Source organism: Pseudoalteromonas sp. APC 3694 (genome assembly GCF_030407565.1).
GTDB classification, from domain to species: Bacteria; Pseudomonadota; Gammaproteobacteria; order Enterobacterales; family Alteromonadaceae; genus Pseudoalteromonas; species Pseudoalteromonas tetraodonis.
In genome coordinates, this window is record NZ_JASDDE010000001.1 from 1 (window position 1) to 57,218 (window position 57,218).

Annotated in this window: 60 protein-coding genes (1 of these 60 running past the window's edge); 21 read left to right on the forward strand and 39 right to left on the reverse strand. The window is 40.2% G+C overall.

Translation table 11 applies throughout. The features are described 5' to 3' along the window. The first annotated feature begins 87 nt into the window (after positions 1-87). The 5 genes from QMA00_RS00005 to QMA00_RS00025 all read left to right on the forward strand — a co-directional run bounded on the left by QMA00_RS00005 (position 88) and on the right by QMA00_RS00025 (position 5,019). Positions 88-945: a MipA/OmpV family protein gene (locus tag QMA00_RS00005; protein WP_076920588.1), complete on the forward strand. Its 858-nt coding sequence runs from the start codon at positions 88-90 to the stop codon at positions 943-945. After that, a complete protein-coding gene (locus QMA00_RS00010) occupies positions 935-1,321 on the forward strand; it encodes a DUF3019 domain-containing protein (RefSeq protein ID WP_016899250.1) in 387 nt (128 codons plus the stop codon). The genes QMA00_RS00005 and QMA00_RS00010 overlap by 11 nt, the downstream gene beginning before the upstream one ends. Before the next feature lie 57 nt (positions 1,322-1,378). Continuing rightward, on the forward strand, positions 1,379-2,083 hold the full coding sequence (locus QMA00_RS00015; protein ID WP_076920589.1) for a response regulator transcription factor: 705 nt from the start codon (positions 1,379-1,381) through the stop codon (positions 2,081-2,083). Positions 2,084-2,169: 86 nt separating this feature from the next. Next, complete coding sequence (locus tag QMA00_RS00020) at positions 2,170-3,459, forward strand: ATP-binding protein (protein WP_076920590.1); 1,290 nt, start codon at positions 2,170-2,172, stop codon at positions 3,457-3,459. 204 nt (positions 3,460-3,663) lie between these two features. After that, on the forward strand, positions 3,664-5,019 hold the full coding sequence (locus QMA00_RS00025) for a sodium-dependent transporter (protein WP_076920591.1): 1,356 nt from the start codon (positions 3,664-3,666) through the stop codon (positions 5,017-5,019). Between the two features lie 253 nt (positions 5,020-5,272). Here the strand turns inward: QMA00_RS00025 and QMA00_RS00030 are convergent, their stop codons facing one another. Further along, complete coding sequence (locus QMA00_RS00030; RefSeq protein ID WP_058155075.1) at positions 5,273-5,716, reverse strand: GNAT family N-acetyltransferase; 444 nt, start codon at positions 5,714-5,716, stop codon at positions 5,273-5,275. A gap of 49 nt (positions 5,717-5,765) precedes the next feature. Further along, on the reverse strand, positions 5,766-6,509 hold the full coding sequence (locus tag QMA00_RS00035) for a sporulation protein (RefSeq protein WP_076920592.1): 744 nt from the start codon (positions 6,507-6,509) through the stop codon (positions 5,766-5,768). A gap of 309 nt (positions 6,510-6,818) precedes the next feature. Here QMA00_RS00035 and QMA00_RS00040 point away from each other — a divergent pair, with 309 nt between their 5' ends. Both QMA00_RS00040 and QMA00_RS00045 read left to right on the forward strand, forming a co-directional pair. Further along, positions 6,819-8,390, forward strand: a complete 1,572-nt coding sequence (locus QMA00_RS00040) for a cation:proton antiporter family protein (RefSeq protein WP_290155372.1) — start codon at positions 6,819-6,821, stop codon at positions 8,388-8,390. Positions 8,391-8,677: 287 nt separating this feature from the next. Continuing rightward, the gene (locus tag QMA00_RS00045; RefSeq protein WP_036981828.1) at positions 8,678-8,899 is read left to right on the forward strand and encodes a DUF3820 family protein; all 222 of its coding nucleotides are present in this window, start codon (positions 8,678-8,680) and stop codon (positions 8,897-8,899) included. 107 nt (positions 8,900-9,006) lie between these two features. On the opposite strand, the gene QMA00_RS00050 is transcribed toward QMA00_RS00045, so the two are convergent. The 6 genes from QMA00_RS00050 to ilvY form a co-directional block, all read right to left on the reverse strand. Continuing rightward, positions 9,007-10,242 carry an ATP-binding protein gene (locus tag QMA00_RS00050; RefSeq protein ID WP_290155374.1) on the reverse strand — a complete coding sequence of 412 codons (1,236 nt, stop codon included), beginning with the start codon at positions 10,240-10,242 and terminating at the stop codon, positions 9,007-9,009. Between the two features lie 26 nt (positions 10,243-10,268). Continuing rightward, positions 10,269-10,961 (reverse strand): response regulator, encoded by a 693-nt coding sequence (locus QMA00_RS00055; RefSeq protein WP_013465514.1) that lies wholly within the window; start codon positions 10,959-10,961, stop codon positions 10,269-10,271. 14 nt (positions 10,962-10,975) lie between these two features. Further along, entirely contained in the window at positions 10,976-11,341 is a 366-nt protein-coding gene (locus QMA00_RS00060; protein WP_028834008.1) for a DUF3019 domain-containing protein, read from the reverse strand. A gap of 13 nt (positions 11,342-11,354) precedes the next feature. Next, the gene (locus tag QMA00_RS00065; RefSeq protein WP_290155377.1) at positions 11,355-12,194 is read right to left on the reverse strand and encodes a MipA/OmpV family protein; all 840 of its coding nucleotides are present in this window, start codon (positions 12,192-12,194) and stop codon (positions 11,355-11,357) included. A gap of 111 nt (positions 12,195-12,305) precedes the next feature. Next, entirely contained in the window at positions 12,306-13,352 is a 1,047-nt protein-coding gene (locus tag QMA00_RS00070; RefSeq protein ID WP_013465517.1) for a GGDEF domain-containing protein, read from the reverse strand. A 90-nt stretch (positions 13,353-13,442) separates the two neighbouring features. Next, entirely contained in the window at positions 13,443-14,348 is a 906-nt protein-coding gene (gene ilvY / locus QMA00_RS00075) for an HTH-type transcriptional activator IlvY (RefSeq protein ID WP_214551922.1), read from the reverse strand. Between the two features lie 137 nt (positions 14,349-14,485). Here ilvY and ilvC point away from each other — a divergent pair, with 137 nt between their 5' ends. The 4 genes from ilvC (at position 14,486) to QMA00_RS00095 (ending at position 18,903) form a co-directional block, all read left to right on the forward strand. After that, complete coding sequence (gene ilvC / locus QMA00_RS00080) at positions 14,486-15,958, forward strand: ketol-acid reductoisomerase (protein ID WP_036981816.1); 1,473 nt, start codon at positions 14,486-14,488, stop codon at positions 15,956-15,958. 155 nt (positions 15,959-16,113) lie between these two features. After that, entirely contained in the window at positions 16,114-18,033 is a 1,920-nt protein-coding gene (locus tag QMA00_RS00085) for a methyl-accepting chemotaxis protein (RefSeq protein ID WP_290155379.1), read from the forward strand. 76 nt (positions 18,034-18,109) lie between these two features. Further along, positions 18,110-18,709 (forward strand): hypothetical protein, encoded by a 600-nt coding sequence (locus QMA00_RS00090; RefSeq protein WP_290155381.1) that lies wholly within the window; start codon positions 18,110-18,112, stop codon positions 18,707-18,709. A 5-nt stretch (positions 18,710-18,714) separates the two neighbouring features. After that, a complete protein-coding gene (locus QMA00_RS00095; RefSeq protein WP_248473646.1) occupies positions 18,715-18,903 on the forward strand; it encodes a hypothetical protein in 189 nt (62 codons plus the stop codon). Positions 18,904-19,245: 342 nt separating this feature from the next. Here the strand turns inward: QMA00_RS00095 and QMA00_RS00100 are convergent, their stop codons facing one another. Continuing rightward, entirely contained in the window at positions 19,246-19,587 is a 342-nt protein-coding gene (locus QMA00_RS00100; RefSeq protein ID WP_290155383.1) for a GIY-YIG nuclease family protein, read from the reverse strand. Positions 19,588-19,693: 106 nt separating this feature from the next. Here QMA00_RS00100 and bamE point away from each other — a divergent pair, with 106 nt between their 5' ends. Continuing rightward, entirely contained in the window at positions 19,694-20,053 is a 360-nt protein-coding gene (bamE, locus tag QMA00_RS00105; protein ID WP_013465523.1) for an outer membrane protein assembly factor BamE, read from the forward strand. Between the two features lie 50 nt (positions 20,054-20,103). On the opposite strand, the gene QMA00_RS00110 is transcribed toward bamE, so the two are convergent. Then, positions 20,104-20,427, reverse strand: a complete 324-nt coding sequence (locus tag QMA00_RS00110; protein WP_036981810.1) for an RnfH family protein — start codon at positions 20,425-20,427, stop codon at positions 20,104-20,106. Further along, a complete protein-coding gene (locus QMA00_RS00115) occupies positions 20,424-20,864 on the reverse strand; it encodes a type II toxin-antitoxin system RatA family toxin (protein ID WP_013465525.1) in 441 nt (146 codons plus the stop codon). Before QMA00_RS00115 ends, QMA00_RS00110 begins: the two co-directional genes overlap by 4 nt. 148 nt (positions 20,865-21,012) lie before the next feature. Here QMA00_RS00115 and smpB point away from each other — a divergent pair, with 148 nt between their 5' ends. Next, positions 21,013-21,492, forward strand: coding sequence for an SsrA-binding protein SmpB (gene smpB, locus QMA00_RS00120; protein WP_013465526.1), 480 nt, complete (start codon positions 21,013-21,015; stop codon positions 21,490-21,492). A 288-nt stretch (positions 21,493-21,780) separates the two neighbouring features. After that, positions 21,781-24,375, forward strand: a complete 2,595-nt coding sequence (locus tag QMA00_RS00125; protein ID WP_036981807.1) for a TonB-dependent receptor — start codon at positions 21,781-21,783, stop codon at positions 24,373-24,375. 63 nt (positions 24,376-24,438) lie between these two features. On the opposite strand, the gene QMA00_RS00130 is transcribed toward QMA00_RS00125, so the two are convergent. Further along, positions 24,439-25,044 carry a peroxiredoxin C gene (locus QMA00_RS00130; protein WP_008109095.1) on the reverse strand — a complete coding sequence of 202 codons (606 nt, stop codon included), beginning with the start codon at positions 25,042-25,044 and terminating at the stop codon, positions 24,439-24,441. Positions 25,045-25,279: 235 nt separating this feature from the next. Beyond that, positions 25,280-25,993: a fatty acid metabolism transcriptional regulator FadR gene (gene fadR / locus QMA00_RS00135; protein ID WP_008109093.1), complete on the reverse strand. Its 714-nt coding sequence runs from the start codon at positions 25,991-25,993 to the stop codon at positions 25,280-25,282. 301 nt (positions 25,994-26,294) lie between these two features. On the opposite strand from fadR, the gene nhaB reads away from it, so the two are divergent. The 3 genes from nhaB to QMA00_RS00150 all read left to right on the forward strand — a co-directional run bounded on the left by nhaB (position 26,295) and on the right by QMA00_RS00150 (position 28,807). After that, complete coding sequence (nhaB, locus tag QMA00_RS00140; protein ID WP_290155388.1) at positions 26,295-27,866, forward strand: sodium/proton antiporter NhaB; 1,572 nt, start codon at positions 26,295-26,297, stop codon at positions 27,864-27,866. Between the two features lie 118 nt (positions 27,867-27,984). Beyond that, positions 27,985-28,503, forward strand: a complete 519-nt coding sequence (gene dsbB, locus QMA00_RS00145) for a disulfide bond formation protein DsbB (protein WP_076920602.1) — start codon at positions 27,985-27,987, stop codon at positions 28,501-28,503. Position 28,504: 1 nt separating this feature from the next. Then, positions 28,505-28,807: a DUF6170 family protein gene (locus QMA00_RS00150; protein WP_024602042.1), complete on the forward strand. Its 303-nt coding sequence runs from the start codon at positions 28,505-28,507 to the stop codon at positions 28,805-28,807. Between the two features lie 12 nt (positions 28,808-28,819). Here the strand turns inward: QMA00_RS00150 and QMA00_RS00155 are convergent, their stop codons facing one another. Then, a complete protein-coding gene (locus tag QMA00_RS00155; protein WP_076920603.1) occupies positions 28,820-29,113 on the reverse strand; it encodes a ComEA family DNA-binding protein in 294 nt (97 codons plus the stop codon). A gap of 297 nt (positions 29,114-29,410) precedes the next feature. Between QMA00_RS00155 and QMA00_RS00160 the strand changes: the two genes are divergently transcribed. Further along, positions 29,411-29,710 carry a YebG family protein gene (locus QMA00_RS00160; RefSeq protein WP_008113309.1) on the forward strand — a complete coding sequence of 100 codons (300 nt, stop codon included), beginning with the start codon at positions 29,411-29,413 and terminating at the stop codon, positions 29,708-29,710. Between the two features lie 234 nt (positions 29,711-29,944). Here QMA00_RS00160 and putP read toward each other — a convergent pair whose 3' ends face one another. Then, entirely contained in the window at positions 29,945-31,456 is a 1,512-nt protein-coding gene (gene putP / locus QMA00_RS00165; protein ID WP_069438690.1) for a sodium/proline symporter PutP, read from the reverse strand. A gap of 345 nt (positions 31,457-31,801) precedes the next feature. Here putP and QMA00_RS00170 point away from each other — a divergent pair, with 345 nt between their 5' ends. Beyond that, the gene (locus QMA00_RS00170; protein WP_290155391.1) at positions 31,802-33,025 is read left to right on the forward strand and encodes an HDOD domain-containing protein; all 1,224 of its coding nucleotides are present in this window, start codon (positions 31,802-31,804) and stop codon (positions 33,023-33,025) included. Between the two features lie 56 nt (positions 33,026-33,081). On the opposite strand, the gene QMA00_RS00175 is transcribed toward QMA00_RS00170, so the two are convergent. Genes QMA00_RS00175 through ccmA form a run of 10 tightly spaced genes read right to left on the reverse strand, consistent with a single transcriptional unit; the run spans position 33,082 to position 40,818 of the window. Next, positions 33,082-33,813 carry a VacJ family lipoprotein gene (locus tag QMA00_RS00175; RefSeq protein WP_008112252.1) on the reverse strand — a complete coding sequence of 244 codons (732 nt, stop codon included), beginning with the start codon at positions 33,811-33,813 and terminating at the stop codon, positions 33,082-33,084. Between the two features lie 9 nt (positions 33,814-33,822). Continuing rightward, positions 33,823-35,079, reverse strand: a complete 1,257-nt coding sequence (gene ccmI, locus QMA00_RS00180; RefSeq protein WP_290155393.1) for a c-type cytochrome biogenesis protein CcmI — start codon at positions 35,077-35,079, stop codon at positions 33,823-33,825. Continuing rightward, positions 35,080-35,541 carry a cytochrome c-type biogenesis protein gene (locus QMA00_RS00185; protein WP_013465536.1) on the reverse strand — a complete coding sequence of 154 codons (462 nt, stop codon included), beginning with the start codon at positions 35,539-35,541 and terminating at the stop codon, positions 35,080-35,082. Then, a complete protein-coding gene (locus QMA00_RS00190; protein WP_016899242.1) occupies positions 35,538-36,110 on the reverse strand; it encodes a DsbE family thiol:disulfide interchange protein in 573 nt (190 codons plus the stop codon). The genes QMA00_RS00185 and QMA00_RS00190 overlap by 4 nt, the downstream gene beginning before the upstream one ends. After that, positions 36,107-38,068 (reverse strand): heme lyase CcmF/NrfE family subunit, encoded by a 1,962-nt coding sequence (locus tag QMA00_RS00195; RefSeq protein WP_290155396.1) that lies wholly within the window; start codon positions 38,066-38,068, stop codon positions 36,107-36,109. Before QMA00_RS00195 ends, QMA00_RS00190 begins: the two co-directional genes overlap by 4 nt. Position 38,069: 1 nt before the next feature. Further along, the gene (gene ccmE, locus QMA00_RS00200; RefSeq protein ID WP_008465420.1) at positions 38,070-38,549 is read right to left on the reverse strand and encodes a cytochrome c maturation protein CcmE; all 480 of its coding nucleotides are present in this window, start codon (positions 38,547-38,549) and stop codon (positions 38,070-38,072) included. After that, the gene (ccmD, locus tag QMA00_RS00205; RefSeq protein WP_290155398.1) at positions 38,546-38,749 is read right to left on the reverse strand and encodes a heme exporter protein CcmD; all 204 of its coding nucleotides are present in this window, start codon (positions 38,747-38,749) and stop codon (positions 38,546-38,548) included. Before ccmD ends, ccmE begins: the two co-directional genes overlap by 4 nt. 2 nt (positions 38,750-38,751) lie before the next feature. After that, positions 38,752-39,489: a heme ABC transporter permease gene (locus QMA00_RS00210; RefSeq protein WP_010387946.1), complete on the reverse strand. Its 738-nt coding sequence runs from the start codon at positions 39,487-39,489 to the stop codon at positions 38,752-38,754. 1 nt (position 39,490) lies between these two features. Then, positions 39,491-40,177: a heme exporter protein CcmB gene (ccmB, locus tag QMA00_RS00215; protein ID WP_090494420.1), complete on the reverse strand. Its 687-nt coding sequence runs from the start codon at positions 40,175-40,177 to the stop codon at positions 39,491-39,493. Next, on the reverse strand, positions 40,177-40,818 hold the full coding sequence (ccmA, locus tag QMA00_RS00220) for a cytochrome c biogenesis heme-transporting ATPase CcmA (protein ID WP_290155403.1): 642 nt from the start codon (positions 40,816-40,818) through the stop codon (positions 40,177-40,179). Before ccmA ends, ccmB begins: the two co-directional genes overlap by 1 nt. A 92-nt stretch (positions 40,819-40,910) precedes the next feature. Between ccmA and QMA00_RS00225 the strand changes: the two genes are divergently transcribed. Both QMA00_RS00225 and QMA00_RS00230 read left to right on the forward strand, forming a co-directional pair. Continuing rightward, positions 40,911-43,076 (forward strand): flagellar hook-length control protein FliK, encoded by a 2,166-nt coding sequence (locus tag QMA00_RS00225; RefSeq protein WP_290155404.1) that lies wholly within the window; start codon positions 40,911-40,913, stop codon positions 43,074-43,076. Positions 43,077-43,078: 2 nt separating this feature from the next. Beyond that, on the forward strand, positions 43,079-43,387 hold the full coding sequence (locus QMA00_RS00230; protein ID WP_010387940.1) for an EscU/YscU/HrcU family type III secretion system export apparatus switch protein: 309 nt from the start codon (positions 43,079-43,081) through the stop codon (positions 43,385-43,387). Positions 43,388-43,414: 27 nt separating this feature from the next. Here the strand turns inward: QMA00_RS00230 and QMA00_RS00235 are convergent, their stop codons facing one another. The 14 genes in view from QMA00_RS00235 to flhA are tightly spaced (at most 53 nt apart) and all read right to left on the reverse strand, a layout consistent with a single transcriptional unit that may run on beyond the window. Next, entirely contained in the window at positions 43,415-43,816 is a 402-nt protein-coding gene (locus QMA00_RS00235) for a DUF2802 domain-containing protein (RefSeq protein WP_290155407.1), read from the reverse strand. Positions 43,817-43,834: 18 nt separating this feature from the next. Then, entirely contained in the window at positions 43,835-44,332 is a 498-nt protein-coding gene (locus QMA00_RS00240; protein WP_008112225.1) for a chemotaxis protein CheW, read from the reverse strand. A 21-nt stretch (positions 44,333-44,353) separates the two neighbouring features. Continuing rightward, positions 44,354-45,076 carry a chemotaxis protein CheW gene (locus tag QMA00_RS00245; protein WP_290155409.1) on the reverse strand — a complete coding sequence of 241 codons (723 nt, stop codon included), beginning with the start codon at positions 45,074-45,076 and terminating at the stop codon, positions 44,354-44,356. Between the two features lie 3 nt (positions 45,077-45,079). Beyond that, complete coding sequence (locus tag QMA00_RS00250; protein WP_008112222.1) at positions 45,080-45,850, reverse strand: ParA family protein; 771 nt, start codon at positions 45,848-45,850, stop codon at positions 45,080-45,082. Between the two features lie 12 nt (positions 45,851-45,862). Further along, positions 45,863-46,825, reverse strand: a complete 963-nt coding sequence (locus QMA00_RS00255) for a flagellar motor protein MotB (protein WP_262976052.1) — start codon at positions 46,823-46,825, stop codon at positions 45,863-45,865. Positions 46,826-46,830: 5 nt separating this feature from the next. After that, entirely contained in the window at positions 46,831-47,595 is a 765-nt protein-coding gene (locus tag QMA00_RS00260) for a flagellar motor protein (protein ID WP_028833993.1), read from the reverse strand. Beyond that, complete coding sequence (locus QMA00_RS00265; RefSeq protein WP_138563548.1) at positions 47,588-48,739, reverse strand: chemotaxis response regulator protein-glutamate methylesterase; 1,152 nt, start codon at positions 48,737-48,739, stop codon at positions 47,588-47,590. The genes QMA00_RS00260 and QMA00_RS00265 overlap by 8 nt, the downstream gene beginning before the upstream one ends. Before the next feature lie 53 nt (positions 48,740-48,792). Then, positions 48,793-51,000, reverse strand: coding sequence for a chemotaxis protein CheA (locus tag QMA00_RS00270; RefSeq protein ID WP_290155413.1), 2,208 nt, complete (start codon positions 50,998-51,000; stop codon positions 48,793-48,795). A gap of 14 nt (positions 51,001-51,014) precedes the next feature. Continuing rightward, the gene (locus tag QMA00_RS00275) at positions 51,015-51,782 is read right to left on the reverse strand and encodes a protein phosphatase CheZ (RefSeq protein ID WP_069438702.1); all 768 of its coding nucleotides are present in this window, start codon (positions 51,780-51,782) and stop codon (positions 51,015-51,017) included. A 16-nt stretch (positions 51,783-51,798) separates the two neighbouring features. Further along, complete coding sequence (gene cheY / locus QMA00_RS00280; RefSeq protein WP_036981761.1) at positions 51,799-52,182, reverse strand: chemotaxis response regulator CheY; 384 nt, start codon at positions 52,180-52,182, stop codon at positions 51,799-51,801. 40 nt (positions 52,183-52,222) lie between these two features. Next, positions 52,223-52,933, reverse strand: coding sequence for an RNA polymerase sigma factor FliA (locus QMA00_RS00285; RefSeq protein ID WP_248473661.1), 711 nt, complete (start codon positions 52,931-52,933; stop codon positions 52,223-52,225). A gap of 26 nt (positions 52,934-52,959) precedes the next feature. Continuing rightward, positions 52,960-53,820 carry a MinD/ParA family protein gene (locus tag QMA00_RS00290; protein WP_036981759.1) on the reverse strand — a complete coding sequence of 287 codons (861 nt, stop codon included), beginning with the start codon at positions 53,818-53,820 and terminating at the stop codon, positions 52,960-52,962. Then, a complete protein-coding gene (gene flhF, locus QMA00_RS00295; RefSeq protein WP_290155416.1) occupies positions 53,813-55,303 on the reverse strand; it encodes a flagellar biosynthesis protein FlhF in 1,491 nt (496 codons plus the stop codon). The genes QMA00_RS00290 and flhF overlap by 8 nt, the downstream gene beginning before the upstream one ends. A 21-nt stretch (positions 55,304-55,324) precedes the next feature. Continuing rightward, a protein-coding gene (gene flhA, locus QMA00_RS00300) for a flagellar biosynthesis protein FlhA (protein ID WP_214551940.1) crosses the window boundary here: on the reverse strand, positions 55,325-57,218 show its 3' portion. The gene runs 215 nt beyond the window's last position; the window shows 1,894 of its 2,109 coding nt (coding positions 216-2,109); its start codon lies off the right edge, out of view; it ends in the stop codon at positions 55,325-55,327.

Genomic DNA, 57,218 nt, shown 5'->3' on the forward strand with positions numbered 1-57,218 from the left:
TAAACCGCCCCTAGTTTGAACAAATTTTAATCCGCAAAGGTCAACAGACCCTAGCCTCTTTAGCAAACTCTAATTAAGGTTCCAAGGATGACGTATACTTCTCTTAAACAGTCTTTTGGTTGTGCGGCTTTATTAGTTGCCGCTATTTTTAGTGCCCAAAGCAACGCCAGTAATCGTTACTATGCCGATAACACATTGGAACCCACTACAGGGTTTGCCTGGGACTGGAGTGCAGGAGCTGGTTATTACATAGAAGATTCTTATTTGGTGGGGATGAATTCTTATGATGTTGGCGCCGAGTTAGATTTAAGCCTTGCGGTTTCTTACGATAATTTTTACCTTGATTTTGATCATAATCAACTCAGCGGTGGACTTGTTTTAGGCTATAGCTTAATTAACAAATACGATTGGGGCCTTGATTTATTAGGCACTAATTCCCAAGCCGGGTTTGACGAACAAGGCTTAGGTATTTATAACGATGGCATTATTGAGCCACTGCGCGGTATCAAAAAACGTAACTATGATTTTGATACCGGCCTTCGATTAACACGTCGATTTGAAAACTCACAAATTTCCCTTGAATACTTACATGACATATCTGGTGCTCATAATGGCTGGGTGGCAAACGTATTTTTTAGTCATATTCAGCCTTGGCGTAATTGGGAGTTTCGCTCTGGTATTGGCCTAAGTGCCTACTCTGCAGATTTTACAAACTATTATTTTGGTATTGATAGCGATGAAGCAAACGCAACTCGCCCTATTTATCAAACCAATGCCAGTACCAGTATTATGTTTGAATTTCATGCTGAATATCCCATTAACCAAGATTGGGTCTTTTTAGCAGGCTGGTTAACGACGTGGTTTTCAAAAGAAATTGATGACAGCCCAATTATTTCCCAAGGATATCAACACAAAGCCAAGGTAGGCGTGCGTTATGTACTTTAGATTTTTTTACTGTTTATTGTTTAGTTATTCAGGCTCTTTGCTGGCAGCCCCAGTGCAAATACCCGCTCAATTGAGTGCAGTACCTGATACCTGTGTGGCCTTACGTGAAGGACGTCACTGTTACGCCGATGTTGTTTTGTCATGGCAACAAGTAGAAGTGGGGAATTATTGTCTACGCGATGCCACCTCAAAGTACATTATGCAGTGCTGGCTTAAACAGCGACAAGGTTCGTTTAATTATGCCTTTGACTCAACGCAAAGTATTTCGTTTGAACTATTTGACAGTAATACATCACAAGTCATTGCCGTCACAGAAGTAAAATTACAATGGGTGTATCAAAATAGGCAAAAAAAGCGGCGTTGGCGGTTATTTTAGTCACACACTATAAACATTATGATAGCTAAACATCATTTAGGTATGCGAAGAAAGCTTATGGATAATTACGGTACTATTTTACTGGTTGAAGATGATATTTCTCTTGCACAATGGGTCACTGAGTATTTAACAGAGCAAGGCTATGTTGTACACGTATGTCATCGAGGTGATGAGGTAATAAGCCAAGTAAAACGTTTAAACCCACAACTTATTTTACTCGACATTATGCTGCCAGGGCTTGATGGTATTAGTGTATGTCGTGAGCTACGTAGCTTTTATCATGCCCCAATTATAATGCTTACTGCCCGCGATGAAGAAATGGATGAAGTCATCGGGCTCGAAGTCGGTGCTACCGATTATATAATAAAACCAGTACGCCCTCGCGCATTGCTTGCACGCATTAAATCGGCCTTGCGCTATAGTTGCGACACGCCTAAAACCGATGATCAAGCAAATATGATCAATATCGGTCAATTAAGTATTAATACCGAGTCACGCAACGTTTCCCTTAACCAACAGGATGTGAACATTTCAAGCGCAGAGTATTTATTACTGCATTACTTAGCCAGTAATGCAGGACAAGTTGTTTCCCGCGATGCGGTGTTTAAAGCAACCAAAGGCAGGGAATATGATGGCCTAGATAGAAGCGTTGATGTGCTTATTTCTGCCTTGCGTAAAAAGTTTAATGATGACCCACAAAAACCAGAAAAAATTAAAACCATTTGGGGACGTGGTTATTTGTTTGTGACTACAGCGTGGTAAGTTTTAATGCCTGAGTGCTTAAAATAATTAGTGCGATAGTAATAAAAGTCACTTCAATACACCCAGCCTATTATGGAATAGCATCAATGAAAAAGTTTTATATTTCACTACTAGGCAGTGCGCTGCTTTCAATTATTGTTTTAGGTTGGCTTATTGATGCATTTAGCCAACAAGCGCATGCGCCTTTGGATGAGTTTAGCGTTCAAAGCCAGATTATTGTCGGGTTAAGTAAACAGCTCACGACACTAAAACCCGATGCTCGCCCACAACAAGTAACAAAGCTCGCCGCTGACTTTGACCTTATACTTAACTACAAATTAAATCAGTCGCTGGCACTGCCCTTAGCGCTATTAGATAAAATGCAAACCCAAGGCGGATTAATACTCGAAGACGAGCAAGGCTTTTATATGCTCTACACAAATGATGAGTTAAGTCCTTATCATTTAACCATGCGTTTAGATAAACCCTATGAGGCCACACAACGAAACGATATTATTTTAACGCTATTATTTTACACTGGCTTATGTGTTTTTATGGGTTTTATTATTACCCCTTTAGCAAAGCGCCTTACGGTGTTAAACGAAGCAGCAAAGCAATTTGCATCTGGTAATGTTAAAGCGCGTATTACCCCTTCTCGATTTACCTATATAAAAGATGTGGAACTGACCTTTAACCGTATGGCGAGTCAAATTGAAAAGCTAGTTGCTGAAAACAAGCTAATGGCCTCCAGCTTATCGCATGATATTAGAACTCCAATTGCTTGCTTACGCTTTGGTGTCGACGCCGCTCTTGATAGTCATGACGAGAGTAAAATAAAGCATTATTTAACTCGCATGGAAACCGACTTAGACCATATGGAGTCAATGCTAAAAAGCTATTTAACGTTTGCTACTTTAGAGCAAAATGCGAATAAGCTTACTTACTCATCAGCAAACCTTAAACAATACCTAAGTGATATTGTATTGCAACTTGAGCCTAGAATAACCTCTCGCTCGCTTAATATTTCTTTAGAATGTGATGATCATACCGTTTATGCTGACTTACATTGGCTGGCAAGAGCAATCACCAACTTAATTAATAATGCCTGCGACTTTGCAAATCACAGCATTCGAGTAACCGCTTCAGTACAAGAACGTTTTCTGGTGGTGAACATCGCCGACGACGGACCAGGCATTGCTCAAGAAAATAATCATAAAGTATTTAGCCCATTTTTTCGTGAACGCAGCCACCGTAATCGCAGTGATAATAGTTATGGCTTGGGGTTAGCAATCGTCGCCAAAGTTGCCGATTGGCATCATGGCACCGTAAAAGTGAGTAAAAGTGAACGACTCTCAGGCGCCTGTTTCACATTAACTATCGCTCAGTTTGAACATTAATCAACAATGCAAAGATGCTCAATACAGCTGATAAACGAAATATAATTAAAAAAATTGTGCTATTTATAATCAAAATACGCACGTGTTATTTATACAGCTAAATAAAACGCAATAATTGTGCAACAGAGACAAATAAGCACTTTTTATTTAATTACAATTCCAGTAGATTGTCACGGCGTCGAAAAAATAGAGAAGCAGAATAACATGAGTGCAGTAAGAGGTGAGTTTAGCTCCCGCTTTGGTTTTATAATGGCTGCGGCAGGATCAGCTGTTGGCTTGGGTAATATTTGGGGTTTTCCGACTCAAACAGCAAGTAATGGGGGCGCTGCATTTTTAGTCGCGTATTTAGTGCTGGCTTTCTTTTTAGCTTACCCCGCTTTAATGGCAGAATTGATGATAGGTCGCCATGGGCAAGCTAATGCGGTCTCTTCATTAACTAAATTAACCACGCGACCATGGCAAAAGCAATTTGCCTTTGCTGTCGGTTTTGGTGGTATTTTATGTGCTGGATTTATTTTAAGTTTTTATGCCATTGTTGCCGGTTGGATGTTAAGTGCCACTTTAGAACCGGTAACCACATTGGTCGGCGCTGATGCCGCCTCTTTATGGTTAAGTGAGCAATCGCTTACTCGTAATATTCTTTTCACTGTTTTATTTATTATTTTAACTGTTGCTATTATCAGCCGCGGTGTAGAAAACGGCATTGAAAAATGGTCTAAACGCTTAATGCCCGCTCTGCTTGGTATTTTGTTTGCCCTAATCGCCTACGTGATGACTCAAGAAGGCGCTGTTGAGGGGTTAAAAGCTTACTTAGTCCCTGATTTTTCTTCTATTTTTGACCCTACATTGTTAGTGAGTGCCTTAGGCCAAGCTTTCTTTTCATTGTCACTGGGCACCAGTGTGATGATTATATATGGCTCATATATCAGTAAAAAAGAAAACCTTGTTTCCCTTGGCGCGTATGTAACCTTAATTGATGTGTTTATAGCGTTTGTAGCGGGTTTATTGATCATCCCTGCTATGTACGTGGCACAAGCGCAAGGTGTTGAAATATTCTCTGCAACTACAGGTAAACTTCTCTCTGAAGATACTCTCGTATTTCAAGTATTGCCTGCCTTATTTGATGGCATGGGTGGTGTAGGTTTATTTGTTGGTTTTGCTTTTTTTTCATTGATGAGTATTGCCGCACTAACTTCATCTATTTCCATGCTAGAAGCGCCAGTGTCGTACACGGTAGAGCGCTTTGCGATGAAACGTGTTCAAGCAACATGGCTAATAGGCGCTTTAATTGCCATAGTGAGCATTATTATAGTGTGTAACCTAGGCACTTTATTTGGCTTAGTGATCACCCTAACAACCAAAGTTGCACAACCTTTATTAGGGCTTATGTGCTGTATATTTGTAGGTTGGATCTGGTACAGATCGTCACTACTTAAAGCGATTCAGCAAGGTAACCCTGATGTGCATAATACGTTATTTTGGAAAATATGGCCTTGGTATACCAAGTTTGTATGCCCTATTGCGATTAGTTTAGTGTTTTTGCACTCCCTACTAAGCTAACCTGAGCTCCGGATAATAAACTTATCTCAAGCAGCTGTTTTCAGCGCTAACTGCGTTGAATTTACTTGCAATAGGCCAGCTATTGACGCGTAAATTCGCCTTGTTTTCACTGAAAACCTCTGGCTAGAGAAAATAAAATTAAATATAACGATGATTCAATATGTTAGTAAATCTCTTAACCAGAGTTCAGGTAAGCTAGTTAAAAGATGCATAAAAAAGGCTCACATCAGTGGGCCTTTTTAGTGGAGCAATATTACTGCTTTAAAATCATATCCTGATGGGGTATGCCATCTTCTATATATTCATCACCAACACATTCAAAACCGAATGAGCGATAAAAGTTCAGTAGGTAGGTTTGTGCGCCAATATAAATATCGCGAGTCGGCCATTGCGCCTTACAGCAAGCTATTGCTTCATTGACTAACTGTTTGCCTAATCCAGAACTTCGCTGTGATTGAGCAACCAATACACGCCCTATCGCACTGTACTGAGCATCTTTTTCATAACAACGGGCATAGGCATGCACCGATAGCCCATCAAGTAAATAGACATGACGTGTAGAGTCTGCGATATCGTGATCATCAAGTTCGGGGTAAGGACATGCTTGTTCTACAACGAATACATCGACACGTTCACGCATGATTGAAAATAGGGTTTGGGAGTCGAGCGCAGAGAATGGCTCACATTTAAACGCCATTTAAACACCTTTTTTATTACAGGGGCTGCTTAAAGCCCCTATCACTTTGTTAAGCAAATAACCGTTCTAGCTGATCACATAACTGCGATAAATTAACATGGTCATGCTCTATGGTTAAATCAACATAGCCATCACTTCTAAATGCCCTGTCTAATTCAATCAATACATGGGTTTTGTGCGCTTCAGGAATAAACGACAACTCAATTTCTTTTATGCCAAACAAACTGCGGCTATTAGGCTGATACTCAAGCTCTTGATAACATCCCGACACAGATTGAAAAGTAGAAGCACGTAAATGGCCTTGCTCTACATCTGCTTTAACTAAATTAAATCCTAGCTTCTCCATTGCTTGCATACAGGTTTTAACCGCTTCATTAGGATAAATGTGTAAATGGTCTTTATCTGTTGGATCAAACGCAAGGTCGATATCAAGGCCTGTTTCTAACCATACATAAGATTGGTTATAACCTGCATTAATTTCGGTTATAGGCGTTTCTGAGTGTAAACGGGCTTCAAACGGAATAGTTCTTACTTCACCGGGCTCAATAATACCAATATCGGTAATGCGCCACTGGTCAATCACATGATTAGTGAAATAATCACCGTCTTCACTCGCCACTTTTACACGAGTAACTAACATTAAGTCTAAACCGGTAATTTCTTGGCTCACATCGCCTGCAGTAATTACAATTTGCGCGTTAAATAATTGCCCTGGCTGAAGATGCTCGGTCTCTAAAATAGTATCTACTTTGGCGGCACCAATGCCTACCGATGCTAAAATCTTTTTAAACATATTTTCTCCTTAAGCTAAGCAACTCTAATGTTTGCTTACGCTTAAACTCCTTCGTTATGGCATCTTAACCACATTTAAAAGCTCTTGTCAGCGAAAAACTGCTATTTACATGCTGTTTACCATAAAACTAGCCATATATGTGCATTTTTTATACATTGAAGCTACTTTACCTCTGCATAAACTGACAGTAGCAATCATTTGATAAATACTCACTATCACGTAACTAACTGCGTTAAATAAGTAGATTAATTGTCAATAAGCATTGTTTTTCGCTACACTACAGTGCCTAAAAAAGTGGTATTAATAACTATGGAACTAATTTATTTTGCTACCGCCTTCGTCTGCGGTTTTGGTATATACCAGCTAAAATTGCCGCCACTTATCGGCTTTCTTATGGCTGGATTTATTCTTAATTTAGCGGGTTATAAAAGCACGGAACTGCTGGAAACAATTGCATCTTTAGGGGTTACACTGCTACTTTTTAGTATTGGCCTCAAGCTTAAAATTTCAAATTTAATAAAACCTCAAGTCTGGGCACCGGCCACCTTACATATTATTCTAAGCAGCGCTTTATTTAGTGGCTTTATGCTACTACTGGGTGTTTTTGCACTGCCATTATTTGTCGATTTAAGCTGGCAAAGTGCATTGTTAGTCGGCTTTGCTTTAAGCTTTTCGAGTACGGTATTTGCTGTAAAAGTACTTGAAGAACGCGGTGAAATGGCAAGTTTGCACGGTAAAATCGCCATTGGTATTTTGGTTATGCAAGATATATTTGCAGTCATATTCTTAGCGGTCAGTACAGGTAAAGTACCGAACATTTGGGCTTTAGGGTTAATTGTTGCACTACCTTTGTTTCGCCCAATTATGTACTGGGTTTTAAACCGCTCTAAACACGGTGAGTTACTGCCGCTATTTGGCTTTTTCTTTGCATTGGTAGCTGGGTACAATGCCTTTGAATTCGCAGGATTAAAAGGCGATTTAGGCGCATTGATCATTGGCATGATGTTCGCCCCTCACAAAAAAGCAGGTGAGCTGTCTAAATCGCTGCTTAGCCTAAAAGATATATTGCTAGTTGGCTTTTTCCTAAGTATTGGTTTAAGTGCAGAGCTTACTGCCCACTCCTTAGTCGTCGCTTTAGTGCTGGTATTAATTATTCCAATTAAAACCCTGCTTTATTACATACTAACCAACCTATTTAAACTTCGTGCGCGTACCTCTTTGTTAACAGCATTTAGCCTAGCTAACTTTAGCGAATTTGGTTTGATTGTGTGTGCAGTTGCCGCGTCTACCGGCATGGTTACCTCTGAGTGGCTTGCTGTTATTGCGATTGCGGTGTCGATCACCTTTGTAATTGCTTCTCCTTTAAATAAACGCTCTAACGAGCTATACGTTAAAATTGAACGCTTTTTATTAAAGTTTGAAAGCAAAACCCGCTTAGCTGAAGAGCTCCCAGTAAACTTAAATGACACAAAAATTGTTATTTTTGGTATGGGTAGAATTGGCACAGGTGCCTATGAAACAATAAACGCAACTCATCCGGATGTTGTTGCAGGTATTGATATTAAGCCTGAGGTAGTTGATAAGCATGTAAAGCGAGGTCGCCGAGTATTAATTGCCGATGCCACCGATCCTGATTTTTGGCAACGTGTTAACCACTCCCACGTTGAAATGGTAATGCTAACTATGCCTAAGCACATGCAAAATATTTTTGCCTTAGAGCAATTACAAGCATCGGGTTATAAAGGACAAGTAACGGCGATTGCCAACTACCCCGATCAGCAAAAAGAATTAGAAGAGATGGGAATAGACTCTACTTACAACTTTTACTTAGAAGCAGGTAGCGGTTTTGCAGAGCATGTAAAGCAAACCCTGTTTCCTTAATAGGGTTTAGATGCAAATAGATTGCATTTACATTCCTTTACATCTGCGTATTTTATTGGTTTAAATATAAGGTAAAATGTCAGTGTTGGTTTAGTAAAGCTAATACCTAAGTGTGTATTTAAATAAAATATACACAACTGGACCCCTTGCTTTTAATTAACCAATAAGATTCTCAAATTAGAGGGCCTACTCCCTCTATCAATAGGCTGTTACTTGCCCGTTACAGCCTATTTTAATTCTTTATTATCCCTTACACTTAGCACCTCAATTCATAAAAGATGTCAATAATGGATCCTCAACAACTTAAAGTCGCTATTAATACCATTATGCCGTTTGGTAAATATGCGGGACGTCCCTTACTTTTGCTGCCTGAGCATTATTTAGTGTGGTTTAAACAGCAAGGCTTTCCTGATAGCAAGCTCGGCTCTCAACTTGCAATGATGTACGAAGTGAAGCTTAATGGTTTAGAGCAAATGTTGATGCCATTATTAGAAAAAAATAGTAAATAAAATAGAACTTTTCTATAAGTGGCCTGTCTATCTATTTGCTACTTGTTGATTTTTTGGTTTTAAACCGCAAAAAAGCGCCTTTAAGGCGCTTTTTTATTGTGTGGGATTTAGTTGTCGAGCGTAATAATAAACTTAGCCCCACCAAGTGTTGAGTCTTCAATTGCGCACTGCCCTTTATGCCATGACACAATTTTACTTACTATCGCCAGCCCTAGCCCAAACCCTCCGGTTTTTTTATCACGACTTTTATCTAAGCGCGTAAACGGCTTAAATACTTTTTCGCGCTCAGAGAAGGCAATACCAGGGCCATCATCTTCAACCACTAGCAGTAACTTTTCATCGGCAGTACTTAAACTAATATGTACACTTTTCGAGGCATGTTTAAGTGCATTACTGATTAAGTTTTGCAGCACCCGCGACATAAAATGACTATCGCATGAGTAAATAAATTGAGTGGGGAGCGTTGTTGTTAGTTTAATACGGGTATCAAAGTTTACTTTTTCAATATTAGTTTTAATTAATGCAACGATATCACAAGGCGCTAATTGTAAACTAGGTTGCTGTGTGTCTAAACGGGCGTATTCCAACATTTCAGATACCAAGGACTCAAGTTCATGAATATCCATTTGCATGTCAGATAAATATTGCTGTGCTTTGGTATCATGAGTTTTATCCTCGAGTATTGCAATAGCAAACTTCAACCGCGCTAATGGCGTTCTAAATTCATGAGATACAGAAGAGGTGAGCTCTTGCTGAGCACTCAGTAAAAACTCAATACGTTGCTGCATTACTTGCAATGTATCGGTGATGGGTAAGAAGAATGACTTTGAGCCATCGCTTAATTGAAAATCTTGCGAGCCGCCCACTGCCTCGCATGCATGACTCAGCTTTGCAAAGTCTCGCCACAACAAAAAGCTCCACAAACCTATTGGTAAACTTATAATAAACAACACCAGTAAATACGGTAACACAGTCCCTGAGCTGCTGTGTTTAACACCTACAGGGCCTACTTGTAGCAATTGTGAATTATTTAGCGTTACATACCAAACGATACGCTGCTGTTTATCATATAAATAAAGGTAATGGTTTTGAAATAGTTGTGCTTGCTGTTCTGGTGGGAGCACCAGATCTTGCTGGGCAATGACTTGGCTATCAAAATTATGTTTAAGCTGCTCAAGCCCATCTGGGGTTTGCGAAAGCAGCCATAAAGACTGCCCAAATTCGTCATCTAACAATACACTATGCTGAGATTCATCATAGGGCCAAAACTGCTCTATAACACCACTAACAATAAACAAAGAGGCAATAATATACACGTAAAGGCTTATAAATAGCTTTCCCATTAACCTAGCCTAATACCTTGCATTTATTACATATCCCACGCATCTGATACAAATAAATAGCCTTGCCCCCACACCGTTTTAATACGGTATGGTTTATCACTGTTATCACCGAGCTTTTTACGAATACGTGATACACGAACATCCACCGTGCGGTCTAACCCGTCGTACTCACGCCCTATCATATGTTGATGGACATGCTCTCGACTGAGCACTTCACCAGCATTTGAAGCCAATAACCACAGCAATTCAAATTCATGAGAAGTCAGGACAATTTCAACACCGCTTAGCTTTACAATGCGGCTGGTTTTATCTATTGATAAATCACCAAATTGAAGTTCTTCAATCGCTTTAACACTTGGCTGTCCACGGCGAAGCAATGCACTAATTCGAGCAAGAAGTACACGCGGCTCTGCCGGTTTTATAACGTAGTCGTCAGCCCCGAGTTCTAAGCCTATGACTTGATCAAAGTCTTCACCCTTTGCTGTTAGCATTAAGATAGGGAGAGTGTATTTGTCACGTACTTGTCGACATACGCTAAAGCCATCTTTTCCTGGCAACATTACATCTAAAATGATCAAGTCGACGTGGTTTTCACTAAGATAAGGGAACACTTCGTCACCGCGTTCTAAAACGTCAACTTCTAAGCCATTATGCTCAAGATAGTCTTTGGTTAATTGTTGCAACCCTAAATCATCTTCAACAAGTAATATCTTTGGCATTTACTGCTCCTAAATTAAAAAAAGCTCCAAGGTGAGCGTAGCCGATGTTTTTTCTTAGCGTATGCGGTTTGCACTTCTATTTGCACACTCGCTAACGATACACCTGTATGGGGATTAATCAGGGAGTATATGGTCTCCACCTGAACACGCGCTTTATAACTAAGTTGGCCTTTTTTGACACCTTGCCAGCATTGCAATTGTGTATCTTGTTGGTATAAACACACATCGCTAGCGGCTGACAGTTGCCACTTAAATTTTAACTCAAGATCACAAAATTCTTGTTGTTCGGAAACCACACAGACTTTGGGTGATACGTTAAGTGAAGAGGCTTTTGCAACGCTAGCGTTGCTAAAAAATGAAGCTGCAAGCACAACCAACATAAAACACTTCATATTAAAATGTATGTTCGAATCCTATAAAGGCGGTCATTGAATAGTTATGTTCAAAAAGCGGGCTGCTATCCATTGCTGAATAATCATAATAGGCTAAATGAAAACGAAGCGCGTTGACTCCATCTACAGGCCAACGGGCGTCGATTTTAGCATAAGGTTGCCAACTACTACCAACTTCTATTTCACCGTGAATAGATTCAGCGCTATTTAAACCATAAAAGTAGTTATTTAGTTGGGCTGATTTGTAATTAACGCCTAACGTCGACTTTAACGTTAATTGCTTAAACTCATGGTGATATTGCCATTGCAACGATCCTCTGTAGCCATTATAAACACTGTTTACATCATGCAATAATTGCGCAGAAAATACTTGCTGCTGCTTTACAAAAAAATAGCTTATACCGGCATCAAGTGCGACTCGTCTTTTTTGTATATTATTTATGTTTACTCGACGCGGTGAATCAGTGTGTAGCGATTCTAATATCTCGTTCTCAGCGGTTGTTTTAAAGGGGAAAATATTTTGTGGATGCCAATCAATAAAAAAGCGTGACTCAGGGTTAATTTCTGACACAAAACTAACGTTATGTTGTTTGCTTTGTAAAAAAGAATAACCAAGACGGCCATTATCAAAAAACCAATTTTGACCATAATAGGCCACTTGCGGAATAACAACTAAGGGGATGTTATCTGCACCATACAGAGGATTTGTGATCACCCCAGCACCAACACTCACACTAAGATTAAGCTCATCAGTGGATATATGTTGCTGCTTCTGAGCAATCGCATTAGTGCTTAATAGCACTAATAACAGGCATATGTTTATTCTCAGATGGAACCGCATGAAGTTAATCGCTAGTTTATAAAGTGGCTTTGACCCTATAGTAGCAAGTAGTATGAACACAAGCTCTAGAGAGTTACAATCATTAACAAATTTGATACAAACAGAACACGTTTACATATCGGCCGCTATTTCGACCCGATTACGACCATGGGTTTTAGCTAAATAAAGTGCTCTATCTGCCTTTTCAACTAATAAACAGCTCTTACTAAAAGGTTCCATTAAAGCAATGCCGAAACTGGCTGAAATATTACGTTTATTATTACTGTCTTCTTTTTTACGAATCGTCAATTTGGCAATGCTCAAACGAAGCTGATTACAAAATGCCATCGCATCATTAATGCTTTCAAAGTAACCCGTAATACAAAATTCTTCACCACCAAAACGATAAGCTCTGTATTGCTCTTGTACACTATTTTGCACTTTTTGAGCGACTAGCTTGAGTACCTCATCGCCTTTTTGATGGCCAAAATCGTCATTAAAACGTTTAAAATGATCAATATCGAACATAATCAACACCGCTAATTTACCGTGTTCATTTTGTGAAGAGGCGTTTAAACAAAACTCAACAATGTCTGTGTCAAACTTACCGCGATTAAATAATCCGGTTAAGGAATCTTTATCAACCGCTTCTTGGGTCACGCTAAGCGCTTCTTTTAAATCTTTAATTTCGTTGTACGCTTGCGCTAATTTGGTTTGGAATCCACGGGCGTAATCTTGCATCGCAATTGATTCGTCAGTTAGGCGCTCAACGCAAGAAAGGATCTCATTAAATGAGTTAATACTAGAGAGCGTTTTTAATTCATTTTGTGAATCAACTAACGAGGTAGTAAAGCTTTTCGAATATTGAATGGAGTCACTAAGATCAAACTGCATTTGCTCTACGGTGCCATGAAACCTTTCAGACATTTGTTGAAAAAATGCAAGCTCTTCGTCATTAATATGCTTATTAAAAATTTCTTGGGCGGTTTGAGCTGAACACGTATTGTGCAAAGAGATGACTTTATCAAGCTCTGTGTTTAGTTGTGGGTTGTCGCCCTGTACATAACAGTACCAAATAGCATAATTTATTGGCGTTACAGGCATTTTGTATTTAACCATCAACGGAATGGCTTTTTTTAAACACTGGGCAGAATGAGCAAGTGAAACCGTATTATCCATAATTAAAACTCTTAGACATCACAAAAAAGATGTTAATAAACACATAAATACCAGCGGTTTATATTAACAGTTTTTTATCATCCAGCAAGCCTATATTATGTTTTCCCCCATATTTTGTGCAATATTCCAAAGCGCACTAATAGCAGGGTCGTTTAGTTCTTTATGTAATACAGCCAAACCAATTTTAAACCCTTGTGGTGGCTCGCCTTTATACTCTAAAACCTGAACCTTATCGTTAAGCGGACTATTATCGAGTACAATTTTTGGGATCATGGCCACGCCTAACCCTAAACTCACCATAGATACCATAGCTTCATGCCCTGCCACTTGCGCGTAAATTTTTCCTTGTACATTATTTTTTCGCCACCACTGCTCCAACCTTTGTCTTGAAAATCCTTGTTCAGCAACAATAAATTCAAGCTCAGACCAATCAATAGTTTCGCTACTAGTGGCTAATTTTTCTGTGATCGGACATTGAATAGTGGGTGCAATTAATACCAATGGCGAGTAGCCAATATCTACAAATGCAATTTGTGCAGGTAATTTACTGGGTCTGGCTGCAATGGCCATAGATTCATGTCCATCTAACACTCGGTTAATAGCCAAGGCGGGATCGCCCGTATTTAAGGTAATTTCAATATGCTGATGCTGAGCTCTCAGTTGCTCTAAAATATGATGCAAAAAACTGTAGGATGCAGTAACGGAGCAATAAAGGCTCACATTGCCATAAATATGTTGTTGCGGTTCGCTTAAATTAGCCTTAAAGCGCTGCCAATTATTAAGCGTAGCACTGGCATACTCCTTAAATGCAACGCCTTCGCGGGTAAGCTTTACACTGCGATTATCACGCTGGAATAACATCACCCCTACTTCATCTTCTAACTGCTTTATATTACGACTTAAAGTGGGCGCACTTATGTGGCATAACTCACTGGCACGAGAGAAATGAAGCGTTTTTGCCAACGCCAAAAAGTAATTTAAATGCTTATGATCCATAACAACACCAGTATTTCATATTATGAAACACTTTAATTCAAATATATCATTTTACGCAAGAAAAGATTTTCCATATTGTTATTCCAAGCAAGGCAAAAGCAATGCATCTAACAAACTGAATTAATAGGAAACTTATCATGGCAAATTATTTTAATAGCTTACCTTTACGCGAACAATTAGCGCAATTGGCACAATGTGAATTTATGGGCGCAGACGAATTTAACGACGGTGTTGCTGCACTTAAAGGTAAAAAATTGGTAATTGTAGGCTGTGGCGCACAGGGCCTAAATCAAGGCTTAAACTTACGTGATTCTGGTTTAGATGTAGCCTATACACTACGTGATTCGGCCATTGCTGAGCGTCGTCAGTCATTCTTAAATGCATCTGACAATGGTTTTAAAGTGGGTACATATGAAGAGTTAATCCCAACAGCCGATGTAGTACTTAACTTAACACCTGATAAACAACATACTGCAGTTGTTAATGCCATCATGCCATTAATGAAACACGGCTCAACCCTTGCCTATTCACATGGCTTTAATATTGTTGAAGAAGGCATGCAAGTTCGTGAAGACATTACCGTTATTATGGTTGCACCAAAATGCCCGGGGTCAGAAGTACGTGAAGAGTATAAACGCGGCTTTGGCGTACCTACATTAATTGCGGTTCACCCAGAGAATGATCCTCAGGGCCATGGCTTGGCACAAGCAAAAGCCTATGCAGTAGGTACAGGTGGTCATCGCGCGGGGGTACTTAAATCATCATTTATCGCTGAAGTGAAATCTGATCTGATGGGCGAGCAAACCATTTTATGTGGCATGCTACAAACTGGCTCTATTTTATGTTTTGACAAAATGATTGAAAAAGGAATTGATGCCGGTTACGCCTCAAAACTTATTCAATATGGCTGGGAAGTGATCACAGAAGCACTTAAATATGGCGGTGTGACAAACATGCTTGACCGCTTATCAAACCCTGCAAAGGTTAAAGCGTTTGAGCTAAGTGAAGAGCTTAAAGTGATTATGCGTCCTCTTTATAACAAACACCAAGATGACATTATCGATGGCACATTTTCACGTGTAATGATGGAAGACTGGGCAAATGATGACGCTAACTTACTAAAATGGCGTGCTGAAACTGCAGAAACTCATTTTGAAAAAACCCCTGCAGGCGATGTAGAAATTGCTGAGCAAGAATTTTTTGACCACGGTATTTTAATGGTGGCAATGGTAAAAGCAGGTGTAGAACTGGCATTTGAAACCATGACAGCGGCCGGTATTATTGCAGAATCTGCCTATTATGAGTCACTGCATGAAACGCCGCTGATAGCCAATACTATTGCACGCAAAAAGTTATTTGAAATGAACCGCACTATTTCAGATACCGCTGAGTACGGCTGCTATTTATATAACCATGCCTGTTTGCCGCTTCTACAAGAATTTATGCAAGGTATTGATACTGATGTTATTGGTAAGGGCTTAAATGAGCAAAGTAATCAAGTTGATAACCAAACTTTAATTCAAATAAATACGGCTCTACGTGAGCACCCTGTTGAGAAAGTAGGCGCAAAATTACGCGGCTACATGTCTGCAATGAAAAAAATAGTTTAACCCAAGGGTCCTAAAACTCTCACTTGTTAGAAACCAAGCCCACTTGCATTTTGCTGTGGGCTTTTTTAAGTGCAAATTAATCATCAATAGCTGAAAATAAATAATGTGCTAAAATAATTCCTCTCATTGCCTCAGTTGTAAATATAAGCATTATCATGACGATACAAAATCTCTCTATTACTCAAAAAATAACAGCGCTTGGAAGCATTATTGCTATTTGTGTTGCTGTATTAATTGGTTTGACGTCTTTGCATAACTCAAAGAATATTATTGAGCAACGCATGATCGAATCAGAACTGCCAAGTAAATTACAAACAATAAGTAATCATATTGGTGGCGAGATCAATGAACTTCTTGGGGCAGCAAAGCAACTTTCGGCCAATACCTTTATTTTAAATTGGGCAAATACTGGCAACAACAACGACACGCTATTACTTAAAGAGCTCAATCGCTTGGTTGATCAATACGATCTTGCCACGGCTTCGTGGGCGAATAAAAACACCGCACAATATTGGAACCAAGATGGCTTTTTACGTGTTTTAAAAAATGATGCCGCAGATGGCTGGTTTTTTGCTTTTACTCAATCAAAGCAACCTTACTCAATTAGTATTTATCAAGAGTCTGAAAACGATGTAAAAATGTTTGTTAACCACCAACAGCCTAATGGTTTAGGCTTGGCAGGCTTAGCAAAAAGCATTACAGATATGCAAAAGCTGCTACAACAATTTAAAATTGAGCAATCAGGGTTTGTGTTTATTGCCGATAAAAACGGCTTAATACAGTTACATAAAGATGCAGACAAAGTCGCTAAGGTGAATATAGATAGTATTTACAGCGCTAATATTCATAACAAATTACTTGATAAAAATGGCTTCGCTTTAGAGGAAGTAAATATCAACGGGCAAGCCACACTCATTGCAGCTACACCGATTAAAAACACTGACTTATTTGTATTAGCTCAAGTCCCAAAAAGCGAAGTGTTTTCTAGTGTAAATACCCTAGAGTGGCAAATATTCACCTTCACTATCATCACTGCGCTAATCGCAAGCGTGATCAGTTACTTATTAGCTCGCTCTTTAGCTTCACCGTTATCAACAATGGCTGAGCTATTTTCGCGTTTAGGGCGTGGCGATGCAAACTTAGCCTATCGCTTACCAACATCTCCCCAACCTGAGCTAAATAATTTAACCACCGGCTTTAATCAATTTATTGAAAAAATAGAAACCGCTATTGTGCAAGTAGCCAATGAAAGCCATGGAATTCGCCACAGCTCAGATCATGTATTTGCGCAAGCCAAGCAAAACTCCTTAGCCCTTGATAAGCAAAAAGAGCAAACTATTTCAGTTGCAGCAGCCATTAATGAAATGGGCGCTACAGTGCAAGAAATAGCGCAAAGTGCTGCCAATGCAGCTAAGTTAACCAACGATAGCCGCGATAACACCAAGCAAAGCCATCAACAAGTGTTACAAAGCCAAACGACAATCTCAGCCCTTGCCAGCGACATTGACGGCATAACCGAGCAAGTTGCTTTACTTTCTAAAAAGACTATTGATATCGCTAGTATTGTGGATTCAATTAGAGGTATATCTGAACAAACCAACTTATTGGCACTTAATGCAGCTATTGAGTCTGCCCGAGCTGGTGAACATGGACGAGGCTTTGCTGTCGTTGCTGATGAAGTAAGAGCACTTGCAAATCGTACGTCGCAATCAACCACTGAAATTCAATCTATGATTGAAGAGCTCACTCAAATTTCAGATGATGTTGTAAATGATATCAGCCAATCAAAAAATAAAGCCCAACAAAGCGTTAGCGCAATGCAAAACTCGGTTGAGTTACTTAATAACATTACTGAAACAGCCAATGAAATTAACGATATGGCAACTCTAATTGCCACCGCTACAGAACAGCAAAATAGCGTTGTAAATGATGTGGGTCGTAGTATTGAGCAAATAAGTGAGATCAGTGATAAATCAATGAGTGAACAAATCAATACCGAGCAAGCAATTCGTGATTTAGCCACCAGCGCACAAACACTTGATGCACTCGTTGCTACGTTTAATCAGCAACGTTAAATAGAGTGTTACATTAAAAAATAACCTCTGTACAAAATAACCACTATACTTAAGTGTTTTTTGTACAGAGGTGTATATGAATGCTCTCCAAGGTAAACATTATTTACTGATTCTGATGGCTCTGTGTGCTTGTAGCACCACAGATAACGCCAATATAAGTGTGCCAATCCCCACTATTACTCCTCCCATGCAATTACAACAGCAGCTTGTAGAGTCTGAGCAACAAATATTTCAACTCGACGACGACCTCAAACAGCAATTAAATGCTTACGTACAATCGAGTAAATCAGTTGATGAAATAGCGTATAGCCTACTTAGTTTTTTACTCACAAATGGCGATAGCGCTTTATCTTATCAATCCACCACGACACAAACCGCATCTCAGATCTATCAAAACTTAAACGCCAATTGTCTTTCACTCTCTATTTTAGCGTATAGCTTGGCCAAACATTTAGGCCTTAAGGCCCGCTTTCAAAAAGTACACATTGCGGAGTATTGGTCACTAAATCAGGGGTTTAATTTACTCACTGGGCATATCAACCTTGCTATAGACAATAAAACGAAACTCAAAGACAGCTCACTTGTTTATCAGCGTAATAAGCGTTTAATTATTGATTTTGACCCCAATAGCCGACAAGCCCGTTTTGCAACCTCATTGCTTTCAAAAAAAGGGTAACCGCCATGTCACCAACCTTACATGAAAGCCACTTTGGACTGGCGCGAAGTTACTTTGAGTTAAATAATATAGCTAGGGCGGAATTTCATTTGCGTAAAGCCAGAAAAAAAGCAGACTTTACACATGACAAACAACGCTATGATAATAAACTCATCGCATTAAAATCACTTATCGTTAAGGCGAATCATTATTAAATTATTTAGTTTAACCTGCATTGTATTTTTTATAAGTTGGAGTGGACTCTCAAAGCCGATTGAGCCGCAGTTATTCACTGATTTAACAACGCTAACCAGCTCTAAATTAGCAGGCAGAAAAACGAATAGTCACTCGGCTTTACTCACCAGAGAATATTTAAAAGCACGCTTTAAAGAGCATCAACTAACGGTTATTGAACAACCTTTTACTTATCCATCAGGGCTGTTTTCTAAGGCGCAAGGCGTAAATATTGTTGCGACCAAAACAGCAAAAAATACGCTCGAAAATATTAACACTACTCTTTATCAAGAAGCGGTATTGCTAATTGAGGCATTTATTAATCAGCTTTTGACAAACCCTGAGGTATTCAGTCCCTCCTTAAAAGCAGCAACGTAAGCCTCTTTTTTTGCCCGTGGAAGTTTTTTAATCGCATATTCTAATTTACTTGCGTCGCTTTTAGTCCCAACTTGTTGCTGATGAATGAGCACCAGCGGTCCTTTCCCTTTGAGGTTTTTTGCCCCTTTACCCGCTTGGTGCGTTGCTAAACGACGCGCTACATCAACTGTAATGCCGGTATACCAATGACCAAACCGTGTTTGCACAATATACAGTGACCAAACAGCCGGTTTACTTTTACTATTGCACAACTCATCGTTTAAACTTTTTTGATTATTAATGGTCAAAACCTCGCCTTAACGCGCTAAACAAAAACAATTACTCAAAAGGGTTTTACCTTGAGTGACTAATCGGTATCATGCAGATTATAAAAAATAAGGATCACAACTAACAATGCAGTCGTTAAAAACTTTTTCTCTTTGGCTTATTGTCGCTTTAACGCTTAGTTCAGCCGCAGGTTGTTCTAGCTGGGTGTACAGAATCAACATCCCTCAAGGTAACTTTTTAGAACAATCAGACGTTGATAAGCTTCGCGTTAATATGACTCGCGAGCAAGTAATTTATGTACTAGGCAGACCGATTGCCGAAGACGCCTTCGATAAAAATACTTGGCGTTACGTTTACAGCTTTAATAAAGGGCGCGCTAATGAACAATATAAATCATTAGTATTAAACTTTGAAAATGAAAAGTTGGTAACGGTATCTGGTGACTATGAGCAACCAGAAAACTTTACAACCCCTTTAGAGCAATAAGCCATTTGGGTTTAATTTAAAAAGGTGAGCATGGCTCACCTTTTTTGTATCTAGCGTTCTAACGGTCGGCCACCAGTTACTTTATTTGCGCGGCCCTCTTCTTTGGCTTTTTCGGCGCGCTTTCTGCGGGCATCTTTAGGGTCGGCAATTAATGGGCGGTAAATTTCAACTCTATCGCCGTCTTTAAGCTCATGATTAAGCTTTACCGTTCTGTTCCATACACCTAAAGTTAAAGCGGTTGCATCAATCTCAGGGCACTTCTTAATAATACCTGATTGAATCACTGCTTGCTCTGCGGTGGTACCTTGGAATACTTCTATATTTAACGTGGTTGCTTTCGTTGGCAACGCAAATACAATTTCAATATTGATCATGCACGCTCTCCATATACCGCTTTTGCACGTTGAGTAAAGGCACTCACCATATTTTTAGCCACATCATTAAAAATTTTACCAAACGCAAGCTCTATTAACTTACTAGAAAATTCAAAGTCTAGCTGTAAATGTACTTTGCACGCATGTGCATCTAATTGCTGAAAATGCCAACGACCTTGTAAGGTTTTAAAAGGCCCATCAACTAAGCGAAGCATCACCGTTTGCTCATCAATTAGCGTATTTTCAGTGGTAAACCATTTTTTTATGCCGGCTTTAGATATTTCTAAACTGGCGGTCATGTTATTATCATGCTGCTTAATAATTTTTGAGTCTGAACAATTAGGTAAAAACTGCGAATAAGCTTCTACATCATTGACTAGATCAAACATCTCTTTAGTGCTGTACATAACCAGCGCACTTTTTTCTATTTGTGGCATACTCACTCCCAACTGTGTGCAGGAATTTTAGCAAGCTTTGTGCGTTTCCCCAAACTTTCATCGCGCTTAAATGAATCCTTCGCTTTTGCATGTATAATTTAAAAAAATCGATGTAAAACATCTCGTATAACGTATATTATAGGGCACTATGGCTAAGAAAAATTCATCAAAATCGACAAGTAATACCATCGCGCTAAATAAAAAAGCGCGACACGAGTATTTTTTACACGACAAGTTTGAAGCAGGTATTGAACTCCAAGGCTGGGAAGTAAAAAGTATCCGAGCAGGTAAAGTAAATATCTCTGAAACTTATATTCATCTTAAAAACGGTGAAGCGTTTTTATTAGGCAGTACAATCCAGCCTTTAAATAGTGCATCAACCCATGTTATTTGCGACCCGCTGCGTTATCGTAAATTATTACTAAGCAGACGTGAACTTGACCGTTTGGTTGGTGCAACCGAGCGTGATGGTTATTCATTAATTGCCACAGCTATGTATTGGAAAAAATGCTGGGTAAAGCTTGAATTCCATTTAGCGAAAGGTAAGAAAATGCATGACAAACGTGAAGACGGTAAAAATAAAGATTGGTCCCGTGAAAAAGAACGCTTAATGAAACATAAAGTTTAAATAAAAACGCCTAACATCATGTTAGGCTTTTTTTTGTTAAATTTTTAGGAAAATACAAATTATTACAAATTAAAGTCGCTCGGCGTTTTGTTTATCAATAATAACTAAATCACGTTACAGCGCCAAATAGCGAGCATCCTATCGTTTACCTTTATTGAGAAAATCAGTACATATTAGTGCAGATAACAAAATCATCTTTGCGGCCAATTGATAACATTTAAGTTACATGGTATTAATAATTAGACTTGTAAAACAAGTAAATTATAACATATCAACAAGGACTTAAGGATGAAGCAATCAATTGCATTTACACCAAGCTTAATCATCGGTGCTACTATCGCATTGTCAGCAGGTTTTAGCACAACGACTTATGCTGCACAGCAAACTGCAGAAAAAGTAGAACGTATTCAAGTAACAGGCTCTCGTATCAAGCGTTCGGACATCGAAGGCCCGTCTCCAGTACAATCTATTAATAAAGAAGACATCGAAAACATGGGTTATGACAACTTACAACAGCTTCTTGAAAGAATGCCTGTTGCAGGTAATGGTACCTTTTCAACCCGTGGTAATAACCAAGACTCAACCGCAAATGGCTCAGCTGCCGTCAGCCTTCGTGGCTTAGGCGCCGATGCTACCTTGGTACTTATTAATGGTCGTCGTGTTGCAATCAGCGCATTTGCTGAAGGGATCACCAACTCATTCGTTGATATCAACAGTATTCCTGTTTCAGCAATCGAACGTATTGATATTTTAAAAGATGGCGCCTCAGCAATCTATGGCTCTGATGCTGTAGCGGGTGTTGTAAACGTTATCTTGAAAAAAGATATTGACGGTATTGAAGTAAACTTAGGTTACGGCGGCACAGATGGCCCTAACTATGAAGAAACTACAGCCAGTATTGTTTGGGGTACTACTAGTGCAAAAAGTAGCGCATCCGTTATTATTGATTACTTTAAAAACACCTCTTTATCATCAGATGAAATGGGGCGTTTAGGTACTGCTAATCAATCTCCATATGGCGGTGAAGATTTTCGTTCATCACGTGGCTTCCCAGGCTACTTTTATGTTGATGGCGTTAAAACAATTGACCCTGCGTGTCCTGCAGAAAATGCAACACCAAGTGGCAGTTGTTTATTTGACTATGGTCCATTTGGCTATATTGCACCGGCATCAGAACGTGTAGGTGCTATTTCACAATTTGAATACCGCTTTGATAATGGCATAACGGGCTTCTTAGAAATGGCCGTTCAGCATAACAGCTCAATTGCAGCAGGTGCCCCAACGCCACTTGATGAAGATGCGGGTTTAACAGTACCAGGTAGTCACCCTAATAACCCATTCGGCCAAGATATTGAAATAGGTCGTTACAGAACCGTAGATGCGGGTGCGCGTCAATGGGATATCGAATCAGACACATTACGTTTTGTTGCCGGTTTAAAAGGTGAAATAAACGATTGGAACTGGGAAACAGCGGTACAAAAAGGACGTAGTAAGTCGTTACAAACAGGCAATCGCTCACAAGGTTGGGTACGTACCGACTTCTTACAGCAAGAAATTGACGCTGGTAACTACAACCCATTCGGCGGCACTTACAACGATCCGGCTGTAATTGATAGAATTACTACGAGCTTGGTTCGTCAAGGCGAGTCTCATATGACGTCGTTCGATGCTAACATTTCAGGTGAAGCATTTAGCTTTGGTGATGATGTTGTCATGATGGCGGCCGGTATTGAATACCGCGAAGAAGACGTAACGGATACGCCAGATGATCAATTCCAACGAGGATTAATCTTTGGTACCGAGTCTGTGTCAGCTGCAGCAGAGCGTGACCAATACGCTGCCTATGTAGAGTTTTCAATTCCACTTGCTGAGAACTTAGAGCTACAACTTGCTGGTCGTTACGATGATTACAGTGACTTTGGTACCACAACCAACCCTAAAGTTGCTTTACGCTGGGCACCTACAGATGAAATCACAGTGCGTGGTTCTTGGGCGCAAGGCTTTAGAGCTCCGTCACTTGCACAAGTAGGTTTAGGGCCATCTCAAGAGAGCCAGTTCTTTATCGATAATTACCGTTGTGACGCAACGGGTAAAGATTGTGATGCACTAGATTACAACATTGAATTTGCCGGTAACCCTGACTTAGAGGCTGAAGAGTCTGAATCTTGGAACGTCGGCTTTATTTGGGCACCTACAACTGACTTTGGTTTGAGTGTAGATGTATGGAGTATCACCCAAGACAATAAAATTGATGAGCAAGAGTTTGGTCCAATTTACAACTCAGAGTGTAATAACCAAAATAGTACCGTATGTGTTCGCTTACCACCATCAGGTACAGACAGCCTAGGAACTATTCAAAAGATTTTTAGTACTTTTGAAAACGTGTCATCACAAGAAGTTTCGGGCGTTGATATTTCAGCAAACTACAATCACTCACTGGATGATTTAGGCTTACTAAAATTCAATTTAGAATGGGCTTATCAAGATAAATTTGAAAAAGACGGCCGCGATTATACCGGTGAATATGGTTACCCAGAGCACCGCTGGATTTTCTCAACTAACTGGGAAATTGGACAGTTCAACACAAACATGAACATTAGTTATGTGGGTGAGTTTGAAGATACGCCAGATATCGACTTCGATGGTAACTTAGACTTCGATAGCAATACATCGCGTACTGTTGATTCACAAGTACTGGTAGATTTACAAACATCATACCGTATTACTGAGTCAGCTAAAGTATCGCTAGGTGTGAACAACTTATTTGATGAAGAGCCACCATTTGCAATTGGTGATGGTGATTCAGATCTGTATGGTTACGCATCGGGTGTACATAACCCTCGAGGTCGTTATATTTACACTAAAGTGAGCTTTTCGTTTTAATTAAAAAGCAATAAAAAAAACCGCCAATATGGCGGTTTTTTTATCTTAAACTAAAGAGCTAAATTATAGCTCGCCTTCGTTTTCAGATAAGAATTTAGCTACGCCTTCAGGGCTTGCGTCCATTCCTTTTTTACCTTCAGTCCAACCAGCAGGACATACTTCGCCGTGCTCGCTGTGGAATGCTAGTGCATCAACCATACGGATCATTTCGTCGATGTTACGACCCAGTGGTAAATCGTTCACTACTTGGTGACGTACGTTACCTTCTTCGTCGATTAAGAAAGAACCACGAAATGCAACGCCGGCTTCTGGGTGCTCAACGTCGTATGCTTTACAGATTTCGTGTTTAACGTCTGCAACTAGTGCGTATTGAACTTTACCAATACCGCCGTCTGCTACAGCCGTGTTACGCCATGCGTTGTGTGAGAACTGTGAATCGATTGAAACACCAATTACTTCTACACCACGTTTTTGGAATTCTGCATAACGCTTATCAAAAGCAATAAGCTCAGAAGGACATACAAAAGTGAAATCCAGTGGGTAGAAAAAGATTACTGCTTTTTTACCTTTGATTTTTTCGTGAAGGTTATAGCTATCTACAATCTCACCGTTACCTAGAACAGCTGCAGCGGTAAAGTCTGGTGCCTGGCGGCCTACTAATACACCCATTTTATTCTCCAAATATTTTGAGTTTATTGTCAATTGCTTACGCAATACTGATTACTAATATGGGCACTAATTTTAAAATTACAATAGCAACCATATTTAATTAAACGTTATTCTATGAGTATCAAAAATAAATTAACAATCGTATTTATAGATAGCATCGTTCTAAAATAGCGAACGCTTGATAAATGGACTGATTTTTAATCATAAAAAACCTGCTTAAAGCAGGTTTTTTTTACTAATCCATAATATCGCTAGGCATATCACCGCGAATATGTTGCCATATTTCACCGGTTTGATGACCATATTTACGCATCATGAATATTGCACCATCGTGCTCTTTATTCTCAGCAAGCTTTGTTAAGTCTTTATAAAACTGGCGTGCAAGCTCGCGAGTGCGAGGATCTGAAAAGTAATGACAACCAATCTTAGAATAAAAACCTTTAAAGCCATTAAGGATGAGCACATAAATGCGATTGTTACCGGCAACAGCTAATTCATGATGAACTTTATAATCATAATCTGCAAACGCTTGCGCGCTGTCTTCTAATTCGTCGCTTTGTGATAAAATTTCGATAACACGCTCTGGTGCAAGTTTTATAGCTGCACGGGTATAAATTGCGCTGATATTAGTACGTGCTGAAAGTAACTGATCGGTTAGCTCTGGCATTTTATCTTCATCTAAACGTGCCAGTGTTTCAAGGATATTTAATCCTGAGGTTTCCCAAAAGTTATTAACGCGAGTAGGTTTACCATGTTGTATTGTTAACCAACCGTCTCTGGCTAATCGTTGTAATACCTCACGTAATGTGGTTCTAGTAACACCAATTAACTCTGAGAGTTCACGCTCAGCAGGCAGAATTGAACCTGGAGGAAAATCACCATTCCAGATTGACTCTACTATGTATTCCTCAGCAAATCCTGCTGGGCTTTTCGCTTTAAAAATTCTCATTCAATTCCTACTCGAATTAATCCACATCACATCGCTACATACGATTAACTGACTGATTGTACCAGACAAGCCACAACTAACAAGTAAAGTAAGTTAAATTACCTAGGTATGTGATTAAAAAGGCAACTTTACTTGTATGATTCGCTAGTTTTACCGATAGGTTTTAAACACAATATGAATGCCAACCTATTATTCATACCAGACACTTTGACTATTATTATTTAGTTGTTTACACCCTCTATAAGCTGGACTAAGTTAATGACATTAACCAGACTATTAAACGCCTTCCTAGGGTAAAATCATGCAACAGAGTGTCCCATCTGCAATGTTTATAAATTTTTTAGGTAAAGCACCTCAATGGTATAAATACACCATTATTGCATTTTTAATAGTTAACCCGCTGCTGTTTCAATTAAGCCCTTATTTGTCTGGCTGGATACTGGTTATTGAGTTTATTTTTACACTGGCCATGGCGCTCAAGTGTTACCCACTGCAACCTGGTGGTCTACTTGCCATTGAGGCACTATTAATTGGTATGACATCAACCATGCAAGTTGAACATGAAATAGCACAAAACCTAGATGTGCTTTTATTACTTATTTTTATGGTTGCCGGTATTTATTTCATGAAAGATCTGCTGCTGTATATTTTTACCAAGTTAGTGGTTTCAGTAAGAAGTAAGACCGTTTTATCGCTTGCCTTTGCAATAGCTGCTGCGTTTTTATCAGCTTTTTTGGATGCCCTGACTGTAATGGCGGTTGTTATTGCGGTGGCCATGGGCTTTTATAGTATTTATCACAAGGTGGCTTCAGGAAAAGATTTTATCAGTGAGCACGATATTAACGATGATAACCAAGTAAAAGAGGTAAACCGTCAAGAGCTTGAAGAGTTTCGTGCTTTTTTACGTAATTTACTCATGCATGCCTCGATTGGGACCGCACTTGGCGGCGTGTGTACTATGGTTGGTGAACCACAAAACTTAATTATTGCAGAGCGAGCAAGTTGGCTATTTGGTGAGTTCTTTTTAAGAATGCTGCCCGTTTCTTTACCCGTGCTTTTTGCGGGCTTATTAACGACCTTTTTATTAGAAAAAACAAAAACCTTTGGCTATGGTGCAAAACTGCCAGAAACAATTCATGCTATTTTAAAAAACCATGCACAAACACTTGATAAAAAACGCACCAAACGCGATAGAGTTAACCTCACAATTCAAGCACTTATCGCTATCTGGTTAATTACTGGCTTAGCGTTACATTTAGCAACCGTAGGCTTAATTGGCTTATCGGTGATTATTTTAGCCACGTCGTCTGCCGGTATAATAGAAGAGCACCAACTCGGTAAAGCCTTTGAAGAGGCCCTCCCCTTCACTGCACTACTTTGTGTATTTTTTAGTGTGGTTGCAGTAATCATCGATCAACAACTCTTTACTCCTGTGATTACTTGGGTACTAACATTTGAAGGGCACTTACAATTGGTGATGTTTTTTATCGCTAATGGATTGCTTTCAATGGTCAGTGATAATGTATTTGTCGGCACTGTATATATAAATGAAGTTGCTGCAGCTCTAAAAGCAGGTCAAATAACTCGAGACCAATTTGATTTACTTGCAGTGGCGATAAACACCGGCACAAACTTACCCAGCGTGGCCACCCCTAATGGTCAAGCTGCTTTCTTATTCTTACTGACATCAACACTAGCTCCCGTGTTACGCCTATCTTACGGTCGAATGGTGTATATGGCTTTACCTTACACTTTTGTGCTTACCTTTGTTGGGTTAAGCGCGACTTATTTTGGCTTGAGTGAAATAACCAGTTTGTTTTATGACTGGGGGATAATACAACACCACATCCCTGTAGCGAATTCTGGGCATTAAGAGCTTCCCCGACTTTGAGGAGCTAGGAAATTTCATAGCACCTCACTTTTTCCCTTTTACTTGCTCCGCTGTTTATCCTACGTCATAATCTAAGCCCTTATTTAAATACGGATTTGTTATGAACTGGCTTGCTAATCTAAGTACTCAACGTACACCTTGGTTATTATTCAGTGGGATTGTTTTTCTGCTTGAAGTCATCGCGCTCTTTTTTCAATACAACATGGGATTAGCACCGTGCATTATGTGTATTTACCAACGCACCGCGGTATTAGGCTTACTTTTTGCCGGTATTATTGGCGCCAGTAAACCAAACAACCTCGTAGTCCGTATTATCGCTTATACAGTGTGGGGGGTTTCAAGTGTATGGGGGTTACTAATAGCTCGTGAGCACATTGAAATGCAAACAACCACTGACCCCTTCGCATTTAGCTGTGAGTTTGAGCCAAATTTTCCAGAGTTTATGCCATTACATCATTGGATACCGCAATTTTTTGAGGCAACCGGTGATTGCGGAAACATAGATTGGCAATTTGCAGGCTTAAGTATGCCAGCATGGATGGAAGTTATTTTTGTATTGTTTACCGCCACACTTTTTGCGTTAGTGGCCAGTCGATTAATCTCTAAAAAGTCACTTTAATATGTTTACTTTTTTTTCAAGCCACGTTGACGAACTTAAACACTTAAAAGTTCGTCAAAGACAAACCGTTATTGCGATCTCGTTAAGTATGCTCTCTCCTAGTGACAGAGTGTTAATGCGTATTGTAAAGCTTATGCTACTAAGCCCATTTTTTTTAATATTTACCCTTTTTGAAGGATGGCTACTCGTGCCCTTTTTGATTGTCGCTGGTTTAAGCTACCCGCTACTAACCGCCCCCGTAGATGTTAATTTTGCTAAAAAGCACCTTGGTGCTGCCTTAAAACAGTTTGATCAGGGCGCATAGCGCCCTTTTAAGTTAAAACGCCACCTTTCCATCAAGTTTGGCTAGCATTTTTTTACCCACCCCTTTTACTTTAGCTAGATCTTCAAGTGATGCGAAATCACCATTGGTTTCTCTATAATCGATAATTGCCTGTGCTTTTTTCTTGCCGACACCTGGTAACTTAATTAACTGTTTTAAATCAGCAGTATTAATATTAACCACGGCTGATTGCACCTGCTTTGATAGCATATCGCTTTGCGCAAAGGTGGTACCCAAAGGTAATAAACATAAAGCAGCGGCTAATGAGATGATTTTAATTAATTTCATACTATTTCCTTTTGTGTTCTCACATGAACATTCGTTGATTATTTACACCCAGCACTTTTACATAACGTTGTGGTTACTAAGTACTAACGGTAACAATCACTCCTTGCGACTCCTTTACTGCAACGCGTTATAAAGTGACTTAATAAATAAAGTAGAGTTACTCTTTATTGTCAACCAAGCTGCAGATAAACTAAGGCTAAAGCTTGCAAAACCACGCGCAAGCTTGTACTGTATATAAAAACAGTAATCTAATGATTTAAAATAATCATATTGCCACGTAAGTAAGCAGGAGAAATCATGGCTGTTGTTGTTAAATATGTTGTAGAACGAAACGGAGTCGAGCGCATGACGTTTACTACTAAAAAAGAAGCTGATGCCTATGACAAAATGCTCGATATTGCCGAGTCACTAGAACTCATGCTTGAAAAAGTAGATGTACCACTAAGTGAACAACAGGTTGAGTCGCTCGCGCTGGAGATTGCAAAAAGTAAAGACGACTTTATGGCCGTACTTAAAGGTGGTAAAGAAGTACCCGCCAAGGCTAAAAAAACAAAGTCAGATAACGTTGCGGATATAAAAGATAAAGCAGCGAGTTAGTACTTTTAAAAGCTCAATAGTAATTATTAAAAAAACTGAATTCGGTATTCGAATTCAGTTTTTTTATGCCTTTAAATAATAATAGCTAAAGGCGAGTAATCGGTGATTAAGCGTCATAATCTCAGCTGTTTAAACGAGATGAATGGTCTTTTCTAAAGGTAAGCCAATAAAAAATGCCAACCAGTTAAACTGATTGGCATTTATAAAAACCAACACTTTACGTTAGCTAATCAGTTACAATGACGATTCAACTTCATCAAACAGATCAGTAATTTCTTTTTTCGGTTCAGCTGTCACAAGGCTTCCTACCACAATAGCAATACTCGCTAAAATGAAGCCTGGGACGATTTCGTAAATTACACTGCTTAAGCTCTCACCGTTAATGGTAATAGGCGCATAAATCCATACAAGCACTGTTAAAGCACCAACAACCATACCGCTAATAGCCCCTTTTAAGTTCATACGTTTCCAGTAAAGGCTCAACAAGACAAGTGGACCAAATGCAGCACCAAAACCAGCCCATGCGTTACTAACTAAATCAAGTATTGAACTATTACGGTCATACGCTAAGTAAATAGCAAATAACGCGACCAGTATTACGCTAATACGCCCTACTAACACCAGCTCAGTTTGCGAGGCATCGCGGTTTAAGTAAATCTTGTAGAAGTCTTCAGTAAGCGAGCTTGAACACACCAATAATTGCGATGAAATCGTACTCATAATCGCAGCTAAAATAGCAGCCAGTAGGAAACCAGCAATTAATGGGTGGAAAATAAGTTCAGCTAATACTAAGAAAATGGTCTCTTTATCGGCAATAGGCATTTGGTTTTCAATCATAAAAGCAGCACCAAATAAACCGGTAAATACCGCACCAATCGCAGATAGTGTCATCCAAGACATACCAATACGACGCATAGTTGGCATTTCTTTTACTGAGCGAATAGACATAAAGCGAACAATAATATGTGGCTGACCAAAGTAGCCTAAGCCCCAAGCCATCGCAGAAATAATAGCAATGGTAGAACCACCAGCAAACCAATCAAGCATATTCAATGAATGGATTTCACTGGCTTTTGGTGAACTTAACAACTGCTGGTAATTTGCATTTGCTAAAGTATCCATAAATGGCTGATCTAGCATCATATAAGTAGCGATAGGTACTGCAAGCAAGGAGATAAACATAATACAACCTTGCACGAAGTCTGTTAGGCTAACCGCTAAAAAGCCACCAAATAAGGTGTAAACAACAACCACACCCGTGGTGATGTATAAACCCATTTCGTAACTCATCTGAAATGAATTTTCAAATAACTTACCACCGGCGACTACGCCTGATGAAGTATACAAAGTAAAGAACACAATAATAACAATTGCAGAGATCACACGGAGGATATTCTTGTTATCATCAAAACGATTTGCAAAATAATCAGGGATGGTAATAGAGTCATTTGCTTTTTCAGTATAAACACGCAGTCTTGGGGCGACTAAGAAATAGTTTGCCCATGCGCCTAATACTAAGCCAATAGCAATCCAAACCTTGCTAAGCCCAAACAAGTACATTGCGCCAGGTAGGCCCATAAGTAACCAACCACTCATGTCTGATGCACCCGCTGATAAGGCAGCAACACTGGGGGCTAAATTACGACCACCTAGCATATACCCTGATATATCGCTGGTAGATTGCTTATATGCGTATAGTCCTATTCCCAGCATTACAATAAAATATAATGCCAGTGAAATAATCATTCCTGTTTCCAAATTCGCCTCCACTTAAAAAAGTAATAACAGGCTTGTAATCCAAATAATGACTCTTGAAATCTTATAATTAAGACAGTATTGGAATAAAAGCTTTCTACTGAACTATAACACGGTAATTGCTAATAACTCCAACCCGCTAATTTAAGTAGATAAAAAACCATCTATTCGCTCGCTTTTAAAACAAATAGAATAAAAAACAATGAGTTTAGATTAATAAAAATCACCTAAGCCATGATATTTCATTAATAATAATTCATTTTACCGATGCTATTTTGAATGTTTTCCAATATATTATTACAATGTTAATCAATTTCTACTCTTTCGGAATCCTATATGTATTTTTACGCTGCTCGGCAACCTATTTTAGATCGTAATAAAGAACTAATTGGCTATGAGCTTTTATTTCGTGATGGAGTTGATAACGTATTTCCAGATATTGACGGCGATGAAGCCACGTCTAGACTGATTGAAGGCAGTCAATTTAACTTTGGCTTAGAAGATTTAACTGATAATAAACCCGCTTATATTAACTTTACCTTAGACACCTTGTTAAAAGACTACCCAACCCTTTTAAACAAAGATGGGGTGGTAATTGAAATACTCGAAACCGTCCAGCCAGGTAAACGCTTATTGGCAATTGTTAAAGACCTAAAAGAAAAAGGCTATACGCTAGCGCTAGATGACTATGCACATCAACCTGTATGGCGGCACTTTTATCCGTTTATCGATATTATTAAAGTCGATTTTTTAACTTGTGATATTGAAAACGTTAAAACGATCATAGAGGATTTAAAACCTTATCCACATATAAAATTACTTGCTGAAAAGGTTGAAACTTACGCGCTTTACAATCAAGCTTTTGAACTAGGTTTTGAATACTTTCAAGGCTTTTTCTTTTCAAAACCAGAAATGGTGCAAAGCAAGGCATTACCGCCATCGGGCATGGCACTGGCTGAGCTACTCTATGAAACTTCCAGCGTAGAAATGGATCTTAAAAAAATCACCGATGTATTTGAGCGTGATGTTAACTTATCGTATAAGCTGCTACGCTACTCAAACTCGGCAGCATTTGCTCGCCGCTCTGAAATAAACACTATAAAACAAGCGCTTATTGTATTGGGCGCGGCTGAAATAAAAAAACTACTCTCTTTATTATTTGCCGCACAAGTCTCTGCAGACAAACCTCTGGAGCTTATTAGGTTGTCGCTAACACGCGCGCGTTTTTGTGAGCTTTTAGCAATTTCACATGGCAAACTTAGAGATACAGGAATAGCATTTTTAACCGGCATGATGTCGCTTATGGATGCGATATTAGATGAAGAAATGGACAGCGTAATGCTTAAATTACCTTTGTCTAATGAGATAAAAACAGCGCTGTTAAAAAATGAAGGACTACTTGCTGAATACTTAAACTTAGTCACTCTGTATGAGCAGGGTAACTGGCAAGCTGCGAACGATAAAGCCCAGCAATTAAACTTAGGCGATGAAGTGCCTGATGCATATCACGAAGCACTCAACTGGGTTAGTGAGCAAATGCGAGTGATGATCGATAGCTAAAATATCTTTAATACCCATAAACAAAAAGCCAGCATCTGCTGGCGTTTTTATTTTTATTAAAGGCTTTCTAAGAAATCTTCGTCAAAATCTTCAGGCTCTTCTTTTATTGGCGGATTGCCATCGTAGAGTTCATATAACTGACGCTGAAAGTAAATGTCTTTAACAAACAGGTATGGGTCTAATGAATCATTTAATAAACCCTCTTGAGCCATTAAAGACGCCCTTGCCTCAACCGCCTTTAACGCAAACACTAAAATTGTTTGTGGTGTAGTCAGTGCAATTTTAGGTAAAACCACATTATCAACAACATCACCGGTTAAGTTACGTGCAGTTGATGGCCCCATTGCCGGGATCATTAAATAGGCACCATCGCCTACTCCCCACACACCTAAGGTTTGGCCAAAATCTTCATCAGTTACTTCAAGCCCTAACGAACTTGCAACGTCAAATAAGCCAAACACTCCCACCGTAGAATTCACTAAAAAGCGCGCAAAATTAATTCCGGCACTGCTTGGCTTTCCTTGCAGACCCGCATTAATAATATCAACCGGTGCTGTAATATTATCGGTAAAATGCACAATACTTCGACGCACAGGCTGTGGGGTTACTGTTATATAACCCACTGCCGCAGGCCTTAAAATATAAGCATCAAGTACGTCCATATTAAAGTCATAAATAGGTCTGTTTACACTTTGTATGGGATCGCGCTCATCATATTTACTCTCAGGCACTTGAGCACAACCCGATAACGTGAGTAAACATAATAAAAGTAAGCCTTGTTTTAACATCTCAAATCCTTAAGGTATTAATGTATCAATGTTCAGTTGCACTTGGCGCACCTCTTTAGAAGCAAGCACTTGAGAATGCCCTTCAAGCTCCCCAGTGCTTGGCATAACTGAATCATCATTAGAGATACGCGCAGAAATGATAATTTCACTCGCACTCGATAAGTTTAGCCCTGCCATCATGGCATTAGCATCGCTCAGCTCAACCGTAATTGGAAAGCTATAGTCTGTTAGTTTGACCACGGCTAAAGGCATCGGTGATCCCTTAGCCGCTTTAGCAAACACAAACAAAATACCGTTATTGGGCTGTTTGTCTGCAAGTTGGCTATCGATATCAACGGTAACTTGAATACTTTGAGCCGCTAACTGATCGCCACTGGTTGCCACGTTTTGCTGAGCAATTTGTAGATCGATTTCGCTAATACGTTGGTTGATCATAGCATAGCGCGTATCAGACTCATCCATACTTGCAAGTAACACCTCAAACGCTGCCTTTGCCTGTAGCCAGTCTTTTCTCTCAAAGGCGATCAGTGCAAGTAACGAAATCGCATCAAGGTTATTTGGTTGAGCTTGCAGTACTTTAGAAAGCATACCCGCTGCACGAGTCATGTTCTCTTCACTGCCCTCAAGTAATAGCACCTGAGAGTAGCTAACAAGCGCCTGCATATTATCAGGGTTTATTTTTAATGTTTTATCAAATGACTGTTTCGCCATATCAAATTCATTTAGCATTAAAGCAACACGCCCTAACAACATCCAAGCGACTTCATCATCACCGCTTTGGCTTAACTTAGTACGCAGTGCTAGGGCAAACGCTTGTAACTCATTTTTAGTTAATGGCTCGCCCTTTTGCATTACGGCGCGCTGACCATAATCGGCCAAGTTATCCATTGCATCATGCCAAGCTGCAATTTGTTGCTGGCTGCCTGTCATTGCATAAAAAATAGCTGCTAATGCAATTAAAAACGCCGCCCCTGTTAAAGCAAATATACGATTGTCACCACGGCTATTTAGTGACTTCTCCGGCGATAATTCATTAAGTAAACGGCGTTTTAGTTCAATAATAGCTTCGCTGTGATTTTGCGAGTCTATACGTTGATTATCTAAATCTGCCTGTAATTCAACTAAACGCTGTTCATAAATGCTGATAAGCTGTGCATTGGCGTTATGGGTGATGGTTACTATGCGCTCTTTTTTTAAAAAAGGCACAATAATAAACAGCAATGCAATGAGTGTGAGTAAAGCAAAAGACGCCCACATTAAAATCATTTAACTTTGCTCCTGATGTTTATTTTGTTTAATCAGCTTATTGAGCATCACTTCATCAGCGTCACTCCAGGTTTGTTTTACCGACGCTTTACGTTGGCGAATCACAATAAAGCCAAACCCAATTATTACGATGAGTACCGGAAGTACCCACAGTATTAACGTGGCAGGTGTTACCGGTGGATCGTAATGAACAAAATAGCCATATCGATCAATCATGTAATCAATAACTTCATCTTTGGTTTTGCCATCTTTTACCAACGCCAGCACTCGCTCGCGCAAGTCTTTTGCGACAACAGCATCAGAGTCAGCAATATTCTGATTTTGACACTTCGGGCAACGTAATTCTTTTGTTAGCTCTTCAAAGCGAACAGCTTGCTCGTTGCTATCAAATTGATAACGGTCTTGCTGAGCAAACGCAGCTACACTAACAAACAAGCTAAGGGTTAATAAAAACAATCTCATAGCTGCAGCTCCTGCATAATAGGCGCAAACTTAGCACGCCAAACTCGAGGGTTTATATCACCAGTGTGATGTAACAAAATGGTGCCATTTTTATCTACTAAAAATGTCTCTGGTGCACCGGACACCCCTAAATCTAAAGACAATGAACGTTCTAAATCTAAAATATTAAATTGATAAGGGTCGCCCGCACGTGAAAGCATATTACTCACATCATCACGCAGCCCTTGCATATCAAATGGGCCATCAAAATCGGCGTCGTAACTTTGTACATAATACAAGCCGATAATTTTAACCCCTTGCTCGCGTAGCTTAGTTAAATAGCCAAGCTCAGCTAAACACGTCGGACACCATGTGCCCCAAACGTTTAGCAAATACACGTCACCCTTTAGCTGCTCATCAGTCCAACGTTTATCGTCTTGCATTAAATCAGGTAAATTAAACGCAGGCACCGTTTGACCAATTCGCCCTGTTTGTATTTCCCGCGGGTTGGCAAACAACCCTTGGTATAAAAACACACAGATAAAGATAAAAATTAATAAAGGGGCAATTGCGATAAGTTTACGGTTCATACTGCCCCCTCTATTTCATCTTTTCGCGGTGAGGCGCGATAGCGCTTATCGAATAAAATCACAAAACCAGCGAGTGAGATCAGAATACCGCCAATCCACATCCAACGTACAAACGGCTTATGGTAAATACGTAATGACCATGCCCCTTCACTTAGTTGCTCACCAAGCGCAAGATATAAATCACGAGTGAATCCGGCATCAATAGCGGCTTCGGTCATAAATTGCATACCAATATCGTAACGACGCTTTTCTGCATATAAACGCGTTACAGTGTCATTCCCTTTTAATACCGTCACGACACCTGCATGACCACTGTAGTTTGCACCACGAATAGTCTTCACACCTTCAAAGCGGTATTGATACTGATTTAGCTGTACGCTATCACCAGGCTTCATTGATACATCACGCTCAACTGAATACGCCGAGGTGAGTGTAATGCCCGCTATAACAAAGGCTAAACCAACATGCCCCAGCACCATTGCCCAATAGCTTAAACCTAAGCGCTTTATACCGAGTTTAAGCGAGCCATGAACCGCTGCTTTGGTATATAAATCAATAAAAGTGGCAATAAATATCCATACACCTAGCGTGGTTGCTAAAAGTGTTAATGGAGTCACTACCTCATAGCTACTAAATAACCACGCACAGGTAATGATAATACTGACTAATGCGCCTACAAATATTTTATTTTGTAAAAAGGCCCACTTATTCTGCTTCCAACGCAGGAAAGGTCCAATGCCCATTAAAATAGCAAATGGCACCAGTAAAATAGCAAACATTTTATTAAAGAAAGGTTCGCCAATTGAAATACTGCCTAGCCCCATTTCCTTGTGCACCATAGGTAATAATGTACCTAACAGTACAATTAACGTAGCAACCACTAAGAAAATATTGTTTAACCAAAGTGCCACTTCACGCGATACAAACTTATAACGCCCTTCACTTTTAACTTGTGAGACACGCAAGCCATATAACGCTAAACCGCCGCCAACAACTACGGCCAAAAAGCCAAGAATAAATAAGCCACGATCAGGGTCTGTTGCAAAGGCATGCACCGAAACAATAATTCCTGAGCGAACGATAAAGGTGCCTAGTAAACTTAATGAAAATGCCGCAATAGCCAGTAACACTGTCCATGATTTAAATACGCCACGTTTTTCAGTCACACTTAAAGAGTGCAGTAACGCGGTTGCGACTAACCATGGCATGAGTGATGCATTTTCAACAGGATCCCAGAACCACCAGCCGCCCCAGCCTAGCTCTGAATAGGCCCACCAACTACCTATGGTGATACCTAAGGTTAAAAAGCCCCATGCCGTCATTGTCCATGGGCGTGACCATTTTGCCCAGGTGTTATCAAGCTTGCCGGTTAACAACGCGGCAATAGCAAAGGCAAAAGCAACAGAAAGACCGACATACCCCATATAAAGTAATGGAGGGTGAATGATCATCCCTGGGTCTTGTAATAATGGATTTAAATCGCGTCCCTCAACAGGGAAATAGGGCAGTAAACGTTCAAACGGACTTGAAAGTAGCAAGGTGTACATCATAAATCCGACACCTAAAAAGCCAAGCACACCTAATACGCGAGCACGAAGTACCCAAGGCAGTGACTTTGAACGCACAGCAACAACGGCGGTCCAACCGGCCTGCATTAATAACCACAGTAAAATAGCGCCTTCATGGCCACCCCATGTTGAGGTTATTTTATAATACCAAGGCAAGGTGCTACTTGAGTGATACGCTACATAAGATACGGTAAAATCATCGGTTAAGCTGGCATAAATAAGCGCAGCAAAAGACAAAGCAACAAATGCAAACTGACCAATAGCAAGTGATGGCGCAGCGCGCATCAAACGAAGGTTTCCTGTGTGTGCACCCCAAAGTGGGAAAATACACAACAGAATACTCAGTACCATGGCCAATGTTAGGGAAAAATAACCAAGTTCTGGGATCATATTAGCTCCCACTATCTAAATTGTATTTTGGTTTCTCGTGCTTAATTCCTTTTACTGCCTCGGCAACCTCGGCTGGCATATATTCTTCATCATGTTTAGCCAGTACTTCAAACGCTTCAATGACGTTAGGTTCAACTAACACACCTTGTGCAACAATTCCTTGCCCTTCACGAAATAGATCAGGCAAAATTCCTTGATAACGCACCGTGACCAATGGGCCAGTATCAATCAACTTAAAGCTTACCTGTAAGCTTTGCTCATTTCTTTGCACTGTACCAGGGACAACCATACCACCAATGCGGAGCTTTTGTCCTATATGAGGCTTTTCTTTATTCGGGCCTTTACCATCAATTAATTCACTGGGGGTGTAAAACAAATTAATGTTTTCTTGTAAGGCGTACAACACTAAACCAATTGATCCACCAATACCAAAGAGTACGGCAATAATAACCAAAAGGCGTTTTTTACGTCTAGGGTTCACGTGGTTTGCTCCTGCTTAGAATTTTTAATTCGAGTTTCACGCGCAATTTGCTGCTCTACCGACTCTAAAATTTGTTTTTTGTCGCGTAACGAGCTAAATAAAATGCCTAATAAAATTAATGCGCATGTACCAAAAGAAAGCCATACATAAAAGCCATAGCCTCCCATTGCAATAAAATCTGAAAACGAGTCAAACTGCATAATTACCCCTTAGTTAACAACTGTCGCACCCATGGGCGGTGCTTTTCACGGTGTAAAATTTCATTTTTAAGACGAATTAAAGTCACAGTACCAACAAACGCGGCAAAGGCTAAAATATTAATCATTAACGGCCAAAACATACTTGGATCTACCGCGTCACGGTTAAACTTAGTGATGCTTGCCCCTTGATGCAGGGTATTCCACCATTCCACCGAAAAGTGAATGATAGGCAAGTTAATAACCCCAACAATAGCTAAAATAGACGCGGCGCGACCGGCTGATTTTTTATCTTCAAAGGCATGGTACAAAGACAACACCCCTAGATATAAAAATAACAAAATGAGTTCAGAGGTCAGTCGTGCATCCCATACCCACCAAGCACCCCACATAGGTTTACCCCACGCAGCACCGGTGATTAAGGCTATTGCGGTCATGCAGGCACCTACGGGTGCTATTGCAATCACCGCAAGCTCTGCATTGCGTAATTGCCATACAAGCGCAACAATGGCTGCAATCGCCATTGATGAATAGGCGCCCATAGATAAAATAGCGGAGGGCACGTGAATAAAAATAATACGGTAACTGTCTTTTTGTTGGTAATCGGCAGGAGCAAAACCTAATCCCCATACCCAACCAACAACCATACTAATAACCGTTACTACTGCAAAATATGGCAGTAGAGTATTGCATAATTGATATGCTCGCTCTGCTTTCGCATACGGATGTAACCACTTCCACATATTAACTTACACTCACTTTTAATGCTGATGATATGGCAATTGGCGCACTGATAGTCGCAACGACTAACATTGCACCAAGGATTGCAAGCTGACCACTGTAATCCAGCGACATAGTGCTGGTATCAATAGCGGAAGTTGCAAAAATTAAAACCGGAATATACAAAGGCAAAACGAGCAGACTCATTAAAATGCCGCCTTTTTGTAATCCCACAGTCAAGCCCGCCCCTATTGCGCCTATGAAGCTCAATAAAGGCGTACCCAATAATAGCGTTAATAACGTAGCCATTAGGGCCGTTGTATCTAAATTTAGTAGTAAAGCAAATAAAGGGGTCATTAGCACTAACGGGAGGCCGGTGATCACCCAGTGTGCGGCTACTTTGCCCAGTACCGTTAATGATAATGGGTATGACGAAGCAATGAGCTGCTCCAAAGAGCCGTCGTGGTAATCATCTCTAAACAGTTTATCAAGGCCAAGCATGGTCGATAATAAAGCCGCCACCCAAATAATGCCCGGTGCCATCCTTGATAACAAGCCTGGCTCAGGCCCTATGGCTAATGGAAACAACGAGATAACAATTAAAAAAAACAAGATAGGATTAACTATTTCAGCGCGCTGACGAAAAGCGAGCTTAACGTCTTTGCTAAATACCGCGACAAATAACTGCCAATATGAATGCTGTCGTATCATTAGTGGCGGTACTCCAAAGTCAACGTTTGTAAGTCACTAAAGTGGGTGGTTAAGTCTTGGTGTGTTGTTAACAAAATAGCGCCCCCTTTTGATAAGTGCTCAGTAAAACGTTGCTGTAAAAAGGCAACCCCGTTTTTATCTAGCGCCGTGAAAGGTTCATCTAAAATCCATAACTTCGCTTCAGATAACCATAATCGAACGAGTGCCACCCGCCGCTGTTGACCCGCAGATAACATTCTTACAGGCACATCTTCCAGCCCCACTAAACCTAACTTACTTAATAAAGGGTATAAATCAGGAGTATCAACATAACCATTAATAGCCAACCAATGTGCTACATTTTCAAGTGCACTAAGTTGTACGTTAACACCGGTTTTATGGCCTATAAATAATAAGTCTCTGGCATATTCGTCATAATATTTTTTGATAGATTGATTTAGGTATAAAATATCACCTTCATCCGGCAGCGAAAAACCAGCAATAATGCGCAATAATGATGTTTTACCAGCCCCATTAGGGCCAGCTAACTGCATGATTTGACCGCTTTTAAGGCTAAAATTAAGTTCATCAAACAAACAACGCTCTTGCTTGATACAAGTAACGGACTTAATGTGTAACAAGATGACGATTCTCTCTGCCAAAAATTAGCCGTAAGTCTACCATAATGATAGGGTAATACGAATATTGCTTTAGAATCGATTTACTTAAAATAAAGAAAACTTGATATAAAATAATGAATACACCAACGCACATCACATTGTCTAACCCACAGGTTAGTAATCAAACAACTGATTCAGGTAAGGCTGCGTTAGCAACACTGCCACCTGAAGTGCTGGCGGCAAAAAATATTCAGTTTTCTAAAGATTCAGTCACGCTTGATGTGTTTATGAATAAGCATTGGCAAACGATTCGCCTTGGGACAACTGAGACATTCACAAACGTTGAAAAAATAGCAAGCGCTAACATACAGTTAAGTGCAGATGGTAAAAGCTTAACCATCATCCCTAACAATACAACTTTAACAATTAAACAACCGGCTCAGTTGCAACGATTTTTAAATTTTATAAACACCCAAAGTGATATTCAAAACAGTCCACTATCACTTCAGGTGGTATTACAACCCACACCAAAGTTGGTCATTGAAAAATTTAATGCCAGTATTGCTATTAATAAACACGTTGCACAGTTACTCGCAGATGAGCCTTTAATAAAGGGGATGATTGAAACGGATAGCAAAGGTACACGGCTAAATATCATTAATCGTTTTGCTGATATAGTGCATTCACAGCCACTAAACCAAGCCAAACTAACACAGTTGCTTGCCAGTAATTTAACCTCTGCTCAACTTCATGCTATGCCTAAGTTTGCTGTATTAAGCCCAAACTCTTTTAAAGACTCATTAACTATTAACCTAAGTCATCGACAATTAAGTGAACTACCTACCATCCCGACTAAGGTAAACATTACTCACCAAGCAGATAAATTACTGATCAAAACCGCTTATCACACTATGACTGTGAGCCTTAAAAACTCATTTAGTAAACCGTTTAATGAGATGCTCTCTTTGCAACAGTCGCAAGGCCTAATTGATCCCTCGCCAAGTAAACAGCATCCGCTCAGCACGATAAACAGTCCCATACAATCATGGTTAAAAAGCAGTTTTGCTGATTTTAAAACACGTATTTTAGATGCGGTAAAGTACTTTGAAAGCAAGCCATTTACGACCTCGGTAAGCTCATCTCAAAAACCAGAATTTACAGGCAATGCTCAGCAAAAATGGCTCACCCCAATGCAAAAAATTGACATGACACAATTAAAAAACGTGTCAAATTTAGCGCCGCCCCTAATGCAATTTACCCAGCAAATAAAATCAAGCGTTTCTATGTGGCAACAACAACCGTTAGCAGCACACGCTTTATCTCCTTTAGTGACTCCTTTTTCATCCTCACCAACTAACGCGGCTACATTTGGTCAGAGCTTACAGCCTTTAGAAAAACTCTTATTAGCGACGGTTTTAAAACACAGTCCAAACACCTCAATAGAACAAAAAGATGCGACCAACCAAATAGTAAGCAGCCAACTTAATACCATTACAAGCAAACTGACGGATCAAGGAACCGATTTAAATCGCTTAGTTAATCAGGCTTTTAATCGCATGTTGTCAGATACTAATTTACACCCAGCAACCATACAGCGCGAAATACTCAGCACCATAAAGCCCACACAACTTCAAAGCGACATTTTACAGAGCTCGTTTAATAGAGGTGTTGAACAGCTTTCATTAAGCATTTTAGCCGCGCCTATCATTAACCAAAATCCAAGTGCGGTGAGTATTAATAATCAAACGGGTTTAGAAGCTTTACTGCAGGCTTTATTACCGACGTTTAAAGTGGGTAATAGCGCCAATAAATTGTTGGAACAATTACAGCAACCACAAGTACAAGCATTAGCAGGTGAATTAACCCAAATTAAAAATACATTAAGTCAAGTACAAACGCCTGCTATTAGCCAACAACCTGACACAAGCGCCTTAGTGCAATTTTTATTACCGATGAAGCTGCCTGCTGAAGCGGCGCAAACAGAAATAACTTTAGGGCAGTATAAAAAGCACAGTAGCGGTAAACTAGCGGATAAAAATGTCTGGTTTGTTAGGCTCAACTTTGATTATGCCGAGCTGGGTAAGCTACAAATAATCGCAGAACTCATGGATAAAGCTTTAGATTGTCAGTTGTTAGCCTCAACCCAAGCGGTGAGCGCTTTAGCTCATCCACATCTTGATAATTTACGCTCAAAACTGGCAAAACAAGGCTTACAAGTGGGTGAGCTTAAACTAAAACGAGCGGATGACAACCATCAAGCATTTTACCAATCCCATGCCATTATTAATATTAAGGTTTAGCCATGACTGAGTCATCAAAAAGCAATTCAGCAATTGGACTACTCTACGAGGCGGGACATTCACCCATTGTAAGTGCTAAAGGGTTTGGTGAACTGGCGGATGAAATTATTGCCCTAGCCAAAGAAAAAGGGATTTTAATCCATCAAGATGAAGCACTTGCAAATACGCTATCGAAATTAGACCTCGCAGAAGAGATCCCCAAAGAGTTGTACTTTGTTATTGCTGAGCTCATTGCGTTTTCATACGTGGTTAGAGGAAAGTTTCCGCCTGGTTGGCAAGACTTTCAGGGAAAGCTAAATATAAAAGCATAACGCAGTGTTATAAAAGCAAAAAAGGCGCTAAGCGCCTTTTTGTTTGTGTAATGAAAACAATAGTTCAGCCTCGGCGCGGGGTAATTCACATTCGCGAATAACCTCATCTAAATCAGCACCTAACTCAACCATTTTTACCGCACGAGAGTATATTTTAGCATCGGGGTCATCGTATTTTTGAGCTGCTTGTTGCTGTATCAGCTCTTGGTTTTGTTGTTCTACCTCAAGCACACGCTTACCAATACTCAGTAAACCGGTTTGCAACTCAGACACTTCGCTACGTAAAATATTAATCTGCTCTGATGAATCTTTAAACTGTTGTAATTGCGCGCCAAGCTCACTCGCATAGCGCTTTTTAAACATCACAATTAAAAGCAGCGAGAATAGTCCAAAAACTAAACCCGCAATAGCAATACCAAGTAATAACATAGTTTTATGTAGAGAAGCTTATATATCGCTTAACTCATCCCATTCGTCATCACTAAGTAGTTTATTTAAATCAACCAGAATAAGTAACTCATTGTCGCGGTTACATACGCCTTGAATAAATTTAGCACTTTCCTCTGTACCTACATTTGGCGCACTGTCAATTTCAGAGCTACGTAGGTAAACAACCTCAGAAACGCTATCGGCTAAAATGCCAATCACTTGCTCTTCTGCTTCAATAATTAAAATACGTGAATTATCCGTCGCTTCAATATCAGGTAAACCAAAACGAGAGCGAGTATCAATAACGGTAACAACATTACCACGTAAGTTAATAATACCAATCACATACGAAGGCGCACCTGGTACAGGAGCAATCTCGGTGTAACGCAGTATTTCTTGCACTTGCATTACATTTACGCCATAAGTTTCATCTTCTAGCTTGAACGTAACCCACTGCAAAATCTCATCATTATTATCTGCATTTTTCTTAGCTGACAGTAATTTATCTTCACTCATGCTCTTACCTCGTAATGGTCATTACTTGTGACGGCTATCTAAGCCTTTCTCTAATAGTCCGTTTAAATTATTAACATCTATTAAAGCACACATTTTTTCTTTAATTACTCCAGCAAGCCATGGGCGCTTACTGTTATTTGTACGCCATTTTACATCTTCTTTACTCAATGTAATGTTATTTATTAGTTTTTCTGCTAATAAACCCCATTGGCTATCACCTAAAGTGATGAGATATTGATAATTTAAAGATGCCTCTAACTGCTCATCGTACTTTTCAGGCATAACCCAGCGAGCGGTATCAACAACATTGAGCTTTTCTTCTCGGTTTATCATAACCCCTTTAAACCACTTAGGCTTGCCAAATAAATGATTTACTTCTCCAAGCTCATGAATGCCACCTAAGGCTTTTAGCGGCACCGCTAAAGTAAGCCCTGCCACTTCAAAAAACAGCGCTTGAAACTCACCATCAAAGTAGTCAGCTTCACCACCTACAACCACCTCTTGCTCAGGCACGACGTGTTGCTCTTGGTGGGTGTCAATTTCTACATTCGATACTTGCTTATTGAGCTTTTCAACTTCAACAACAGGCTCAACTATTACTGGTTGTTCTTTTTGCTCTTCATACGTTACCTGCTCAAGCAGTTTAGCAACAGGCTCAAGGTCTTTTGTTGGTTCGTCATCAGATAATAACGCCCCTAAGTACTGAGTGACTACTTTTTCATTAGCAAATAATTGCTTACTCATTTATTAACCTTGTTTTATTAAATATTTAAGTAATGCTTTATAAGCATAGACTCCACGCGCATTTGGGCAAAAATCTACCGGTACTTTTTGCGCTAAACTTGCATCTCTAAATTTAGTATCAACAGGAATAACGCCTGGCCATACTTTTTCTTTATATGTTTCTTGTAATGTTTTATAGGCCTCAAGCGATGCTTTGGTTCGTTTATCATACATAGTTGGAATTATAGTATATTCATAGCTTTTCGCTTGAGAGGTTTGCATTAACTCCATAGTACGCATCATTCTATCGAGCCCTTTAAGCGCCAAGAACTCAGTTTGCACCGGCACTAACACTCTTTCACAGGCGGCAAGCGCATTGACCATCAGCACACCTAAAACAGGTGGGCAATCTAAAATTGCGTAATCGTAATACTCGCTAATTTTAGCCAGTGTTTTTTTTAAAATCAGGCCCATTCCCGTTTTATTACCCATGCTACGGTCAAGTGTCGCGATCGCCATAGTTGCAGGTAAAATATCTAGGTTTTCAATTGTTGAGGGGCATAATGCTTGCAGTATTTCTTCACTTTTCATACTCGAGCCGCGAGTAAAAATATCGTAAACACTGACCTCTAAATCTTCTGAATCAATACCAAAGTAATAGGTTAGTGAAGCATGAGGATCTGTATCAATCAATAACACACGCTTGCCTTGAAGCGCAAGGATCCCTGCAAGGCTAACCGCTGTAGTGGTTTTGCCTACTCCCCCTTTTTGATTGGCTACTGTCCAAACTTTCACATTACATCCTAATTACTGTTCGTTGCGCGTGGTAACACGGATGCCACCATGCTCTAAACGGATTATTTTTATTGTATCGTCTTGGGCAGGTAGCTCAATTTCTGGCTGACTTTGCTCTGATACTGAAATTGATGATTTCGTTTGTTTATCAGAGGGCTCTGGTGCTAAACCATATTTAGAAAGTGCAATCACGACTTTACGGTTTTCAGCACGCCCAGCTTCGGTATTATTATCGGCAAAGGGCGAGTATTGGCCATACCCCTCAATGGCCATGCGCGCGGATTCAATGCCCAAACGCTCTAGCTCAACCAATATTGAGGTTGCACGCGCCACTGATAACTCCCAATTAGAACGAAATATTTCATTTCGTATGGTTTCGTTATCTGTATACCCGCGTACTCTTATATAGTTATCGACTGATGCGATGATTGCTTCAATTTTTTTTACAATCTCTTTGGCCTTGTTATGTGCAACAGCACTACCACTGGCAAACAACAATCCGGAATTGAGCTCAATAACCAACCAGTCTTGGCTTAGTTCTAAGCTAGCCTCGCCACTGCTTATCTCATCAATCAGCGACGATTGTAATTTAGCCAATAAACTATCCAGCGGCTTACCTAAGTGGCGTTGACTAATATTGCTATTGTCACTTTGACCATCGAGTAACATTGGGCCTTGCTCTTGCTCTTGAATACTTTCGCCATAGAGTATTTCAGCCTCAGGGGTCACCCTTTCAAGCAATAAAGCATCACCATTTACCCCGTTACCCTGCTGAGAATATTGTTTTGCAGACTTATCAAAAACATGCTCAAGAGAATCAGATAAAACCTTGATGTTGTCTTCTTTGTTTATCGCAATTGCATACAATACAACAAAAAATGCAAACATTATGGTCATATAATCCGCATAAGAAACTAACCAACGCTCAGTATGTTGGCTCTTTAATTGGTGATGACGTAAGCGACGGCGTAACATAGGCGCTAATGGGCCTGTAAAATTGGACGTTCAACGCGGTAGGCTTCAAGCTTTAGTTCAATATTAATAGGGCTCTCACCTTGGCTAATAGCAATTACACCTTCCGCTAACATTTCGTGATAAAGCATCTTTTGTTCAACCCGTTGCTTTAGCTTATTGGCCATAGGTAAAAATAATAAATTAGCCAAACCAACACCATATATAGTTGCAATGAACGCGGTGGCAATACCCGTTCCTAACTGCTCAGGATCGTTAATAAATGACATGGCTTGAATAAGCCCAAGTACCGCACCTAAAATACCAATAGTTGGGCTATACCCACCCATTGCTTCATATACCCGGCTAGCCTCAAGTAATCGTTCTCGCTCAAGTAATAAGTCAATCTCGAGGGTATCGCGTAGTTTTTGCTCTGAACAGCCATCAACTAATAAACTCAGTCCTTTGGCGGCATAGGGATCTGAATGCGCAAGTGCTTCGTTTTCTAATGCTAAATACCCTTCTTGACGGGCTTTATGCGACCAACGTTTTACTTGCTCAATAGCATCTTCAATATCATGGTCGTCGGTAACAAAAACCCAATGAGTAATACTAAGCATTTTTTTAAATGTATTGGCTGATGTTTGTAGCATCACCGCACCTAATGTACCACCTAATACAATAATTAGTGCAGGCCCATTAAACAGCGCAGATACCACACCTCCCTCTAAAGAATAACCGATTGCAATAGCACCTAATGCAACCAGTAATCCTAAAACAGAAAGCTTATCCACAGCCAACCTCTCTTTTTAAGCGTGCAGCCACATCATGAAGGCTAATGCTTTCGCTTGCTAAACCTGCACTGGCTATCGCCTGAGGCATACCATAGACAACACAGCTTTTTTCATCCTGAGCCCAAATTGTAGCGCCAGTTTGCTTAAGCATGCGAGCACCATCACGACCATCTGCACCCATGCCTGTCAAAATAATGGCAAGTACATCTCCTTGATACGCTTTGGCCGCACTGGCAAAGGTAATATCAACACTTGGTTTATAGTTTACTCGTTCATTTTTATCTTCAAACACACGAAGGGTTCTATTAGAGGCACGTCCTTCTACCATCATTTGCTGGCCACCTGGCGCTAAATAAGCGCACCCAGGTTGCAATCTATCACCTTGCTGCGCTTCTTTTACCTTAATCTTACACAAGCCATCTAAGCGAGTAGCAAAGGCCGGGGTAAATGCAGCAGGCATATGCTGTATAAGTAAAATAGGGTGTGGAAAATTAGCAGGTAATTGCGTCAAAATAGTTTGCAGTGCAACCGGCCCACCTGTGGATGTACCAATAGCAACTAACTGATACTGCTTACCACTGGCACGCGCTGAGGCACTGCTGCTAGTAGGTGCAGGACTCGCATTATTAAAGCTACGATCAGGTTGAACTATCGGCTTTTTAGCAAGGTTAGAAAAGCGCTCAGAGCTGTTTGACGCTGGTTTACTAATACTTGGAGATGGGGCCGTTCTCGTAATTCTTCCAATACGCTGGCGGCCCATTTCCTTAACCTTATTTTGCAATAACTTAATTGCATCATCGTTATTACGAGCAATATCTTCAAACTTTTTCGGTAAAAAGTCCATCGCGCCGGCATCAAGTGCATCTAAGGTGGCAGATGCGCCTGCGCGTGTTAACGAGGAGAACATTAAAATAGGAGTTGGGTTACTCGCCATGATCTCTTTCACAGCACTAATACCATCAAGCACCGGCATTTCAACATCCATGGTGATCACGTCAGGTCGTAATTGAGCTGTTTTATCGACAGCTTCTCGACCATTTACAGCGAAACCAATAACTTCAATGCCGCTGTCTTGTTCAAGAATTTCACTCACTCTGCGGCGAAAAAAGCTTGAATCATCAACTACTAAAACTTTAACAGCCATTTCGCTCTCTTATTCAATGAATGGGTAGGCATAAAATATATGCCTACTTTTAATTATCCAGCGTAATGCTTTAACATACTTGGCACATCTAATATCAGTGCAATGCCGCCATCAGAGGTGATTGTTGCACCTGCCATACCAGGCGTACCTTGAAGTAATGCGTCTAAAGGCTTAATTACCACTTCCTCTTGACCAATAAGCGAGTCAACAACGAAACCCACTTTTTGAGTTCCTATTTGTACAATAACCACATGACCTTGTGCTTTTCGCTGACCTCTATCGGCCCCTTTTATGAGCCAATGTTCAAGGTAGAATAACGGAATCGATTTTTTACGAACAATAATCGTTAGCTGGCCATCAACCACATTAGTTTTTGTTAAATCTAAGTGGAATATTTCACTTACACCCGCCAGCGGCAACGCAAAGGTTTGTTCGCCTACCACTACCATTAAGGTAGGCAGTATTGCCAGTGTCAGTGGTACTTTAATCTCTAAAGTAGTCCCTACGCCCATTTCTGATTTTATGTTAACCGAGCCATTGAGCTGAGTGATTTTTGTTTTAACCACATCCATACCAACACCACGGCCAGAAATATCTGAGATCTCTTCTTTAGTTGAAAAACCAGGTGCAAAAATAAGGTTATACGCTTCAGTATCAGAAAGACGACTCGCTTGGTCGTGATCAAGCACCCCTTTACTAATCGCAATCTTTTTAAGCTTTTCAGCATCCATACCGGCACCATCATCTTGGATGGTAAGCAGGATATGGTCGCCTTGCTGAGACGCTGATAAAGTAACAGTACCGGTTCTAGGTTTACCCGATGCTTCACGAACATCTGGCATTTCAATACCATGATCCACTGAGTTGCGCACTAAATGCACGAGTGGATCTGCCAATGCTTCCACTAAATTTTTATCTAAATCGGTGTCTTCACCAACAAGTAATAAATTAATATCTTTTTGCAGCGTTCGTGCTAAATCTCGTACTACACGGGGGAAACGGCCAAACACTTTTTTAATTGGCTGCATTCGTGTTTGCATTACCGCACCTTGGATATCAGCTGTCACTACATCTAAATTAGAAATTGCTTTACCCATGGCCTCGCTATCAGAGTTAGTCGCTAGACTTACCAAACGATTTCGCACAAGTACCAGTTCACCTACCATGTTCATTATTTGGTCTAAGCGTTTGGTATCAACTCGTACCGTTGTTTCTGCCGGTGGAGGCGCTGCTTTTTTAGCGGGAGCTGCTTGTGCCGCAGAAGCCGGCTTAGCTGGCTCTGGTTTAGGCTGTGGCTTTGGTGTCGCAGCAGGCGCAGGTTTATTCTCGACTACAGGTTCTGGTTTACTTACAGGAGCCGGTGTTTCTATCGATTTAGGTGCACCTTTACCATGAAGCTCATCAAGTAACGCTTCAAACTCGTCGTCACTTATTTCATTATCGCCCGAGCTTTGCTCGTTACTTGGTGGAGCCACAGGAGCTGATGGTGTTTGTTGTGGTGTACTTGAGGTTGCTTGGCTCACTTCGCCAAAGCTGCCTACACCATGAAGTTCATCAAGTAGGCTTTCGAATTCATCGTCAGTTATATCACCACTGACATCATTATCACTTGATGATGATTGTTTTTCTTGTGGGGCTTGCCCTTTTCCATGAAGTTCATCAAGTAGGCTTTCGAATTCGTCTTCGGTTATTTCATCAACCTGAGACTCAGTACTGCTGCTATCTGGGCCGCTAAATAATTCATCAAAAGCAAACGGGTCTTCTTTAGCATCGTTGCTCGGTTGCTCTGCAACTGGTTCAGGCTCTACCGATGGAGTTTCCACAGAAGCTATATCTTCAACCACAGAATCGCCGGCAAGCTCTTCTGCTGTCGGTGGCTGCCCAAGTTTGTGAAGTACAGCAAGTAATTCTGGATCCGCAGGCTCTGGCTGGTCACGATTTTTAATCGTGGCAAACATTTCATTAATGGTGTCCAGTGCTTGTAAAATCACATCCATTAATTCAGAGTTAACTGTTCTTACACCTTGGCGCAGTAAATCAAACACATTTTCAGCACCATGACATGCATCAACAAGCTCTGTCATAGCCAAAAAGCCAGCGCCACCCTTTACAGTGTGGAAACCGCGAAATATTGCGTTTAGTAGCTCAGTATCATCTGGGTTGTTTTCCAGTTCTACTAACTGTTCAGATAAAAGCTCAAGGATTTCTCCGGCCTCTACTAAAAAGTCTTGTAAAATATCTTCATCGACTTCAAAGCTCATGCAGTACTCCCCTATTAGAAGCCCAAACTTGATAATAGATCATCAACTTCATCTTGATCAGATACAACATCATTACGCGATTCTTTATCAATAATAGGCCCTTCGGGACCTGCTAGTGTTTGTGCAACAATGGGATCTTCTATTTTTTCTGGTTGTTCAGTTGGTTCAACCTCACCACCTTGCGCTGCAAATGCAGTTAAAAGGTGAATTAAACTTTCTTCAACTTCACGGACAAGTTCAATAACACGGCGAATAACCTGACCGGTTAAATCTTGATAGTCTTGAGCCATCAGCACATTAGTCATCAGCATTTGTAACTCATCGGTTTTGTGATGAGAACTGCTCATAAACTTATCAATACTATGGCAAAGTGATTTAAACTCACCAAGCTCTATTTCGCGGTTCATTAAACGATCCCACGTTGGCTTGATATCAGCTATTTCGTCAGCGATTTCTTGTGCTAATGGTAAGCTTGCTTCAACCGCATCCATTGTCTTATTGGCTGCGTTTTCTGTCATTTCCATGACATAGTTAAGGCGTTTTTTTGCGTCAGGGATGGCATCAGTGGTAATGTCTGTTAAACGCGTGTCTAACTCGAAACTTTTTAAAGCTTCGTGCAGTTGACGCGTCAACTTTCCCACCTCAGCAAATAAATGTGATTGCTCTTGTGAAGCTGTTTCTAAAATTAACTGATTCGCTTTATCTTGCTCACCATTTTCTAAAAAAACAACTAACTGGCGAGCTTGTTCTAAAGTAATCTGAGGCGCAGCAGGTGCTGACATAAGCCTCTCCCTCTCATTAACCTAAACGTTCGAACACTTTTTCTAATTTAGTTTTCAATGTACTTGCAGTAAATGGTTTAACAATATAACCATTAACACCTGCTTGGGCCGCAGCAATTATTTGTTCTTTTTTAGCTTCTGCTGTAACCATTAAAACAGGAATATGCTTTAATTTTTCATCAGCTCGAATTGCCCTTAAAAGATCAATACCTTGCATGCCTGGCATATTCCAATCTGTTACAACAAAATCAAACGCTTGATTTTGCAACATAGGCAAAGCAGTTGACCCGTCATCTGCTTCTTGAACATTGGTAAAACCTAAATCGCGCAACAGATTTTTAATAATACGTCTCATTGTTGAGAAATCATCAACAACAAGAATTTTAATGTTTTTATCCAAAACATCCTCCAGTGAGGCCTGAACCTTTATTTACTTACTTCTAGTTTATCCAGTCATTGATTTTTGCTTTAAGCTTAATCATCGCCTGACCATGTATCTGACTTACACGCGATTCACTTACATCGAGTATATGTCCAATTTCTTTTAAATTCATCTCATCGTTATAGTACAAAGAAAGCACCATTGCATCTTTCTCCGGTAACGACTTTATTGCACTGAGTAAAGACTCATTAAACCGTTCATTTTTAACATTATTGAACGGTTTGTCTAGTGCTAAATCTTGGCCATGGGGTGTAATCACATCGTCATCTATACCAAGGTCTTCAATGCCTAACACTTTGCTTACATTTACATCGTTTAAAATATGATGGTACTCATTTAGCGAAATTTCAAGTTTTTCAGCAACTTCACTATCTTTAGGTTCACGGTTTAAACTGTTCTCAAGCGCAACAATAGTCTCTGCAACCAAACGGCTTTTTCTGTGAACTGAACGTGGAACCCAATCGCCTCGGCGCATTTCGTCTATCATCGCACCACGAATACGAATACCGGCGAAGGTTTCAAAACTTGCACCTTTGCTTGGATCAAAGTTTTTTGAAGCTTCAATTAAACCAATCATACCCGATTGAATTAAATCATCTAGCTGCACACTGGCCGGTAAACGAGCAATTAAATGGCACGCCACTTTTTTGACTAATGAGGCATGCTTTTCAACAATCATATTTAAATTCTGTGTTGACTGATATCCCATAACTCTATTCACCGGTATTGTCATTGTTAGTTACTAACTAGTTTCTCAATGAAAAACTCTAAATGACCCGAGGCTTGGCTAGGTGTTGGCCACTTAGCAATTTTTGTAGCCAGTGTTTTAAAAGCAATTGCAGCAGGCGACCCAGGAAAAATCTCAACAATTACTTTTTGGCGGCGCGTTGATTTGCGCATATTTTCATCATATGGAACCGTTGCAACCAACTCCATTGATATATCTAAAAATCGGTCGGTAACCTTTGAAAGTTTTGCAAACAATTCCTGCCCTTCGCGTAAACTGCGCACCATATTGGCAACAATTTTAAATTTATAAACGCCGTGCTCACGGCTAAGTACTTTAATTAAAGCATAGGCATCGGTAATTGATGTAGGCTCATCACATACCACCACAAGCACATCTTGCGCTGCGCGAGAAAAACTCAGCACCATATCGGAAATACCCGCAGCGGTATCAACAATTAAAATATCAAAGTCGGTGTTAAGTTCACTAAATGCACGAATAAGTCCAGCGTGCTCTGAGGGTGATAACTCAACCATACTTTGCGAACCCGATGTTGCAGGCACTATTTTTATGCCTGCGGGACCTTCGACTAAAATATCATCAAGTTCACATTCGCCCGATAAAACATGAGATAAATTACGCTCAACGCGCAGTCCAAGCATCACATCACAATTCGCTAATCCTAAATCAGCATCTAGTACAAGCACACGTTTGCCTTGTTGGCCTAACGCGATTGCTGTATTAAGGGATACGTTCGTTTTACCCACTCCACCTTTGCCGCCGGTGACAGCGATAACTTTTACGCCGTTATTATTATTCTTGCTCATTTTGCGAAGGCCGCTTGCTTGATCTAAAACTGTGTTAATCATACATCTCTACTGTGCTCGACGCCACTGATTGGTGTCGTGATTGTTGTGCTTTTATTCTTTTTAAATACAATTGCTCAGCTTTTTTTACTAGTTTTTCGGCATTTGCCACTCTAATATCTTCTGGTACTCGCTGACCGTTAGTAAGATACCCTATTGGGAGACGATTTTGAATCGCAATACTAATAATCTCACCTAAACTCAATGACTCATCAAGTTTAGTAAAAATACATCCACTTAGCTGTACTTTTTTAAAGTGCCTTACTGTTTCTTGCAATACATTAATTTGCGCCGTCGCACTTAATACTAAATAACTACGTATATCAACACGCTGATTACGCATCAAGGTGTTTAACTGCTCGGTTAAGCGTAAATCACGTTGACTCATTCCCGCTGTATCAATTAAAACTAGACGTTTATTTCGTAAATGATATAAAACTTCTGCTAATTCATTTGCATCTTTAACTTGTTTAACGCCACAACCTATAATACGACCATACGTTGCTAGCTGCTCATAAGCACCAATACGGTAGGTATCAGTCGTAATAAGCGCTACTTTATCGGCACCGTATTTTTGTGCACCCAATGCTGCCAGTTTTGCAACTGTGGTGGTTTTACCTACCCCTGTTGGGCCTACTAGTGCATAAACACCACCTTGGCGAAGAATTTCGTTGTTAGTGGTTTGCATTTGATCTTCAACCATATTCAATAAGGCTTTCCAACCTTGTTGGCGAGATACATCGTCGGGTACAAAGCATGCCATTTGCTCAGCAACCTCTTTATCTATCCCCATACCCACTAAACGGTCAATCATGCATGCACGGGTTGGATCGCGACGTGCCATATCTTGCTGCATTAAACCTGATACTTGGTGCTCTAATAGTTGGCGAATTGCGTTCATTTCTTCACGCATTGTGCTAATGTCACTGGATTCTTTATGCATTGTTTGCTGATCCGGTGCGCTAGGTGAATCTAAATCGTCAAAGCCACTGTCTAAGTCGTCAAAACCTAAGCTATCAGCTTGAGTACGAGGACGCACTGGCGCGCTTTGTTCACGTTCAAACATATTTTTAGGTCGTGATTGCACAAGCTCTTGTTCTTGATAGTGGCCAGATGTGTCAATACCAGAGTGTGAAAACATTGAAGCAAGCTCTGCTGAACGAGGACGTGGAGACTGACGCTCTAGTAAAGCTTGTAGGCTATCTGCAACCTTTGCTTGTGGCTTAGGTTGAGCGCGTTGCGGTTCTGGTTTAACAAAATTATGTGAACTTTGCTCAGTATGTGCAAATGAAGCGCTTGCAGCAGGTTGGCTTTGAGGCTGCTCTGGCGGTTTTGTCGCTGCTTTGTCGTAATCAACTGCAGCAACAATTTCAACGCCATTAGCTAGTTTTTTATTTGACATAATAACCGCATCAACACCCAACTCTTCTTTGACTTCTTTTAGTGCAGTGCGCATGTCTTTAGCAAAAAAACGTTTAATTTTCATAATTCAAACCCCTTTAAAATCTTATTGTTGGCCTACAGAGCTGACAATCTTGATCTGTCTTTCATCTGGTATCTCTTGATAAGACATCACCCGCAATCCTGGAATGGTGTATTTAACAAATCGAGATAACACAGTGCGTAACATTCCTGACGTTAGCAATATTGAAGGTTCACCGGCCATTTCTTGATTTTGATGCGCTTCATTTAATGATGTTTGAAGTCTATCAGCAAGCCCTGGTTCTATTCCGGCACCTTCATCACCTGCATTTTGAAGTGACTGATGCAACATCTGTTCCAACTCAGGCGCCAAGGTTATGACAGGGATTTCAGAAGACATACCAACAGCATCTTGAACGATTAATCTACGCAACGATATTCTCACTGCAGCCGTTAATACATCAGGGTCTTGGCTACGAGGGCCATACTCAACAAGGGTTTGAACAATTGAGCGCATATCTCGTATTGCTACCCCTTCATTTAATAAGTTTTGTAGCACTTTAACGATGGTGGTTAGTGGTAATACCTCAGGTACTAGCCCTTCAACTAAGCGAGGGTGACTTTTACCTAACATATCTAATAAGTTTTGTACTTCTTCATGTCCGAGTAATAATGCGGCGCTATTAGTGAGTAACTGACTAATATGAGTGGCCACAACGGTTGCTGAATCAACTACGGTGTAACCTAAAGACTGTGCTTCATCTTTTTGATCAGGTTTTATCCAAACTGCATCTAAACCAAACGCAGGATCTTTAGTTTCAATGCCTTTGAGCGGGCCAAATACTTGGCCAGGGTTAATTGCTAGTTCATCGCCGTGTTTAAGCTCCCCCTCACCACTTGATACACCCATCATGGTGATGCGATATGCATTTGGGTCGAGTTCAAGGTTGTCGCGAATATGTACAGGCGGTACTAAAAAACCCAGCTCTTGAGATAGTTTTTTACGCACTCCTTTAATACGGTTTAACAGCTCACCACCTTGTGATTGGTCAACCAAAGGAATTAATCGATAACCTACTTCTAAGCCAATAACATCAACTTGTTGAACATCATCCCAACCTAGTTCTTTTTGTTCTTGTTTAGCCGCAATCCCGGTACCTGAGGCTGCATTTTCAGCTTCTTCGGCCTCAGCAGCCGCCAATTTAAGTTTGTTTTGCTGGGTGTAGTATGCAAGGTAACCTAAAAGCGCCCCTAAACTTAAAAATGCAATATGCGGCATACCCGGGACTAAACCCATAGTGATGAGGATACCAGAGGCAATAAATAATGACTTTTCGTTACCTAATTGCTTCTTAAACTGATCGCCCATATTGTGCGATTCATTTTGACGGGTTACAACAATCGCAGTACCAATTGAAAGTAGTAATGAAGGTAATTGCGCTACCAAGCCATCACCAATGGTTAATAGTGTGTACACTTCCATAGCACGTGAAAAGCTCAAGTCATGCTGGATCATGCCAACAAATAAACCACCTACAATATTGATCACTAAAATGACTATGCCAGCAATAGCATCGCCTTTTACAAATTTACTAGCTCCATCCATAGAACCATAAAAGTCAGCTTCACGGGTTACTTCATCACGACGCTCTCTGGCTTGCTCCGCACTAATAAAGCCAGCATTCATATCTGCATCTATGGCCATTTGCTTACCTGGCATAGCATCTAGAGTAAAACGCGCTGATACTTCTGAAATACGTCCTGCACCTTTGGTAATTACCACAAAGTTAATGATGATCAGAATTAAAAACACCACTAAACCCACGGCGTAATTACCACCAATCACCACCGAGCCAAATGCTTCAATGACTTTACCAGCAGCATCACCACCGTTATGACCCTCAAGTAGTACCACCCGAGTACTGGCTACATTAAGTGCTAAGCGCATTATGGTTGCAATTAACAGCACCGCTGGGAAC

What these genes read in the sequence shown, in the direction of transcription:
- QMA00_RS00230 (WP_010387940.1), top strand. Translation starts at nt 43,079, where the DNA reads ATGACTGAGTCATCAAAAAGCAATTCAGCAATTGGACTACTCTACGAG.
- QMA00_RS00095 (WP_248473646.1), top strand. Translation starts at nt 18,715, where the DNA reads ATGTCACCAACCTTACATGAAAGCCACTTTGGACTGGCGCGAAGTTAC.
- putP (WP_069438690.1), bottom strand. Translation starts at nt 31,456, where the DNA reads ATGATTATTTCACTGGCATTATATTTTATTGTAATGCTGGGAATAGGA.
- QMA00_RS00050 (WP_290155374.1), bottom strand. Translation starts at nt 10,242, where the DNA reads ATGGGAAAGCTATTTATAAGCCTTTACGTGTATATTATTGCCTCTTTG.
- QMA00_RS00195 (WP_290155396.1), bottom strand. Translation starts at nt 38,068, where the DNA reads ATGATCCCAGAACTTGGTTATTTTTCCCTAACATTGGCCATGGTACTG.
- QMA00_RS00240 (WP_008112225.1), bottom strand. Translation starts at nt 44,332, where the DNA reads ATGAGTGAAGATAAATTACTGTCAGCTAAGAAAAATGCAGATAATAAT.
- QMA00_RS00150 (WP_024602042.1), top strand. Translation starts at nt 28,505, where the DNA reads ATGTTTACTTTTTTTTCAAGCCACGTTGACGAACTTAAACACTTAAAA.
- QMA00_RS00090 (WP_290155381.1), top strand. Translation starts at nt 18,110, where the DNA reads ATGAATGCTCTCCAAGGTAAACATTATTTACTGATTCTGATGGCTCTG.
- QMA00_RS00185 (WP_013465536.1), bottom strand. Translation starts at nt 35,541, where the DNA reads ATGAGATTGTTTTTATTAACCCTTAGCTTGTTTGTTAGTGTAGCTGCG.
- QMA00_RS00265 (WP_138563548.1), bottom strand. Translation starts at nt 48,739, where the DNA reads ATGGCTGTTAAAGTTTTAGTAGTTGATGATTCAAGCTTTTTTCGCCGC.
- bamE (WP_013465523.1), top strand. Translation starts at nt 19,694, where the DNA reads ATGCAGTCGTTAAAAACTTTTTCTCTTTGGCTTATTGTCGCTTTAACG.
- QMA00_RS00060 (WP_028834008.1), bottom strand. Translation starts at nt 11,341, where the DNA reads ATGTTGGTTGTGCTTGCAGCTTCATTTTTTAGCAACGCTAGCGTTGCA.
- QMA00_RS00070 (WP_013465517.1), bottom strand. Translation starts at nt 13,352, where the DNA reads ATGGATAATACGGTTTCACTTGCTCATTCTGCCCAGTGTTTAAAAAAA.
- ccmD (WP_290155398.1), bottom strand. Translation starts at nt 38,749, where the DNA reads ATGCAGTTTGACTCGTTTTCAGATTTTATTGCAATGGGAGGCTATGGC.
- dsbB (WP_076920602.1), top strand. Translation starts at nt 27,985, where the DNA reads ATGAACTGGCTTGCTAATCTAAGTACTCAACGTACACCTTGGTTATTA.
- nhaB (WP_290155388.1), top strand. Translation starts at nt 26,295, where the DNA reads ATGCAACAGAGTGTCCCATCTGCAATGTTTATAAATTTTTTAGGTAAA.
- QMA00_RS00270 (WP_290155413.1), bottom strand. Translation starts at nt 51,000, where the DNA reads ATGAGCTTTGAAGTCGATGAAGATATTTTACAAGACTTTTTAGTAGAG.
- flhF (WP_290155416.1), bottom strand. Translation starts at nt 55,303, where the DNA reads ATGAAAATTAAACGTTTTTTTGCTAAAGACATGCGCACTGCACTAAAA.
- QMA00_RS00290 (WP_036981759.1), bottom strand. Translation starts at nt 53,820, where the DNA reads ATGATTAACACAGTTTTAGATCAAGCAAGCGGCCTTCGCAAAATGAGC.
- QMA00_RS00065 (WP_290155377.1), bottom strand. Translation starts at nt 12,194, where the DNA reads ATGCGGTTCCATCTGAGAATAAACATATGCCTGTTATTAGTGCTATTA.
- ccmB (WP_090494420.1), bottom strand. Translation starts at nt 40,177, where the DNA reads ATGATACGACAGCATTCATATTGGCAGTTATTTGTCGCGGTATTTAGC.
- ilvC (WP_036981816.1), top strand. Translation starts at nt 14,486, where the DNA reads ATGGCAAATTATTTTAATAGCTTACCTTTACGCGAACAATTAGCGCAA.
- QMA00_RS00130 (WP_008109095.1), bottom strand. Translation starts at nt 25,044, where the DNA reads ATGGGTGTATTAGTAGGCCGCCAGGCACCAGACTTTACCGCTGCAGCT.
- QMA00_RS00010 (WP_016899250.1), top strand. Translation starts at nt 935, where the DNA reads ATGTACTTTAGATTTTTTTACTGTTTATTGTTTAGTTATTCAGGCTCT.
- QMA00_RS00275 (WP_069438702.1), bottom strand. Translation starts at nt 51,782, where the DNA reads ATGTCAGCACCTGCTGCGCCTCAGATTACTTTAGAACAAGCTCGCCAG.
- QMA00_RS00030 (WP_058155075.1), bottom strand. Translation starts at nt 5,716, where the DNA reads ATGGCGTTTAAATGTGAGCCATTCTCTGCGCTCGACTCCCAAACCCTA.
- QMA00_RS00025 (WP_076920591.1), top strand. Translation starts at nt 3,664, where the DNA reads ATGAGTGCAGTAAGAGGTGAGTTTAGCTCCCGCTTTGGTTTTATAATG.
- QMA00_RS00055 (WP_013465514.1), bottom strand. Translation starts at nt 10,961, where the DNA reads ATGCCAAAGATATTACTTGTTGAAGATGATTTAGGGTTGCAACAATTA.
- QMA00_RS00285 (WP_248473661.1), bottom strand. Translation starts at nt 52,933, where the DNA reads ATGGGATATCAGTCAACACAGAATTTAAATATGATTGTTGAAAAGCAT.
- QMA00_RS00170 (WP_290155391.1), top strand. Translation starts at nt 31,802, where the DNA reads ATGTATTTTTACGCTGCTCGGCAACCTATTTTAGATCGTAATAAAGAA.
- QMA00_RS00155 (WP_076920603.1), bottom strand. Translation starts at nt 29,113, where the DNA reads ATGAAATTAATTAAAATCATCTCATTAGCCGCTGCTTTATGTTTATTA.
- QMA00_RS00225 (WP_290155404.1), top strand. Translation starts at nt 40,911, where the DNA reads ATGAATACACCAACGCACATCACATTGTCTAACCCACAGGTTAGTAAT.
- QMA00_RS00005 (WP_076920588.1), top strand. Translation starts at nt 88, where the DNA reads ATGACGTATACTTCTCTTAAACAGTCTTTTGGTTGTGCGGCTTTATTA.
- QMA00_RS00015 (WP_076920589.1), top strand. Translation starts at nt 1,379, where the DNA reads ATGGATAATTACGGTACTATTTTACTGGTTGAAGATGATATTTCTCTT.
- QMA00_RS00125 (WP_036981807.1), top strand. Translation starts at nt 21,781, where the DNA reads ATGAAGCAATCAATTGCATTTACACCAAGCTTAATCATCGGTGCTACT.
- QMA00_RS00160 (WP_008113309.1), top strand. Translation starts at nt 29,411, where the DNA reads ATGGCTGTTGTTGTTAAATATGTTGTAGAACGAAACGGAGTCGAGCGC.
- QMA00_RS00110 (WP_036981810.1), bottom strand. Translation starts at nt 20,427, where the DNA reads ATGATCAATATTGAAATTGTATTTGCGTTGCCAACGAAAGCAACCACG.
- ilvY (WP_214551922.1), bottom strand. Translation starts at nt 14,348, where the DNA reads ATGGATCATAAGCATTTAAATTACTTTTTGGCGTTGGCAAAAACGCTT.
- smpB (WP_013465526.1), top strand. Translation starts at nt 21,013, where the DNA reads ATGGCTAAGAAAAATTCATCAAAATCGACAAGTAATACCATCGCGCTA.
- QMA00_RS00255 (WP_262976052.1), bottom strand. Translation starts at nt 46,825, where the DNA reads ATGTTACGCCGTCGCTTACGTCATCACCAATTAAAGAGCCAACATACT.
- QMA00_RS00040 (WP_290155372.1), top strand. Translation starts at nt 6,819, where the DNA reads ATGGAACTAATTTATTTTGCTACCGCCTTCGTCTGCGGTTTTGGTATA.
- QMA00_RS00020 (WP_076920590.1), top strand. Translation starts at nt 2,170, where the DNA reads ATGAAAAAGTTTTATATTTCACTACTAGGCAGTGCGCTGCTTTCAATT.
- ccmI (WP_290155393.1), bottom strand. Translation starts at nt 35,079, where the DNA reads ATGATTTTAATGTGGGCGTCTTTTGCTTTACTCACACTCATTGCATTG.
- QMA00_RS00210 (WP_010387946.1), bottom strand. Translation starts at nt 39,489, where the DNA reads ATGTGGAAGTGGTTACATCCGTATGCGAAAGCAGAGCGAGCATATCAA.
- fadR (WP_008109093.1), bottom strand. Translation starts at nt 25,993, where the DNA reads ATGAGAATTTTTAAAGCGAAAAGCCCAGCAGGATTTGCTGAGGAATAC.
- QMA00_RS00175 (WP_008112252.1), bottom strand. Translation starts at nt 33,813, where the DNA reads ATGTTAAAACAAGGCTTACTTTTATTATGTTTACTCACGTTATCGGGT.
- QMA00_RS00235 (WP_290155407.1), bottom strand. Translation starts at nt 43,816, where the DNA reads ATGTTATTACTTGGTATTGCTATTGCGGGTTTAGTTTTTGGACTATTC.
- QMA00_RS00245 (WP_290155409.1), bottom strand. Translation starts at nt 45,076, where the DNA reads ATGAGTAAGCAATTATTTGCTAATGAAAAAGTAGTCACTCAGTACTTA.
- QMA00_RS00190 (WP_016899242.1), bottom strand. Translation starts at nt 36,110, where the DNA reads ATGAACCGTAAACTTATCGCAATTGCCCCTTTATTAATTTTTATCTTT.
- QMA00_RS00085 (WP_290155379.1), top strand. Translation starts at nt 16,114, where the DNA reads ATGACGATACAAAATCTCTCTATTACTCAAAAAATAACAGCGCTTGGA.
- QMA00_RS00035 (WP_076920592.1), bottom strand. Translation starts at nt 6,509, where the DNA reads ATGTTTAAAAAGATTTTAGCATCGGTAGGCATTGGTGCCGCCAAAGTA.
- QMA00_RS00115 (WP_013465525.1), bottom strand. Translation starts at nt 20,864, where the DNA reads ATGCCACAAATAGAAAAAAGTGCGCTGGTTATGTACAGCACTAAAGAG.
- QMA00_RS00045 (WP_036981828.1), top strand. Translation starts at nt 8,678, where the DNA reads ATGGATCCTCAACAACTTAAAGTCGCTATTAATACCATTATGCCGTTT.